Annotated in this window: 55 protein-coding genes, 1 pseudogene and 1 riboswitch (1 of these 57 only partly in view); of the genes and pseudogenes, 24 read left to right on the top strand and 32 right to left on the bottom strand. The window is 67.6% G+C overall.

Annotated features, from left to right (window positions below; translation table 11 throughout):
• Positions 1-632, top strand: partial view of a DUF349 domain-containing protein gene (locus ACZY0Y_RS13370; RefSeq protein ID WP_463958443.1) — the 3' portion only. It extends 979 nt beyond the left edge of the window; the window shows 632 of its 1611 coding nt (coding positions 980-1611); the start codon falls outside the window, past its left edge; it ends in the stop codon at positions 630-632.
• Between the two features lie 121 nt (positions 633-753).
• Positions 754-1383, top strand: a complete 630-nt coding sequence (locus ACZY0Y_RS13365) for a hypothetical protein (protein WP_463958441.1) — start codon at positions 754-756, stop codon at positions 1381-1383.
• A gap of 16 nt (positions 1384-1399) precedes the next feature.
• On the opposite strand, the gene ACZY0Y_RS13360 is transcribed toward ACZY0Y_RS13365, so the two are convergent.
• The 9 genes from ACZY0Y_RS13360 to pdxT all read right to left on the bottom strand — a co-directional run bounded on the left by ACZY0Y_RS13360 (position 1400) and on the right by pdxT (position 11368).
• Positions 1400-3793 carry a RelA/SpoT family protein gene (locus tag ACZY0Y_RS13360; RefSeq protein ID WP_463958439.1) on the bottom strand — a complete coding sequence of 798 codons (2394 nt, stop codon included), beginning with the start codon at positions 3791-3793 and terminating at the stop codon, positions 1400-1402.
• Between the two features lie 174 nt (positions 3794-3967).
• Positions 3968-4987, bottom strand: coding sequence for a protein translocase subunit SecF (gene secF / locus ACZY0Y_RS13355; RefSeq protein ID WP_463881636.1), 1020 nt, complete (start codon positions 4985-4987; stop codon positions 3968-3970).
• A complete protein-coding gene (secD, locus tag ACZY0Y_RS13350; RefSeq protein ID WP_463958438.1) occupies positions 4988-6754 on the bottom strand; it encodes a protein translocase subunit SecD in 1767 nt (588 codons plus the stop codon). It lies immediately after the preceding gene.
• A 105-nt stretch (positions 6755-6859) separates the two neighbouring features.
• Entirely contained in the window at positions 6860-7267 is a 408-nt protein-coding gene (gene yajC / locus ACZY0Y_RS13345; protein ID WP_463881633.1) for a preprotein translocase subunit YajC, read from the bottom strand.
• 211 nt (positions 7268-7478) lie between these two features.
• Entirely contained in the window at positions 7479-8591 is a 1113-nt protein-coding gene (ruvB, locus tag ACZY0Y_RS13340; protein WP_160665629.1) for a Holliday junction branch migration DNA helicase RuvB, read from the bottom strand.
• A complete protein-coding gene (gene ruvA, locus ACZY0Y_RS13335) occupies positions 8584-9231 on the bottom strand; it encodes a Holliday junction branch migration protein RuvA (RefSeq protein ID WP_463881630.1) in 648 nt (215 codons plus the stop codon). The genes ruvB and ruvA overlap by 8 nt, the downstream gene beginning before the upstream one ends.
• Positions 9232-9323: 92 nt before the next feature.
• Entirely contained in the window at positions 9324-9911 is a 588-nt protein-coding gene (gene ruvC / locus ACZY0Y_RS13330) for a crossover junction endodeoxyribonuclease RuvC (protein WP_160665625.1), read from the bottom strand.
• Positions 9908-10663, bottom strand: a complete 756-nt coding sequence (locus tag ACZY0Y_RS13325; RefSeq protein ID WP_160665623.1) for a YebC/PmpR family DNA-binding transcriptional regulator — start codon at positions 10661-10663, stop codon at positions 9908-9910. The genes ruvC and ACZY0Y_RS13325 overlap by 4 nt, the downstream gene beginning before the upstream one ends.
• A 3-nt stretch (positions 10664-10666) precedes the next feature.
• Positions 10667-11368, bottom strand: coding sequence for a pyridoxal 5'-phosphate synthase glutaminase subunit PdxT (gene pdxT, locus ACZY0Y_RS13320; RefSeq protein ID WP_463881628.1), 702 nt, complete (start codon positions 11366-11368; stop codon positions 10667-10669).
• Between the two features lie 81 nt (positions 11369-11449).
• Between pdxT and ACZY0Y_RS13315 the strand changes: the two genes are divergently transcribed.
• The 6 genes from ACZY0Y_RS13315 (at position 11450) to ACZY0Y_RS13290 (ending at position 18255) form a co-directional block, all read left to right on the top strand.
• Positions 11450-12769: a Mur ligase family protein gene (locus ACZY0Y_RS13315; protein WP_463958436.1), complete on the top strand. Its 1320-nt coding sequence runs from the start codon at positions 11450-11452 to the stop codon at positions 12767-12769.
• The gene (locus ACZY0Y_RS13310; RefSeq protein ID WP_463881622.1) at positions 12766-13563 is read left to right on the top strand and encodes a type 1 glutamine amidotransferase; all 798 of its coding nucleotides are present in this window, start codon (positions 12766-12768) and stop codon (positions 13561-13563) included. Before ACZY0Y_RS13315 ends, ACZY0Y_RS13310 begins: the two co-directional genes overlap by 4 nt.
• Before the next feature lie 206 nt (positions 13564-13769).
• Positions 13770-16490 (top strand): winged helix-turn-helix domain-containing protein, encoded by a 2721-nt coding sequence (locus ACZY0Y_RS13305; protein WP_463958435.1) that lies wholly within the window; start codon positions 13770-13772, stop codon positions 16488-16490.
• A 141-nt stretch (positions 16491-16631) separates the two neighbouring features.
• On the top strand, positions 16632-17321 hold the full coding sequence (locus tag ACZY0Y_RS13300; protein ID WP_463958434.1) for a hypothetical protein: 690 nt from the start codon (positions 16632-16634) through the stop codon (positions 17319-17321).
• Complete coding sequence (locus ACZY0Y_RS13295) at positions 17318-18001, top strand: DUF2306 domain-containing protein (protein ID WP_463958432.1); 684 nt, start codon at positions 17318-17320, stop codon at positions 17999-18001. The genes ACZY0Y_RS13300 and ACZY0Y_RS13295 overlap by 4 nt, the downstream gene beginning before the upstream one ends.
• Positions 17998-18255 carry a DUF8691 family protein gene (locus ACZY0Y_RS13290; protein WP_160665614.1) on the top strand — a complete coding sequence of 86 codons (258 nt, stop codon included), beginning with the start codon at positions 17998-18000 and terminating at the stop codon, positions 18253-18255. Before ACZY0Y_RS13295 ends, ACZY0Y_RS13290 begins: the two co-directional genes overlap by 4 nt.
• A 62-nt stretch (positions 18256-18317) precedes the next feature.
• Here ACZY0Y_RS13290 and ACZY0Y_RS13285 read toward each other — a convergent pair whose 3' ends face one another.
• From ACZY0Y_RS13285 to ACZY0Y_RS13275, 3 genes are all read right to left on the bottom strand, one after another.
• Positions 18318-19097, bottom strand: a complete 780-nt coding sequence (locus ACZY0Y_RS13285) for an alpha/beta fold hydrolase (RefSeq protein ID WP_463958430.1) — start codon at positions 19095-19097, stop codon at positions 18318-18320.
• Positions 19098-19233: 136 nt separating this feature from the next.
• Positions 19234-19848: a P-loop nucleotide/nucleoside kinase family protein gene (locus ACZY0Y_RS13280; protein ID WP_463958428.1), complete on the bottom strand. Its 615-nt coding sequence runs from the start codon at positions 19846-19848 to the stop codon at positions 19234-19236.
• Complete coding sequence (locus tag ACZY0Y_RS13275; protein ID WP_463958427.1) at positions 19742-21022, bottom strand: CapA family protein; 1281 nt, start codon at positions 21020-21022, stop codon at positions 19742-19744. The genes ACZY0Y_RS13280 and ACZY0Y_RS13275 overlap by 107 nt, the downstream gene beginning before the upstream one ends.
• A gap of 82 nt (positions 21023-21104) precedes the next feature.
• Between ACZY0Y_RS13275 and ACZY0Y_RS13270 the strand changes: the two genes are divergently transcribed.
• Positions 21105-23117: a M3 family metallopeptidase gene (locus ACZY0Y_RS13270; protein ID WP_463958425.1), complete on the top strand. Its 2013-nt coding sequence runs from the start codon at positions 21105-21107 to the stop codon at positions 23115-23117.
• A gap of 75 nt (positions 23118-23192) precedes the next feature.
• Here the strand turns inward: ACZY0Y_RS13270 and pdxS are convergent.
• From pdxS to ACZY0Y_RS13240, 6 genes and pseudogenes are all read right to left on the bottom strand, one after another.
• Positions 23193-23912: pseudogene (pdxS, locus tag ACZY0Y_RS13265) on the bottom strand (pyridoxal 5'-phosphate synthase lyase subunit PdxS); the annotation flags it as partial.
• 249 nt (positions 23913-24161) lie between these two features.
• The gene (gene pgsA / locus ACZY0Y_RS13260; protein ID WP_463958423.1) at positions 24162-24800 is read right to left on the bottom strand and encodes a phosphatidylinositol phosphate synthase; all 639 of its coding nucleotides are present in this window, start codon (positions 24798-24800) and stop codon (positions 24162-24164) included.
• Positions 24790-25395 carry an HIT family protein gene (locus ACZY0Y_RS13255; RefSeq protein WP_463881596.1) on the bottom strand — a complete coding sequence of 202 codons (606 nt, stop codon included), beginning with the start codon at positions 25393-25395 and terminating at the stop codon, positions 24790-24792. The genes pgsA and ACZY0Y_RS13255 overlap by 11 nt, the downstream gene beginning before the upstream one ends.
• 20 nt (positions 25396-25415) lie before the next feature.
• Complete coding sequence (gene thrS / locus ACZY0Y_RS13250) at positions 25416-27425, bottom strand: threonine--tRNA ligase (RefSeq protein ID WP_463881593.1); 2010 nt, start codon at positions 27423-27425, stop codon at positions 25416-25418.
• A 106-nt stretch (positions 27426-27531) separates the two neighbouring features.
• Positions 27532-31032 (bottom strand): DNA polymerase III subunit alpha, encoded by a 3501-nt coding sequence (locus ACZY0Y_RS13245; protein WP_463958421.1) that lies wholly within the window; start codon positions 31030-31032, stop codon positions 27532-27534.
• Entirely contained in the window at positions 31029-31361 is a 333-nt protein-coding gene (locus tag ACZY0Y_RS13240; protein WP_160665596.1) for a DUF6504 family protein, read from the bottom strand. The genes ACZY0Y_RS13245 and ACZY0Y_RS13240 overlap by 4 nt, the downstream gene beginning before the upstream one ends.
• A 157-nt stretch (positions 31362-31518) precedes the next feature.
• On the opposite strand from ACZY0Y_RS13240, the gene ACZY0Y_RS13235 reads away from it, so the two are divergent.
• The gene (locus ACZY0Y_RS13235) at positions 31519-31905 is read left to right on the top strand and encodes a hypothetical protein (RefSeq protein WP_463881588.1); all 387 of its coding nucleotides are present in this window, start codon (positions 31519-31521) and stop codon (positions 31903-31905) included.
• A 4-nt stretch (positions 31906-31909) separates the two neighbouring features.
• Here the strand turns inward: ACZY0Y_RS13235 and ACZY0Y_RS13230 are convergent, their stop codons facing one another.
• Positions 31910-32236, bottom strand: coding sequence for a chorismate mutase (locus ACZY0Y_RS13230; protein WP_024367112.1), 327 nt, complete (start codon positions 32234-32236; stop codon positions 31910-31912).
• Between the two features lie 14 nt (positions 32237-32250).
• Between ACZY0Y_RS13230 and ACZY0Y_RS13225 the strand changes: the two genes are divergently transcribed.
• The 5 genes from ACZY0Y_RS13225 (at position 32251) to ACZY0Y_RS13205 (ending at position 36224) form a co-directional block, all read left to right on the top strand.
• Positions 32251-32673 (top strand): VOC family protein, encoded by a 423-nt coding sequence (locus tag ACZY0Y_RS13225; protein WP_463958419.1) that lies wholly within the window; start codon positions 32251-32253, stop codon positions 32671-32673.
• A 154-nt stretch (positions 32674-32827) separates the two neighbouring features.
• Complete coding sequence (locus ACZY0Y_RS13220; protein ID WP_463958417.1) at positions 32828-34024, top strand: sensor histidine kinase; 1197 nt, start codon at positions 32828-32830, stop codon at positions 34022-34024.
• Positions 34021-34773 carry a response regulator gene (locus ACZY0Y_RS13215; RefSeq protein WP_463958415.1) on the top strand — a complete coding sequence of 251 codons (753 nt, stop codon included), beginning with the start codon at positions 34021-34023 and terminating at the stop codon, positions 34771-34773. The genes ACZY0Y_RS13220 and ACZY0Y_RS13215 overlap by 4 nt, the downstream gene beginning before the upstream one ends.
• The gene (locus ACZY0Y_RS13210) at positions 34770-35495 is read left to right on the top strand and encodes a hypothetical protein (protein ID WP_463958413.1); all 726 of its coding nucleotides are present in this window, start codon (positions 34770-34772) and stop codon (positions 35493-35495) included. The genes ACZY0Y_RS13215 and ACZY0Y_RS13210 overlap by 4 nt, the downstream gene beginning before the upstream one ends.
• Before the next feature lie 297 nt (positions 35496-35792).
• The gene (locus ACZY0Y_RS13205) at positions 35793-36224 is read left to right on the top strand and encodes a hypothetical protein (protein ID WP_463958412.1); all 432 of its coding nucleotides are present in this window, start codon (positions 35793-35795) and stop codon (positions 36222-36224) included.
• 114 nt (positions 36225-36338) lie between these two features.
• Here ACZY0Y_RS13205 and ACZY0Y_RS13200 read toward each other — a convergent pair whose 3' ends face one another.
• The gene (locus ACZY0Y_RS13200) at positions 36339-37085 is read right to left on the bottom strand and encodes an SOS response-associated peptidase (RefSeq protein WP_463958410.1); all 747 of its coding nucleotides are present in this window, start codon (positions 37083-37085) and stop codon (positions 36339-36341) included.
• Positions 37086-37220: 135 nt separating this feature from the next.
• Between ACZY0Y_RS13200 and ACZY0Y_RS13195 the strand changes: the two genes are divergently transcribed.
• The 3 genes from ACZY0Y_RS13195 to ACZY0Y_RS13185 all read left to right on the top strand — a co-directional run bounded on the left by ACZY0Y_RS13195 (position 37221) and on the right by ACZY0Y_RS13185 (position 39363).
• Positions 37221-37478, top strand: a complete 258-nt coding sequence (locus ACZY0Y_RS13195; protein ID WP_024367105.1) for a mycoredoxin — start codon at positions 37221-37223, stop codon at positions 37476-37478.
• Between the two features lie 155 nt (positions 37479-37633).
• Positions 37634-38719: an S-(hydroxymethyl)mycothiol dehydrogenase gene (locus ACZY0Y_RS13190; RefSeq protein ID WP_463958408.1), complete on the top strand. Its 1086-nt coding sequence runs from the start codon at positions 37634-37636 to the stop codon at positions 38717-38719.
• Positions 38716-39363 carry an MBL fold metallo-hydrolase gene (locus ACZY0Y_RS13185; protein ID WP_463881577.1) on the top strand — a complete coding sequence of 216 codons (648 nt, stop codon included), beginning with the start codon at positions 38716-38718 and terminating at the stop codon, positions 39361-39363. Before ACZY0Y_RS13190 ends, ACZY0Y_RS13185 begins: the two co-directional genes overlap by 4 nt.
• A gap of 81 nt (positions 39364-39444) precedes the next feature.
• Here ACZY0Y_RS13185 and ACZY0Y_RS13180 read toward each other — a convergent pair whose 3' ends face one another.
• Entirely contained in the window at positions 39445-40218 is a 774-nt protein-coding gene (locus tag ACZY0Y_RS13180; RefSeq protein ID WP_463958406.1) for a lipoate--protein ligase family protein, read from the bottom strand.
• On the opposite strand from ACZY0Y_RS13180, the gene ACZY0Y_RS13175 reads away from it, so the two are divergent.
• Positions 40211-40594 carry a DUF2177 family protein gene (locus tag ACZY0Y_RS13175; RefSeq protein ID WP_160665578.1) on the top strand — a complete coding sequence of 128 codons (384 nt, stop codon included), beginning with the start codon at positions 40211-40213 and terminating at the stop codon, positions 40592-40594. The two genes, ACZY0Y_RS13180 and ACZY0Y_RS13175, sit on opposite strands and share 8 nt — an antisense overlap.
• 52 nt (positions 40595-40646) lie before the next feature.
• On the opposite strand, the gene ACZY0Y_RS13170 is transcribed toward ACZY0Y_RS13175, so the two are convergent.
• On the bottom strand, positions 40647-41450 hold the full coding sequence (locus ACZY0Y_RS13170) for a thioesterase family protein (protein ID WP_463881575.1): 804 nt from the start codon (positions 41448-41450) through the stop codon (positions 40647-40649).
• A gap of 114 nt (positions 41451-41564) precedes the next feature.
• The gene (locus ACZY0Y_RS13165; RefSeq protein ID WP_463881574.1) at positions 41565-41849 is read right to left on the bottom strand and encodes a DUF427 domain-containing protein; all 285 of its coding nucleotides are present in this window, start codon (positions 41847-41849) and stop codon (positions 41565-41567) included.
• Positions 41850-42052: 203 nt separating this feature from the next.
• On the opposite strand from ACZY0Y_RS13165, the gene ACZY0Y_RS13160 reads away from it, so the two are divergent.
• Positions 42053-42757: an endonuclease/exonuclease/phosphatase family protein gene (locus ACZY0Y_RS13160; RefSeq protein WP_024367099.1), complete on the top strand. Its 705-nt coding sequence runs from the start codon at positions 42053-42055 to the stop codon at positions 42755-42757.
• Between the two features lie 54 nt (positions 42758-42811).
• The gene (locus ACZY0Y_RS13155; protein WP_463958404.1) at positions 42812-44464 is read left to right on the top strand and encodes a SulP family inorganic anion transporter; all 1653 of its coding nucleotides are present in this window, start codon (positions 42812-42814) and stop codon (positions 44462-44464) included.
• 18 nt (positions 44465-44482) lie between these two features.
• On the opposite strand, the gene ACZY0Y_RS13150 is transcribed toward ACZY0Y_RS13155, so the two are convergent.
• Genes ACZY0Y_RS13150 through ACZY0Y_RS13140 form a run of 3 tightly spaced genes read right to left on the bottom strand, consistent with a single transcriptional unit; the run spans position 44483 to position 47364 of the window.
• Positions 44483-46171, bottom strand: coding sequence for a DUF5671 domain-containing protein (locus ACZY0Y_RS13150; protein ID WP_463958403.1), 1689 nt, complete (start codon positions 46169-46171; stop codon positions 44483-44485).
• Positions 46171-46665 carry an LpqB family beta-propeller domain-containing protein gene (locus tag ACZY0Y_RS13145; RefSeq protein ID WP_463881569.1) on the bottom strand — a complete coding sequence of 165 codons (495 nt, stop codon included), beginning with the start codon at positions 46663-46665 and terminating at the stop codon, positions 46171-46173. Before ACZY0Y_RS13145 ends, ACZY0Y_RS13150 begins: the two co-directional genes overlap by 1 nt.
• Positions 46666-46707: 42 nt before the next feature.
• Positions 46708-47364: a DedA family protein gene (locus ACZY0Y_RS13140; RefSeq protein ID WP_463881567.1), complete on the bottom strand. Its 657-nt coding sequence runs from the start codon at positions 47362-47364 to the stop codon at positions 46708-46710.
• Positions 47365-47503: 139 nt separating this feature from the next.
• Between ACZY0Y_RS13140 and ACZY0Y_RS13135 the strand changes: the two genes are divergently transcribed.
• The gene (locus ACZY0Y_RS13135) at positions 47504-48961 is read left to right on the top strand and encodes a DUF5129 domain-containing protein (protein WP_463958401.1); all 1458 of its coding nucleotides are present in this window, start codon (positions 47504-47506) and stop codon (positions 48959-48961) included.
• 5 nt (positions 48962-48966) lie between these two features.
• Here the strand turns inward: ACZY0Y_RS13135 and ACZY0Y_RS13130 are convergent, their stop codons facing one another.
• From ACZY0Y_RS13130 to ACZY0Y_RS13115, 4 genes are all read right to left on the bottom strand, one after another.
• The gene (locus tag ACZY0Y_RS13130; RefSeq protein ID WP_463881563.1) at positions 48967-49158 is read right to left on the bottom strand and encodes a DUF1918 domain-containing protein; all 192 of its coding nucleotides are present in this window, start codon (positions 49156-49158) and stop codon (positions 48967-48969) included.
• Between the two features lie 60 nt (positions 49159-49218).
• Positions 49219-50274, bottom strand: coding sequence for a serine hydrolase (locus ACZY0Y_RS13125; RefSeq protein ID WP_463958400.1), 1056 nt, complete (start codon positions 50272-50274; stop codon positions 49219-49221).
• Positions 50275-50447: 173 nt separating this feature from the next.
• Positions 50448-51635, bottom strand: a complete 1188-nt coding sequence (locus tag ACZY0Y_RS13120; protein ID WP_463881559.1) for a type II toxin-antitoxin system HipA family toxin — start codon at positions 51633-51635, stop codon at positions 50448-50450.
• Complete coding sequence (locus ACZY0Y_RS13115) at positions 51635-51832, bottom strand: helix-turn-helix transcriptional regulator (protein WP_463881557.1); 198 nt, start codon at positions 51830-51832, stop codon at positions 51635-51637. The genes ACZY0Y_RS13120 and ACZY0Y_RS13115 overlap by 1 nt, the downstream gene beginning before the upstream one ends.
• Before the next feature lie 250 nt (positions 51833-52082).
• Here ACZY0Y_RS13115 and ACZY0Y_RS13110 point away from each other — a divergent pair, with 250 nt between their 5' ends.
• Positions 52083-52670 (top strand): dihydrofolate reductase family protein, encoded by a 588-nt coding sequence (locus ACZY0Y_RS13110; protein ID WP_463881555.1) that lies wholly within the window; start codon positions 52083-52085, stop codon positions 52668-52670.
• Between the two features lie 57 nt (positions 52671-52727).
• Here ACZY0Y_RS13110 and ACZY0Y_RS13105 read toward each other — a convergent pair whose 3' ends face one another.
• Positions 52728-53468, bottom strand: coding sequence for an NlpC/P60 family protein (locus tag ACZY0Y_RS13105; protein ID WP_463958398.1), 741 nt, complete (start codon positions 53466-53468; stop codon positions 52728-52730).
• Positions 53469-53472: 4 nt separating this feature from the next.
• Positions 53473-53640, bottom strand: a riboswitch (cyclic di-AMP (ydaO/yuaA leader).
• A gap of 205 nt (positions 53641-53845) precedes the next feature.
• On the opposite strand from ACZY0Y_RS13105, the gene ACZY0Y_RS13100 reads away from it, so the two are divergent.
• Positions 53846-54115 carry a hypothetical protein gene (locus ACZY0Y_RS13100; RefSeq protein ID WP_463881550.1) on the top strand — a complete coding sequence of 90 codons (270 nt, stop codon included), beginning with the start codon at positions 53846-53848 and terminating at the stop codon, positions 54113-54115.
• On the opposite strand, the gene ACZY0Y_RS13095 is transcribed toward ACZY0Y_RS13100, so the two are convergent.
• Entirely contained in the window at positions 54112-54795 is a 684-nt protein-coding gene (locus ACZY0Y_RS13095; RefSeq protein ID WP_463881547.1) for a DNA alkylation repair protein, read from the bottom strand. The two genes, ACZY0Y_RS13100 and ACZY0Y_RS13095, sit on opposite strands and share 4 nt — an antisense overlap.
• Positions 54796-54987: the final 192 nt, after the last annotated feature.

The raw sequence follows: 54987 nt of genomic DNA, 5'->3' as shown, positions 1-54987 counted from the left end.
AGGCCGCGAAGGAGAAGCTGATCACCGAGGCGGAAGCGCTGTCCTCCTCCACCGACTGGGGCTTTGCCGCCGGCGAATACCGCCGCCTGATGGACGAGTGGAAGGCTTCCCCGCGCGCCAGCCGCAAGGATGACGACGCCCTCTGGGCCCGGTTCCGTGCCGCGCAGGACGTCTTCTTCACGCACCGCCAGGCCGCCAACGACGAGATCGACCAGGAATACGGCGCCAACCTGGTGGTCAAGGAAGCCCTGCTGACGGAAGCCAACGAGTTGCTTCCCATCAAGGACCTCGCCGCCACCAAGAAGGCGCTCCAGTCCGTCCGTGACCGCTGGGAGGAAGCCGGCAAGGTTCCCCGCGCCGACATGGGACGCGTCGAGGCCGGGCTGCGGAAGGTCGAAGACGCCGTACGCCACGCCGAGGACGAGAACTGGAAGCGGTCCAACCCGGAGACGAAGGCACGCACCAACAGCGCGCTGACGCAGCTGGAGTCGGCGATTGCCGGACTCCGGGATGACCTGGCCAGGGCCGAGAAGGCCGGCGACGAGCGCAAGATCAAGGCCGCCAAGGAAGCCCTCGAGGCCCGTGAGGCGTGGCTGGAACAGCTCGAAAAGTCAGCGAGCGAGCTCTCCTAGCCAGGCACCACAACACGAAAGCACCACGGCAACAGGCTGTTTGAGGCAGGCCCCGCACCGGTTATCCACATGACCGGGACGGGGCCTGTTCGCTTTTCCGGGGACGGGACAGGATGGCTGTATGGTCATTGTTCACGGCCCGCCGGCACCCTTCCCGCCTGCTTCCCCGCCTGCTTCCCCGGCTGCTTCCGAGCTGTACTCCCCCGGGGCACTTTTCACCTGGCCCGAGCTTCAGGCGATGGCGTCCGACGGCGTGCTGACCCAGCTCTACCAGCGCGGCTACCTGCCGCCGGGGACCCAGCCCACCCCGCAGCTCCGGGCCCGCGCGGCCTCCGTCCTCATCAGTCCGGCCATCCGCCAGCGGGTCGTTGCGGGCAGGATGACGGCGGCCTGGTTCTACGGCTGCGCCGCCGAACCGGACCGGCTCGCCCTGCTCGTGGACGCCAACCGGCGGATTTCCAGCCTGCGCTCCACCCGGGGCTGCACCTTCCACGAGGTGCGCCTGGGCCCGTTCGACGTCGTGAGCCTGGGCGGGCTGATGGTCTCCAGTCCGCTGCGGACCTCCGTGGACATCGCCCTGCACGTGGACGCCGGGCGGGCACTACCAGCCCTGCGGGCGCTCCTGGGGGCACCCGAGCTGGGCCTGCGGCTGCGGCTGGTCATGCGTGCCGTGGAGGCCACGCCCAGGATGCCGCACAAGAAGGCAGCGCTGACAAAGCTCGAACAGCTGCAGGGCGGCCCGGCGCCATAGCGCTTGCCTGTCAGTGCTAGCTGCGCCGCCGGTTGCCGGTTGTCCGGTAGACGTCGAAGACACCGTCGATGCGGCGGACGGCGCTGAGCACGTGGCTCAGGTACTTGGGGTCGCCCATCTCGAAAGCGAACTTCGAGATGGCCACCCGGTCCGTGGACGTGTGCACGCTGGCGGCCAGGATGTTGACGTGGTTCTCCGACAGGATCCGGGTCACATCCGAGAGCAGCGACTTCCGGTCGAGTGCTTCGACCTGGATTTCGACCAGGAAGACGCTCGACTGCGTGGGTGCCCAGTCGACCTCGACGATCCGGTCGGGCTGCTCCAGGAGTCCGCTGACGTTGGTGCAGTCCGTCCGGTGCACGGAGACGCCGGAGCCGCGGGTCACGAAGCCCAGGATCGGATCAGGCGGCACCGGGGTGCAGCAGCGGGCGAGCTTGACCCAGACGTCATCCACCCCACGCACCACAACGCCGGAGTCGGAATACCGCGCCTTGGTGACCTGGGTGGGGATGGACACCTCGGTGAGGTCATCCTCGGGGGTGTCGTTCCCGCCGAGGCTCTCCACGAGGCGTTCCATGACGGACTGGGCGGAGGTGTGCCCGTCGCCCACACCGGCGTAGAGGCCGGAGATGTCCACGTACTTGAAGTCCTCGGCAATCGCGGCGAGGGCATCGTGCGTCATCAGGCGTTGCAGCGGGAGGTTCTGCTTGCGCATCGCCTTGGTCAGCAGTTCCTTACCGCGGTCGATCGACTCTTCGCGGCGTTCCTTGCTGAACCACTGCCGGATCTTGTTCCGCGCACGGGCGCTCTTGACGAAGTGTTGCCAGTCCTGGCTGGGGCCGGCGCCTTCAGCCTTGGACGTGAAGATCTCCACCCAGTCGCCGTGGTTCAACTCACTGTTGAGCGGAACCAGCTTGCCGTTGACGCGCGCACCGATTGTCCGGTGTCCAACCTCGGTGTGGACGGCGTAGGCGAAGTCCACGGGCGTGGAACCGGCCGGCAGGGCCATGACCTCGCCCTTGGGGGTGAAAACGAACACTTCCCGGGCATTGATTTCAAAGCGCAGGGAGTCGAGGAACTCGCCGGGGTCGGAAGTCTCCTGCTGCCAGTCCACGAGGGACCGCAGCCAGCCCATGTCGCCGTCGCGCGGGCTTCCCGGCCCGGCCGCGGTGCGGTTCGGCTGGTCCTTGTACTTCCAGTGCGCGGCGACGCCGTATTCGGCGCGGCGGTGCATTTCGTGGGTGCGGATCTGGATTTCCACGGGTTTGCCGCCCGGGCCGATCACCGTGGTGTGCAGCGACTGGTACATGTTGTATTTGGGCATCGCGATGTAGTCCTTGAACCGCCCGGGGAGGGGGTTCCAGCGCGAGTGCATGGCGCCCAGGGCCGCGTAACAGTCCCGGACCGAGTCGACCAGGACGCGGACGCCCATGAGGTCGTTGATGTCGTCGAAGTCCTTGTCCCGGACGATCATCTTCTGATAGATCGAGTAGTAGTGCTTCGGCCGGCCGGTGATGGTGGCCTTGATCTTGGCCGCGCGCAGGTCCTCGGTGATCTGGTTGCGGATGACAGAGAGGTTTTTTTCGCGTTCGGGGGTCCGGTCCCCCACCATGCGCACGATTTCCTCATAGACCTTCGGGTACAGGGCCGCAAAGGAGAGGTCTTCCAGTTCCCACTTGATGGTGTTCATGCCGAGCCGGTGCGCCAGCGGGGCGAAGATTTCCAGTGTTTCCCGGGCCTTGCGCGCGGAGGACTCGGCGGAGACGAATCGCCAGGTCCTGGCGTTGTGCAGCCGGTCGGCCAGCTTGATCATCAGGACCCGGATGTCCTTGGCCATGGCCACGACCATCTTGCGCACGGTCTCCGACTGCGCGGCCTCGCCGAAGCTGACCTTGTCCAGTTTGGTGACCCCGTCCACCAGCATGGCAACCTCCGGGCCGAACTCGGCCTTCAGGTCCTCCAGCGTGTACGAGGTGTCCTCGACGGTGTCGTGCAGGAGCGCCGCGGCCAGGGTGGTTCCGCTGAGACCCAGTTCCGCCAGGATGGTGGCCACCGCCACAGGGTGCGTGATGTAGGGATCGCCGCTCTTGCGCTTCTGCCCGCGGTGGCAACGTTCCGCCACGACGAAGGCGCGCTGGATAAGGTCGAAGTCCTCTTTGGGGTTGTTGGCCCGCACGGTGCGCAGCAGCGGCTCAAGGATGGGGGAATATGCGGGGGCGCCGCGGCCGGTCAGGCGGGCAAGCCGGGAGCGGGTGCGTTCACGACGGCCGGGGAACGTGGGGCGTGCCCCCGAGCTGTCGACAGGTACGGGCGGATCGGCGCGTCCGGGAGCCACCACACCAGTCTGCGAACCCTGGCCTGGAGCCTGATCCGCCGGTGCTGATGGCACCGGCGTCGAACGTTCTTCCAATGGAGCACCTCTCCGAACCCGTTAATTCTTCCAGTCTATTCCCGCAGCAGGATACTTCGATAACCGGCGGCCATACGGCGACGGGCCGGAGAGCGTCACGAATGACGTTCTCCGGCCCGTCGGGTCCGCCGGGATGGATCCCGGACGGCGACCGGTCCGGCAGGACCGCTGCAGTCAGGCCGTGGCGGGTGCTGCTGCGGCGTCGGACTTGGCGGCCTGCGCCCGGCGCTGCTGCACGCGTGCGGCCTGCTTGACCAGCTCCGGTTCGCCCTGGCGGAGCCAGGCGTAGAGCGGAGCGGCGATGAAGATCGTCGCCGCCGTGCCGATCAGAATCCCGACAAACAACGCCAGCGAGAGGTCCCGCAGCGTGCCGGCTCCCAGGAGACCGGCTCCGATGAAGAGGATGGCACCGACCGGGAGGATGGCGACCATCATCGTGTTGATGGAGCGGACGAGGGTCTGGTTGACGGCCAGGTTGACTTCCTCGCCGAAGGTCCGGCGGGTGGACGCCTGCAGGTCCGCGGTGTTCTCGCGGATCTTGTCGAAGACCACCACGGTGTCGTACAGCGAGTAGCTCAGCACGGTGAGGAAGCCGATGATGGCCGACGGCGTGACTTCGAAATCGCTGAGGGCGTAGACGCCGGCGGTGATGAACATCGTGACCAGCATGCCCACGATTGCCGAGAGCGACATCTTCCAGGTCCGGAAGTACAGCGCCATCAGCACAGCGGCGAGTGCGACGAAGATCGCCAGGCCCAGGAGGGCCTGCTTGGTGACGTCAGCACCCCAGGTGGGGCCGACAAAGTTCGATGTCACCTCGTTGTCCGTCACGCCGTAGGCCTGGGTGAGGCCCGCCTTGATCTGGAGCGTCTCATCCTCCGTGAGCTTGTCCGTCTGGATCCGCATCGTGTTGCCTGCGACGTTCGCCACCCGCGGGATACTGCCGGGGACAACGTCCTCGACGGCTTTCCCGCCGAGGGCGGGGTCCGTGGTCACCACGTTGGAGACGGTGAATTCCGAGCCGCCCCGGAATTCGATGCCGAGGTTGAAGCCGCCCTTGACGACCGGCAGCAGGATCGAGAGCGCCACCAGGACGGCCGCGATCAGGAACCAGATTTTCTTGGATTCGACGAAGCCGTACGAGCGCTTGCCCGTGTAGAGCTCATTGCCGAAATTGGCGAAGTTGGTGGCCATTTAGTTGCCCTCCTTGGACGTGCTCTTGGAGGAACCGGCAAGCTGTTCCTGACGTTCCGCGAGGCGTCGTTCTGCAATGGTCATCCGGCGTTCGGCCTCAGCCGCGGCGCCGGTGTTCTTGGCGCGGAGCGCGGCCACAGCGGCCGGCTTGTCCGCAGGAGTGCGCAACCGTCCTGCGCCCCGGTACAGGGGAACGGCACCGAGGCTCTTCGGGTCCAGCCCGGAGAGCGGGTGGCCTTCACCAAAGAACCTGGTGCGGGCCAGCATCTGCAGGGTCGGGTGGGTGAACATAAAGACGACAATGAGGTCGGCGATCGCTGTCAGGCCGAGCGTGAACGCGAAGCCGCGGACGTTGCCCACTGCCACGAAGTACAGCACCAGGGCGGCCAGCAGGTTGACGGCCTTGGACGCCAGGACCGTGCGCTTGGCACGCTTCCAGCCGTTCTCGACGGCCGACACAAGGCCGCGGCCTTCACGGAGCTCATCGCGGATACGTTCAAAGTAGACGATGAACGAGTCCGCGGTCTGGCCGATGGCCACAATGATGCCTGCGACGCCGGCAAGGGACAGCCGGTAGTTCTCCGTCCAGCCCAGGATCGCGATGGCCAGGTACGTCAGCGCGCCGGCCACCACGAGGGAGGCAACGGTGACCAGGCCCAATGCCCGGTACTGGAACAGCGAGTACGCCACCACCAGCAGCAGGCCAATCAGGCCCGCGAGCATACCCATCCGGAGCTGCTCGCCCCCGAGGGTTGCCGAAATCTGCTGTTCGCTCTGGATCTCGAAACTGATCGGCAGGGCGCCGAAGCGGAGCTGGTCCGAGAGGGCCTTAGCGGACTGCTCGGTGAATCCGCCGGTGATCTGCGGGCGGCCGTCGGTGATGACGGCGAGGGACCGCGGGGCGGAAATGACCTGGTCATCGAGGACGATCGCGAACTGGGACTTCGGGTCCGAGCCGCTCTGGCCGCCGCCGGCGACGTAGAACTGGTAGAGCCGCTCGGTGACTTGCTTGAACTTGGCGGTGCCTTCTTCGTTGAACTGGATGTTCACGGCCCACTCGTTGGTCACGGCGCCCTGGGCGCCGCGCTGCAGCTGGAAGGAGGACCCGGCGATGTTCGAGCCCTTGACCTCGACGGGGCCAAGGATGTATTTGATCGCCGGCGAGCTGGCGGAGGCCGGCTCGCAGGTGACCAGCGGCTTGGTCGGGTCGGAGCGTTCCTGCTTGTCCTGTGAGGGGTTGTCGCAGTCGAGCGTCTCGAACTTCTTGTAGATCTCGGGCGTAACCCAGTTCACGTCGCTGCCGTTGGTGGGCTCCGCGGCGGGCTTGGGCAGCTGGTCCTCAGGAGTCAGCGACTCCGCGGGGACCGCTGCGCCCGGACCGGCCTGCAGGACAGGCCGGAAGTTCATGTCGGCGGACGCCTGGATCAGGGCGCGGGTTTCCTTTGATGGTGTGCCCGGCAGGCTGACAACGACGTTGCGTCCGGACTGCGTGCTGATTTCAGCCTCCGCGACGCCCGAGCCGTCCACGCGCTGGCGGATGATCGCCACGGCCTGGTTGAGCTGTTCTTCGTTGATGTCCGAACCGCCTTCAACCTTGGGCGCCAGGATCATCTGGGTGCCGCCTTCAAGGTCCAGGGCGAGCTTCGGAGCCCAGCTCGCCTGGCCGGCCATGGTGCCGCCTGCCAGGACAGCGGTCAGGACGGCGAGGATAACGCCGAGCCAGACCAGCACCCTGAGGGCTGTGGTTTTGGGGCCAGTTCGTGCCATTGTCGATCTTTCTATTATTTACGGAGGAACCGCCGTGCGGCCCTTGCGGGCCGCTCCGGCGGTGGCCCGCAGCTGTTACTTCGCGGGATAGCTCAAACAGGCAGACTAGCTGTCTTTCTTGCCTTCGTCGTTGAGGCGGCGCAGGGTTTCTTCCGGCGTCTCGTCGCGCGGGACGTCGTTGACCGGTGCGGCGCTTTCGGCCTTGTCGACAGTCAGCGAGGACGCGTCATTGGGAACGACCGTGGGCTCCTCGGCGGCGACAACCGGCTCGACGATCTTGGTGACGGCCTGGCGGTGCACGGTGGCGGTGTTGCCCGGAGAGAGTTCCAGCAGGACCTTGTTCTCGTCCTCATCAATCTCGACGATGCGGCCGTACAGGCCGAAGCTGGTCATGACCTCAACGCCCGGGCCGAACTTCGACTGGAGCTCCGCCTGCTGCTGCTGCGTCTTCTTGTTGCGGCGGAACATCATGAAGACGAAAACGCCGAGCATGACGAACAGGAGAATTGTCATTGGATCCAAGGGGAAAGTTCCATTCTGTACTTGCAAGCTGGTTTCACAGCAACGTCCGCCTCGCTCCGGGCCACCTGGTGTTGAACCAGGCAGGGACCTGGCAGAAAACCATGCCGGGCCAACGGCGGCTTGTGGAAGCCGCACACGGAAACAAAGACCCGAACGTGCCGAGCGTCATTCCAGTCTAAAGGGAAAAGGTTACGGCGCGGTGCTATTGACTGTTACGGATCCATTCCGGATCGGCGTCCTGGCCCAGCCCGCCGGCCAGGTCCGGGCTGTCGTCGTCGGCCGGGAAGAGCTCCAGCGGGTCCTGCGAAAAGATTCCTGGCGGCACCGCGTAGCCGAGGTGCGTCCAGGCCGGGGCGAGTGCGATCCTCCCCCGAGGGGTGCGGCCCAGGAGTCCCTCACGGACGAGATACGGCTCGGCGACGGTTTCCACCGTTTCGGTCTCTTCGCCGACGGCGATGGCCAGCGTGGACAGGCCTACCGGTCCGCCGCCAAATTTCAGGATGAGGGCTTCCAGGACGGCCCGGTCCAGCCGGTCCAGTCCGCGCTTGTCGACTTCGTACATGTCCAGCGCCGCGGAGGCGGCCCGGGCGTCGATCTGCTCGATGCCGTGCACCAGCGCCCAGTCGCGGACCCGGCGCAGGAGGCGGTTGGCGATACGGGGCGTGCCGCGGGAGCGCCCCGCGATTTCACTGAACCCGGCGGAGTTGACCTTCAGGTCCAGGAGCCCGGCGGAACGCCGGAGCACGAGTTCCAGTTCCGCCACGGAGTAGAACTCGAGGTGTCCGGTGAACCCGAAGCGGTCCCGGAGCGGCCCGGGCAGCAGGCCGGCGCGGGTGGTGGCGCCCACCAGGGTGAAGGGCGGAAGCTCCAGCGGGATGGCGGTGGCGCCGGCGCCCTTGCCGACGACAATGTCGACCCGGAAGTCTTCCATTGCCATGTAGAGCATTTCCTCGGCCGGCCGGGACATCCGGTGGATCTCGTCGAGGAAGAGGACTTCCCCTTCGGAGAGCGAGGACAGGATGGCCGCCAGGTCACCGGCGTGCTGGATGGCGGGGCCGCTGCTGATCCGCAGCGGGGCGTTCATCTCGGCCGCGATGATCATCGACAGCGTGGTCTTGCCCAGCCCGGGCGGACCGGAGAGCAGGACGTGGTCCGCGCTGCGGCCGCGCATGCGCGAGGCCTCCAGGACGAGGGAGAGCTGTTTGCGGACCCGGTGCTGGCCCACGAAGTCGTGCAGGTTCTTGGGCCTGAGGGCGGCTTCGATGACCCGCTCCTCCGGTTCCTCTCCCCCGGCGACGACCGACGGCTCAGCCACGGGCGCCTGCCCTGTTCCCGGCGCGGGCGCCGTCCTGGCCCAGCCAGCGGAGGGTGGCCCGCAGGATCTCGGCGACGTTGCCCTTCCCGGCCAGCTCCGGTGAATCGGCCAGGGACTTGTCGATGCTGGACGCGGCGTCCTTCTCGGACCAGCCCAGGCTCGTCATGGCCGCAACAACCTGCGGCTTCCAGACCGCTTCGGAGGACGCTGCCGGAACCGTGGCGCCGGCGGGGGTGCCGTGCGGCACGAGCTTTCCGGCCAGTTCCAGCACGATCCGGCCGGCGACCTTCGGGCCGATCCCCGGCACCTTGGTGAACGCCTTGCCATCGCCGGAGTGCGCGGCGACGCGGATGGCTTCGGGTTCGTGCACGGCCAGGACGGCCAGCGCCAGCCGGGGCCCAACACCGCTGACACTGAGCAGGATGTCGAAAACTTCGCGTTCGTCGTCACTGCCGAACCCGAACAGCGTGAGCGAGTCCTCGCGGACGATCAGGGACGTGAAAAGCTTCCCCTCCTCGCCGGTGCGGAGGCTGCTGAGGGTCTGCGGCGTCGCGTTCACGCTCATGCCGGCGCCGTTGAGGTCGATCACGGCGGAGGACAGGCCGACGTGCGCTACGGTTCCGCGGAGAAAACTGATCAAGGCCGGGCTCCTGAATTACCGTCGGCACAAGCCGACTATCCGAACATATCTACGAATACCCTACCAAGCTCTGCGGCGGCACAGCCGGACATTCAGCGTGTACGGCGCGCTTTGGCCTCCGCGTCGGCCCAGGCCCGCTGGGCCGGGGTGAGCGACTGGCTGCCCGGTCCCGTCGTCACTGCTCCCTTGTTGGACGTGCCGATCCCGGCACGCCAGGCGTGGGTGATGGCCAGTGCCAGCGCGTCGGCGGCGTCGGCCGGCCGCGGCGGGGCATCGAGCCGGAGGATCTTGGTGACCAGTTTCGTGACCGCGTCCTTGTTCGACGTTCCGCTGCCGGTCACGGCGGCCTTGACCTCGGACGGGGTGTGCAACGCCACCGGGATGCCGCGGCGTGCGGCAGCGGCGATCACCACCCCGGACGCCTGCGCCACCCCCATCACGGTGCTGACGTTGAGCTGGGAAAAGACCCGCTCCACGGCCAGGACGTGCGGTTCATACTTGTCCAGCCACTCGTCGATGGACGTGGCGATGACCAGCAGGCGCTGGTCCAGGCTCTCGTCGGGGGAGGTCCCGACGACGCCGAAGGCCACCATCGTGGCTCGGCGGTTCCGTTCGACGTCCACGACGCCGATCCCGCAGCGGGTGAGGCCAGGATCGACGCCGAGGACGCGGAGAGTCACTCCGCTTCCAGTGCGGCCTGCACTTCGTCGCTGAGGTCGGCGTTGCTGTAGACGTTCTGCACGTCGTCGAGTTCTTCCAGGGCGTCCACGAGCTTCATGAACTTCTTGGCGGCGTCGAGGTCCAGCGGCACCTGCATCGACGGGACGAACTCGGCCTCGTCGGTGTCGTACTCCATCCCGGCTTCCTTGAGGGCGTCGCGGATGGCCTGAAGGTCGGTGGGCTCGGAGTGGATCTCGAAGCTGTCGCCGTTGTCCTTGACCTCTTCGGCGCCGGCGTCGAGGACGGCCATCAGGACGTCGTCTTCGCTCAGGCCGTTCTTCGGCAGCGACACAACGCCCTTGCGGGAGAAGAGGTAGCTGACCGATCCGGGATCGGCAATGGTGCCGCCGTTGCGGGAGATGGCAAGCCGGACTTCGGAGGCGGCACGGTTCTTGTTGTCCGTCAGGCACTCGATCAGCAGCGCGGAACCCTGCGGGCCGCGGCATTCGTACATGATCTCGGTGTAGTCGACGACTTCGCCGGTGAGGCCGGCGCCGCGCTTGATGGCGCGGTCGATGTTGTCAGCGGGGACCGAGGTCTTCTTGGCCTTCGTGACGGCGAGTTCCAGCCCGGGGTTGCCGGCGAGGTCCGGGCCGCCCATGCGTGCAGCGACTTCGATGTTCTTGATCAGTTTGGCGAACGACTTGGCCCGGCGGCTGTCGAGGATGGCCTTTTTGTGCTTGGTCGTCGCCCATTTGGAGTGGCCTGACATGCTTTACGCTTCTCCTCTGATCATTCGAATAAACAATTCATGCACGCGCTTCTCCCCCGTCACTTCCGGGTGGAAGGAGGTGGCCAGGAGCTTGCCGGAACGCACAGCTACAATTCTAGCCGTCCCGGCCAGCGCCTCGGGGTGGGAGGCCCTGGAGGGCTCCACTTTGGCGAGCACCTCCACGCCGCCGCCGACGCGTTCCACCCATGGTCCGCGGATGAAGACCGCATGGACCGGGGCCACGCCGTCCGCGGTGGCGCTGAAATCGAGGCCCTTGAAATCGAGGTCCGTTTCGAAGGACTCGCGCTGCCGGCCGAAGGCGTTCCGGCGCACCGTGATGTCCAGGCCGCCGAAGGTCTGCTGCGGGTTGCCGGCGAGGTCCTTCGCGGGGTCGGCGATCTCCTCGGCGAGGAGAATCATCCCGGCGCAGGAGCCGTAAACCGGCAGGCCGTCCCGGATGCGCTGGCGCAGCGGATCGCGGAGCCCGAAGGCGCGGGACAGCTTGTCAATGGTGGTCGATTCGCCGCCGGGAATGATGAGGCCGTCGAGGCCGTCGAGTTCGGACGGCCGGCGGACGCCGATGCCCGTGGCGCCGGCCTCTTCCACCGCGTGCAGGTGTTCGCGGAAGTCGCCCTGAAGTGCCAGGACGCCGATCCGGAGGCCTGTTCCCGCGCGGGAAGGGGGCGCAGAAGTGGGGTTGGTCATCCGAACAGCATAGTGGCCGGAACACATCCCCCGCCGCCTCCCGGCGGGCTTCCATGCCGCCGCTGGGATATATTACAAAGCATGTTTTACTTCAGCGTTCCGCTCGGCAAGCTCGTCCGCCGGGTCTCCCGGCTCAGGGGCGGAGGCTCTGCCCTTCCCGGGCTCGTCGTCGAAAAAATCGACCCCGGGTTCATGCGCAGGACACTGTCCACGCTGCCGCACGGCGTCGCCGTCGTCAGCGGTACGAACGGCAAGACGACCACCACCAAGATGGTGGTGGAACTGCTCGAGAGCCAGGGCCTGAAGGTCTTCACCAACCGCACCGGCAGCAACTTCACCCGCGGCGTGGCCGCCGCGCTGCTGGGCGAGGTGGACTGGCGGGGCCGGCTTGACGCGGATGTCGCCGTGCTGGAACTGGACGAGGCCCACGCGGTGCACTTCGTCAACCAGGTGCCGCCGCGTTACTGCCTCCTGCTCAACGTCCTGCGGGACCAGCTGGACCGCTTCGGCGAGATCGACAAGACGGCGCAGCTGCTCCAGCACATCGCCTCCAAGACCACAGGTACCGTGGTGCTCAACCGGGAGGACCCGCGCGTCGCCCGCATCGCGGACACGCTCAAAACAGCCACGCTCAAAGGCCCCGAAGTCCTCTACTTCGGCCTCGATGACTCCCTGCTGAGCACCTTCCCGAACGACGACGAGATGCGGGCGGCCCCGGGAAGCCCGGTGCCGCCGGCCCCCGCCAAGCCGCACGCCGACGTCGTACTCCGCCGGGTCGGCGCGGCGGACGCGGACTTTGAGTACGACGGCGTCACGGCAACCACGGCGATGAAGCTCCGCGGCGTCTACAACATCTTTAACGCCGCGGCCGCGCTGACCCTGGCCCGGGCCATTGCGGTGGGGGACCCTGTCCCTGGAAAAACGGCCGTCGCGGACAACGCGGGCCTGCTGCAGGCACTGGCCCAGGTGGCGCCGGCCTTCGGCCGCGGTGAGAGCCTCGTCGTCGACGGCCTGCCGCTGGACCTGGTCCTGGTGAAGAACCCCAGCGGCTTCCGCCTGGGGCTGAAGTCCTTCCCCGCCGAGGGGTACGCCACGATGATCGCGATCAACGACAACTATGCCGACGGCCGGGACATGTCCTGGCTCTGGGACGTCGAATTCGACACCCTCCGCGAGGCCGGCGTGGGCCAGTTGAGCGGCTCCCGCGCCTATGACATGGCCCTTCGACTGCAGTACGACGACGTCGCGATCGGCGCGGTCAATACCGAGATTGCGCCCGCGCTGGCGGCCTTCATCAGCGGCGCCAGGGACAAACCCAAGCGGATCTTCTGCACCTACACAGCGATGCTGGCCATCCGCCGCGAACTGTCCAAAATCACCACCGTGGAGGTGGTCTCATGACCCCCCAGTCCCCCGCCGGCGAGCCCCATTTGTCCTTCGGGCACGAACTCCCGCCGGAGGAATCCCCGTCGCCCGGCAAGGGAAGCATCCGGGTCCTGCAGCTGTACCCGCGCGACATGAACATCTACGGCGACTGGGGCAACGCCCTGGTGCTGGCGCAGCGGCTGCGCTGGCACGGCTACACGCCGGAGCTGCTCGAGTACAACGTAGGCGACGAGTTTCCGGCGGACATCGACCTGATCGTCGGCGGCGGCGGACAGGACAGCGGCCAGCTGGTCATCCAGGATGACCTGCTCTCGCGCGAGACCGTGCTCAAGGAACTGGCCGAGAACGGCACGCCGATGCTCGTGATCTGCGGCCTCTACCAGCTTTTTGGGAAGTTCTTCAAGACCCGGACGGGTTCCGTCATCCCGGGGATCGGCATCCTGGACGTGGAAACCCACGGCACCGAGGAACGGCTGATCGGCAACGTGTCGGTGTCCTCCCCCGAGTTCGGCACCGTTTTGGGGTACGAAAACCACAGCGGCCAGACCACCCTCGGCCCGGGCGTCTCACCCCTGGGAAGCACGGCCAAGGGCACGGGCAACAACAGCAGCGACGGCCAGGAGGGCGCCCGCTACCGGAACATCGTGGCGAGCTACCTCCACGGCTCCCTGCTGCCAAAGAACCCGGCCCTGGCGGACTTCCTCATCCGGACCGCCGTCGAACGCAAATACGGCAGCTTCTCCGCCGGCACCCCGGATGACTCCTACGCCGTCCTCGCCCGCGAACACGCCGCCCGCCGCCCGCGCTGACCCGGCGGTCTGGTCGCGAAATCGCCGGAAGCCTGCGGGGGTCGCCGTAACGTTACCGCGGCCCCCGCACGCTTCCGGCGACCCCGGCGGCCGCCGCCGCCCAGTGCGCACATGCCCTCGCCCACGAGCACCCCGGTACGCTGGTGCTGTTAGCCGCACACTTCGTCCACGGTGCACGTTGGAACAGGGATCGCATGTCACGTCCGATGATTGCAACCAAGCTGTACGTCCCCAGACTGCGCAGCGGTCTGGTGGCCCGCCCCCGGCTTAGTGAGCGTTTGCGCCGGGGAGCCGATTCGAAGCTGACCCTGGTGTCCGCCCCGGCGGGATTCGGCAAGACCACACTCCTTGCCGAATGGCTTGGCACGACCTCCGGCGGCGACCGGCGTGTTGCGTGGCTATCGCTCGATCCGGCCGACAACGAACCTGCCTCGTTCTGGACCGGCGTCGTGGCCGCGCTCCAATCGGCGGTGCCCGGCATCGGGTCGGCCGCCCTGGAGCTCATCACGTCCATGCCGCTGCCCACCGAGGGTGTGCTCGCATCGGTGCTCAATGACCTGGCCGCGGCACCGGAGGACGTGTGGCTGGTGCTTGATGACTACCACCTGGTTGACAGCCACGAGGTGGGCAACGGCGTGGTCTTCCTGCTGGAGCACCTTCCGCCCCACGTGCACGTCGTGATCAGCACGCGCGCCGACCCCGATCTGCCGCTGTCCCGTTGGCGGGTTGGCGGTGACCTGGTCGAGATCCGGGCTGCGGAGCTGCGCTTTACGCCGGAGGAAGCCGCTGCGTACCTCAATGAGGTGGCGGGACTGGACCTGGCCGCGAAGGATGTGGCCGCCCTGGAGCAGCGCACGGAGGGGTGGATCGCCGCGCTGCAGCTCGCCGCCCTCTCGATCCAGGGGCGCGACGACGCCGCCGGCTTCATTGCCCGGTTCGCCGGCAACGACCGGTACATCGTCGACTACCTGGTCGAGGAGGTCCTGCAGCATCAACCTGACCCCGTGCGCCGCTTCCTGTTGGATACAGCTGTCCTCGAACGGCTCACGGGGCCGCTGTGTGACGCCGTCACAGGCCGCGACGACGGGGGCGACATGCTTACGGCCTTGGAGCGTGCGAACCTCTTTATCGTCCCCCTGGACGACAGCCGGGAGTGGTACCGCTACCACCACCTCTTCGCCGACGTGCTGCGGGCGCGCCTGCTCAGCGGGCAGCCTGAACGGGTGCCGCTGCTGCATCAGCGCGCCAGCGGCTGGTACGAGCGCCACGGCCCGGCAGAGGATGCTGTCAGGCACGCCCTGGCTGCCCGGGACTTCGACCGCGCCGCCTACCTGATGGAGCTGGCGGTGCCGGCCATCCGACGCAACAGGCAGGACGCGGTGCTGCCCGGCTGGCTGAAGGCCCTGCCGGATGCCGCCGTCCGGCGCAGCCCGGTGCTCAGCGTCTTTTACGGATTCATGCTGATGGCATCCGGTGACCTCGACGGGGTCGAGCCCCGGCTCGACGACGCCGAACGAGCACTGGCTGCCGGGCCGGACGGGTTGGCCCAGCCCTGGGCCGACACCGGAGAGCTCCGGACACTGCCGGCGACCATCGCCGTCTACCGCGCCTCGCTGGCCCAGGCAAGGGGCGATGTCCCAGGCACCTCGGAGCACGCCCGGCGTGCGCTTGAACTGGCCCGCCCGGACGACCACCTTGCCCGGGGCGCTGCGTCCGGGTTCCTCGGGCTGGCCGCGTGGGCCACGGGCGACGTGCCGGCAGCCCTGCAGACCTTCACGGAGGCTGTGGCGAGTCTGCACGCAGGCGGGAACCTGGTCGACGAGCTCAGCAGCACGGTGGTCCTGGCAGACATGTGGCTCGCGGCAGGCCGGCCCAGCAAGGCACGCCGGCTCTACCAGAGTGCGCTGCAGCTGGCCGGGGCGCACGGCGAGGCCGTGGCGCGGGCAACCGCGGACCTGCACGCGGGCCTGAGTGAGATCGACCGCCAGGCCGGAGACCACGGCAGCGCCCGGCAACATCTCGAGGCCGCCGCAGTGTTCGTCGAGCGTGCGACGATGACCGAGGGCCGCTACCGGTGGTTCGTGGCCATGGGACTGATGGCCCAGGCCGAAGACAGCCCGGACGAGGCCATCAGGTTCCTGGACCAGGCGGAGCAGCTCTACCGGCCGGCGTTCTTCCCGGACGTCCGGCCTATCGCCGCGATGAGGGCCCGGGTCTGGATTGTGCAGGGCAAGGTGCCGGAGGCTTCCGAGTGGGCACGTGAACGGGGCGTGTCCGTCACGGACGGTCCCCGTCACCTAAGCGAATTCGATCACCTCACGCTGGTGCGTCTGCTCATCGCCCGGCACCGGCTGGACCCCGGCGCCGGCACGGTCGGCGGCGCACTTCTGCTGCTGGACCGGCTCCTGGAGGCCGCCGCCTCCTCCGGACGCGCCGGAAGCCTGGTGGAGATCCGCATGCTGCAGGCACTGGCACATGACGCGACGGGGCACCGGCCGCAGGCCCGAGAGGCGCTGGGCCGGGCCTTTGCCGGGGCACCGGAACCAGGCGCGTACGTGCGGCTCTTCCTGGACGAAGGTGCCCCCATGATGGAACTGCTGCGCGACGCCGCGCGACACGGCCACGCCGCTGGCCAGGCGTCTGGCCAGGCGTCTGGCCAGGCGTCCCGTTTGCTCGGCCTTAGTAACGCCGCGGCGCCGCCAGCCGCCGGTCCGGGGCGGCGCCCGCTGTCGTTGCCGGCGTTGAGCGAACGGGAACTGCAGGTGCTCAGGCTCCTTGGCAGCGACCTCAGCGGGCCGCAGATCGCCGGCGAGCTGTTCATCTCGCACAACACGCTGCGCACCCACACCAGGCACATCTTCACCAAGCTCGAGGTCACCAGCCGCAGCGCGGCGGTGCGCCAAGCAAGCAAACTCGGCCTGATGTAGCCGGCCCCGCCACGGATCTCACCCTGTCAGTCACATCACGGGGTGACGCCGGGTCACCCTGTCCGTCCCTACCTTGGAGGTATCCCGCGGCGCCCCGCCGTGAGTACCACGAACAAGATACAAGGAACAAGGGAGCCGGACATGTCCATCACCACCACCAACCTCACCCGCGCGGCAGGCCTCAGCGCCGTCGCGGCGGGCCTGCTCTTCATCGGCGTCCAGATCAACCATCCCCAACTGGACGTCGCCTTCGTCACCACGACCGAATGGACGGTCCGCCAATCCGTCAAAGTGCTGATGTCCGGACTGTCGCTCATCGGCATCACGGGCATGTACCTGCGCCAGGTCAGGCGGACGGGGGTGCTCGGCCTGATCGGGTACGCCGTGTTCGGCGCCGGCTACCTCATCATGATGAGCATCGAAGTCATCGCTTTAGTCGTCCTCCCAGCCATCGCCCAAAGTTCACCGGGCTACGTCAGCGATGTCCTCGCCGTCGCGACCGGCGGCCACGCTGCGGGCGACATCGGCCTGATGCAGGGCCTCAGCCTGGTCTCCGGCCTCACGTACCTGGCCGGCGGCCTCATCTTCGGCATCGCACTCTTCCGTGCCAACGTCCTCGCCCGCTGGGCTGCGGCGGTCCTCGCCGGTGGCGCCGTCGCAACGATGGCGATCCCGCTGCTGCCGCAGATCAATGAAAGGCTGTTCGCTTTGCCCACCGGTGTCGCCCTGATCGGCCTCGGATACTCACTGTGGCGCGACCAGCGCGCCGTAACGGGCCGGTCCCTGACCGACGTCGTGGGTTCGCCACTTGACCCGGCCGGCGCCAAATGACCGTCCGCGCGGCAGCCCGGCCCGACGGGTCGGGCGGCCCCGCCGGGTGGGTGCCCTGGTCCCTCGTCGCCCTCGTTGTGGTCCCCGCCGCGGCCGGCTCCCTGCGGCTGGCCGAGCTGTCCGGCGGTCCGCGCCTCATGCCGGACAATCCGGCCATGACAGCCTCGCCCATGCCCGTCGTCGTGCACATCATCAGCGCGATCCTGTACGCGGTCCTTGGCGCTTTCCAGTTCTCCGCCCGGTTCCGGCGGCGCCGGCCGGGCCGGCACCGTTCGGCCGGACGGGTCCTGGTGGTGCTGGGCCTGGCGGTCGCGTTCTCGGCGTTGTGGATGACGCTGTTCTATCCCCGCCAGCCCGGCACGGGCGCACTGTTGTACATCTTCAGGCTCGCGTTCGGGTCGGGCATGGCCGCCGCCATCATCCTCGGGGTCGCCGCGATCCGCCACGGCGACGTTGCCCGCCATCTGGCCTGGATGACACGTGCCTACGCGCTGGCGCTCGGCGCCGGCACCCAGGTGTCCACGCAAGGCATCGGCAACGCCGTCTTCGGCGCCAGTGAAGTCACCACCACGCTCATGCTGGGCGCCGGCTGGGCCATCAACCTCACCGTCGCCGAATACATCATCCGCCGCCACGGCGGCAGCCGGATCCGGGCGACGGCGGAGGTCGGGTCGTCATGACCCGGTCCGCCAAACGGCCCGCGCCGACAGGCTACCAGCTTCGGGTCGATGGACATCTCGAGGACCACTGGTCGGCCTGGCTCGGTGACCTCACCCTGACCCGGGAAAGCGACGGCACCACCAGCCTGACGGGTTTCGTCCCGGACCAGGCAGCGCTGCACGGGTTGCTCGTCAAGGTCCGGGACCTCGGCCTCATCCTGGTCTCCGTGGAGGCCATCGATCCCTCCATCCGCCGCGGCGGAGCAGGCGGGTAGATGGGATGACCAATGGCAGAACCTGTGGAGGAGGCGTTCACGGTGATCGCCGATCATATGCCTCAGCCGCGGCCGGCGAACGCAAGGACATCCTGCGCGATGCGGCCGCTGGAGGCTGCCCGGACATGGCCCTTCCCCTCGTACCAGATGAGGGTGCAGTCCGGAATGAGACCGGCGGTTTCCTGGGCGACGTCGCGCGGGAAGAACTGGTCGGAGCCCCCGCAGATCAGAAGGACCGGCCGCCGGATCAGCGGGAGGACGCCCCGGGAATTGAAGGCCACTTCGCCCTGCACTTCGGTGAGGACATCCTGGGACGGGTATTCGGATCCGCTCAGAATCCGGCGCCTGATGACGGGGCCGATCAGCTGCCGCAGCCACTTCATCCGCCGCCCCGGCAGCAGGTACTCGGCGAAGACCGTGCCGGCGCCGTCTGTGTCCCCGTCCGCGATGGCCTGCGCCATCCGGGAGTCGACGTCCTTGCCCCAGTCACTGAGCTCCGCGGCGGTGACCACCATGGCCATGTGGCCGAACGATTCAGGATGCCGCGCCGCCAGATACTGCGCAATCATTCCGCCAAAGGACTCCGCCACGACGATATCTGCGCGTCCGCCGAACTCCTCGGCGATGAGCCGGGCATAGTCATCCGCCATGTCGGCGACCGTGTGCTTCGGCGGCATGCCACGGCGCCGGGTGACAATCCAGACGGAGTAACCGGCCTGGAGAAAGGGATCGAACTGCCGCCGGAGCATCCGGCGCAATACCCCTTGGGGAACCGCGCTCCCGGGGCCGCCCTGAATGAAAAGGAGTGTCTTCGCGCCGTTGCCCCAGCTCAGGTAGTCCATGCCATTCGGGAAAGTCCCGACCCGTGGTTCCCGGTCCGCCGTCGATGCTCTGCCCACAAATGCCTCCGGTCCGGATGTGACAGGAGCCAAGCCCCGCGGGCCCCCGCGTCACCACCACGCTATGCGCCGGTTGGTGTCAGGGCAAGATCCGCAGGCCCTCCGACGGTTCCGGTTCCTCAAAGATCCCGGCCAGGTGCCGCACGTCGTCCTCGCCGAGCCGGTGCGAGCCCGCCTCACCCCGTCCGGCGCGGCTGACCGCCCGTTCGATGGCGGCCTCCAGTGGTGTCCGGACACAGTGAAGGACGACGGCGCCGCCGGCTGCCTCTGCTTTGGCTGCCCAAACAGCATGCCGCCCGCTGTTCCACTGGTTCCAGTCGAGCACAACGTCGGTGCCGGCCTGCAGGACCTGCAGTGCGGTGTCCCAGATCAGCAGCTTGCAGCTTTCCGCCAGTTCCCCGTAGTCCGCGGAGGCAAAGTGGAGTTCCGGGTACAGCCGCAGCATCCATTCGTCGAGGCTGAACCGCACGGCGGGCAGCCGGGCCTCGAGTTGCCGGGCAACGGTGGTCTTTCCGGCACCGGGGAGGCCGCAGAGCAAGTGGACCGTGGGTTGCCCGGTCCCCGTCCGCAGTCGTTCCGCCAGGCCCCTAAGGTTCCTTGGTAATGAGCAGTTCGTGGGCTCCCGCGGCCCCGGCCCCCATCGACTCGACCACAGTCTGGGTGCGCCGGCGGGTGGCCGCGTCGGCGGCGGCACCGGCGCAGGGGCCCTGCGGGGCGTCGGAGGCAACGGAGCACCAGCGGTAGGGTCCGCGGACAATCACCGACGGCGCCCAGGCCAGGTCCGAGGCGGTCCACTTGCCGGCGGCATCCTGGCTGAACTGGGCCCGGACCAGGAGGCCCTCGTTGTTCACCACATAGTTGGGCGAGAGCTCGGTGATCCCGTTGCCCAGGCCGTAAGCAATCCACGTTCCCTTGTACTGCTCGATCGGGAGGACCGAGTGGGTGTGGTGGCCGTAGATCATGGTGAACTGGCCGCTGTCCGCGAGAGCATGGGCGACACCGGTCTGCTCGGCGTTGGGCACACTGGAATACTCGTCGCCGGCGTGCATGGCACCCAACACGATGTCGGCCCCCAGGTCCCGGGCCTTCTTCGCTTTGGCGATCATGACCTCGGGGTCGAGCATGTCCACCTGCCAGGCCGCTTCGGGGAGCTGCCCGTTCAGGCCGTAGGTCGCATCGATCACGGCGATCTTGGCCGCGGCAGTCTGCAGGATCATGATGCCCTGTGAGTCCGCCTCGCTCCGGTACGAGCCGGTGTGCTGCAGCCCCGCCGCGTCGAGGGCGTCCAGGGTGCGGACCAGCCCGGCGGTGCCGCGGTCGACGGTGTGGTTGCTGGCGGTGGTGCAGGCCTGGTAACCCACCTGCCGGGCAGCCGTGATGATCTGCGGCGGAACGTTGAACGAGGGGTACGCCGAGAAGGGTCCGGTCGGGCCGGCCACGGGCGTTTCCTGGTGGCAGATCGCGAGGTCGCTCTTCTCGATGTACTTGCGCTGGCCCTCTAGCAGGGGTCCGAAGTCCAGGCCCTTGGCCCCGGAGGCCAGGGCGTCAGCGCGGGCCTGCTCCCAGAGCTGGGCGTGGACGAGCATGTCCCCGGTGACCAGTACCGAGGTGCAGCGGACGGCCGCGCAGGCCGGCCCCTTACCCGGTGTCGGCGTCGGGGTCGGAGTGCCCGACGGCGACGCTGACGGCGTACTTCCCGGCGTCTCTGCCCCTGCCGGACTGGCGGTGCTCCCGCCGGCCGCCGGGGAACCCGAACCGCTGTTTTCCGGACGGGCGCCGATGCCGCAGGAAGCCACCGAGGCCACGAGGGAAAGGGCTGCGGCGGCGGTGAGCAGACGGCCGCGCAGCGTGGGAGTGATGGTAGGCATGGCGCCCATCCTACGGTGGCCCCGGTCACAACACGCCCGGCAGGCCGTTGAGACTCCCCCCGTTACATGAAAGAGTTATTTCATGACCAATCCCCTGATGAGCCCCAGCCCCGTGCCGTTCGGCCTGCCGCCGTTCGCAGACATCACCGACGAGCACTACGCCGAGGCCGTCGAGGCCGGCCTCGCCGAGCACCTCGCTGAAATCCAGGCAATCGTGGACACCCAGGAACCTGCCTCCTTCGAGAACACCGCGCTGGCCATGGAGCGGTCCGGACAGCTCCTGCAGCGCGCCGCGGCGTCCTTCTTCACCCTCGTCTCGGCCGACGCCTCGGACGCCATCCGCGAACTCGAGACCACACTGTCCCCGCGCTTCTCGGCCCACCAGGACGCCGTCTACCTCAACCGGGGGCTGTTCGAGCGCTTCGCCGCGATCAACACCGACCGGCTCGACGCCGAATCCGCCCGGCTCGTGGACGAGTACCTCAAGGAGTTCCGCCAGTCCGGCATCCAGCTCGACGGCGCCGGCCAGGAACGGCTCAAGGCCGTCAACGCCGAGCTCTCCCGCCTGGGCACGGACTTCGGCCAGCGGGTGAAGGAGGCCATGAAGTCCGCCTCGCTGCTCCTGGACGACGCCGCCGAACTCGCCGGGCTGCCCTCCGACGACGTCGCCAGCGCCGCGGAAGCCGCGCGCACCGCCGGGCACGAGGGAAAGTTCCTGCTCACCCTCATCCAGCCCAGCAACCAGCCCGCCCTTGCCGCCCTGGACAACCGCGACGTCCGCCGCCGCCTGTACGAGGCCTCCATCGGCCGCGGCAGCGACGGCGGCAGCTTCGATGTCCTGGACCTCGTCAAGGACCTGGTCCGGCTCCGCGCCGAGAAAGCGACGCTGCTGGGCTTCGCGAACTACGCCGAGCTCACCGTGGACCAGCAGACCGCCCCGGATTTTGCGGCTGTGCAGGCCATGATGAACCGGCTCGCCCCGGCCGCGGTCCGCAATGCCGATGCCGAGGCCGAAGCGCTGGCCGGGATCGCCGGGCACCCGCTGGAAGCCTGGGACTGGGCCTACTACTCCGCCAGGGTCAAGCGTGAACGCTACGCCGTGGACGAGCAGGCGCTGCGCCCGTACTTCGAGCTGGACCGTGTCCTCAACGACGGCGTGTTCTTCGCCGCCAACGCGCTCTACGGCATCACGTTCCACGAACGCGCCGACCTCGCCGGCTACCACCCGGACGTGCGCGTCTGGGAAGTCCGCAATGCGGACGGCACCGGGCTGGGCCTGTTCCTGGGCGACTACTACACCCGTGAGTCCAAACGCGGCGGGGCCTGGATGAACTCCCTCGTGGAACAGTCCGGGTTGCTCAACACCCGTCCCGTGGTGATCAACAACCTCAACATTTCCAAGCCGCCCGCCGGCGAACCCACACTCCTGACCCTCGATGAACTCCGCACCACGTTCCACGAGTTCGGGCACGCCCTGCATGGACTCTTCTCCTCCGTCACCTACCCGCGGTTCTCCGGCACCTCGGTGCCGCGGGACTTCGTGGAGTACCCCTCGCAGGTGAACGAAATGTGGATCATGTGGCCGGAGGTCCTCGCCAACTACGCACGCCACCACGCCACTGGCGAGGCGCTGCCGCAGGAGGTCGTGGACAAGCTCGACGCCGCGCAGCTCTGGGGCGAGGGCTTCGGCACCACCGAATACCTGGGCGCGGCCCTGCTCGACCTCGCCTGGCATGTGCTGGACAGTTCCGAGGTGCCCGAGGACGTCCTGGAGTTCGAGGCTAAGGCACTGGCGGCGGCCGGTGTGGCGCACCACCTGATCCCGCCGCGCTACCGGACCGGCTACTTCCAGCACATCTTCGCGGGCGCCGGGTACGCCGCGGGCTATTATTCCTACATCTGGAGCGAGGTCCTGGACGCCGAGACAGTCGAATGGTTCAAGGAACACGGCGGCCTCACCCGGGCCAACGGCGGGTTCTTCCGCGCCGAACTGCTCGCCCGGGGCAACAGCCGCGACCCGCTGGATTCCTTCCGCGCCTTCCGCGGCCGCGACGCCGAACTCGAACCGCTCCTCAAGCGCCGCGGCCTCGACTAACCCCTCATCGGTTGCTCCGTAACGGCCGTTTTGAGGCCTCATAAGGGCCGTTGCGGAGCACTCGATGGGGAAACTAACGACGGCGGCGGCGCGCTGGGCCGGGTTGCCGGACTTGAAGATGCCGGAGCCGACGAAGACACCGTCGGCGCCGAGCTGCATCATCATCGCGGCGTCGGCCGGGGTGGCGATGCCGCCTGCGGTGAACAGCACGACGGGGAGCTTGCCCGTGGCGGCAACTTCCTTGACCAGTTCGTACGGGGCCTGCAGCTCCTTGGCGGCGACGTAGAGCTCGTCCTCGGCCATGCCGGCGAGCCTCTTGATCTCCGAACGGATCTGGCGCATGTGCGTGGTGGCGTTGGAGACGTCACCGGTGCCGGCCTCGCCCTTGGACCGGATCATGGCCGCGCCCTCGTTGATGCGGCGCAGGGCCTCACCGAGGTTGGTGGCGCCGCAGACGAAGGGAATCGTGAAGTTCCACTTGTCGATGTGGTTCGCGTAGTCGGCCGGGGTCAGGACCTCGGACTCGTCGATGTAATCCACACCGAGGGTCTGGATGACCTGGGCCTCGACGAAGTGGCCGATCCGGACCTTGGCCATGACCGGGATGGACACGGCGGCGATGATCGCCTCGATCATGTCGGGATCGGACATCCGGGACACGCCGCCCTGGGCGCGGATGTCGGCGGGTACGCGTTCCAGCGCCATGACTGCCACGGCTCCGGCATCCTCAGCGATGAGGGCCTGCTCGACGTTGACGACGTCCATGATGACGCCGCCCTTGAGCATCTCCGCCATGCCGCGCTTGACGCGGTTGCTGCCCGTAACGCTCTGTGCGGACGCGCCGGCTTCGCTGTTTACATCAGGTGTAGACACAAAAACCCCTATGGGTAGATAGATGACCTCGCCGGAGCGCGGACGGCACACAAATACCGCTTCGCACACACCGGATTACCGGATCCATTGGCCGGTAGTGCTAATACTAGTCCCCCTGCCGCGCCCGGCTGAATTCCGGTTACACCGCCAGGACCCGCCGAACCAGCGCGCTCAGGCGGCCTGTTCGGTTGCGGTGCCTTCGGTCTCCTCGAGCGACTGGCGGTGCACTGTGATGATCCGCTGGATGACCGTCACGAGGCTAGCGGCGGCCAGGACGCACAGCGTCACGAAAAGGACCACGGTGGGCAGGCCCAGGCCGGTGAAGCCGGTGACCACCAGGACGGACACCAGCCGTTCGGCCCGCTCGGCAATGCCCACGTTGGCCTGGAAGCCCAGCGCCTCGGCCTTCGCACGGGCATAGGAGACCACCATCCCCAGGACCAGGCAGACGACGGCGGCAATTGCGATGGGGGTGTTCGCGCCTCCGGTGAAGAACCAGACCGCGACGCCGGCAAACAGGGCGCCGTCGGCCACCCGGTCCAGGGTGGAGTCCAGGAAGTTGCCCCAGCGGCCGCCGCTCTTTTGCATCCGCGCCATGATGCCGTCGATGACGTCGGAGAAGATGAACGCGGTGATGAAGAGGGTGCCCCACCAGAGCTGGCCCAGCGGGTAGAACACCAGGGCCCCAACCACAACACCGAGCGTTCCGACGATGGTCACGGCGTCCGGGGAGACGCCGATCCGCAGGAGCCACCGGGCAAGCGGGGAGAACAGCGCGGTGAAGAAGCCGCGCGCGTGCCTATTCAGCATCCGTCGCCCCGGCGGTCGCCTGGGGCCAGGCGTCCGCCACCTGCTGGCGGACCTCGCCGAGGGTCTGCGTGATGGCCTTGGTCTGGGCGATGATCGGGAAGAAGTTCCCGTCCCCGCCCCAGCGCGGCACCACGTGCTGGTGCAGGTGCCCGGCGATCCCGGCACCGCCGGTCACGCCCTGGTTCATGCCCAGGTTGAAGCCGGTGGGGTTGGCGACCTTGCGCAGCACGCGCATGGCCGTCTGGGTGAGCTCGGCGAATTCAGCCGTTTCCTCCACGGTCAGGTCCGTGTAGTCGGGAATGTGCCGGTAGGGGCAGACCAGCAGGTGGCCCGGGTTGTAGGGGAAGAGGTTGAGCACGACGTAGCTGGTCCGCCCGCGGCAGACGATGAGTGAATCGCCGTCCTCGCGTTCCGGTGCCACGCAGAACGGGCAGTCGTCCACGTTCTTGAACTGGTGCTGCCCGCCCTTGATGTAAGCCATCCGGTGCGGAGTCCACAGGCGCTGGAACGCGTCCGGCACCCCGGCCAGGCCAAAGTCGTCGGTCACGCCGTCGTCGCCCGGATATTCCGGAGCGGCCCCTGTGGTTTCCTGCATGCCTGGTTTTTCCCTGTCCGCTAGCTGGTCCGGTTGCGGACGGCGTCGACGATCCGCTGGACCGCCTCGGCCACCGGCACGCCGTTGTCCTGGCTGCCGTCACGGAAGCGGAAGGACACGGCGCCGGCTTCGGCGTCGTCCCCTCCAGCGATCAGCACGAACGGGATCTTGTCCTTGCTGGCGGTGCGGATCTTCTTCGGGAAGCGGTCCGAGGAAATATCCACTTCGGCACGGATCCCCGCGGCTTTGAGCTGGTCCACGACGTCGAACATGTAGTCGTTGAATGCCTCGGCCACCGGGATGCCGACCACCTGCACGGGGGCCAGCCAGGCCGGGAACGCGCCGGCGTAGTGCTCGGTCAGGACACCCATGAACCGTTCCACGGAACCGAACAGGGCCCGGTGGATCATGACCGGGCGCTGGCGGGTGCCGTCCGCGGCCTGGAACTCGAGTTCGAAGCGCTCGGGCAGGTTGAAGTCCAGCTGGATAGTGGACATCTGCCAGGTGCGCCCGAGGGCGTCCTTGGCCTGGACGGAGATCTTGGGGCCATAGAACGCGGCTCCGCCCGGATCCGGGACGAGCTCCAGGCCGGAGGCTTCGGCAACCTCGGCGAGGGTGCGGGTGGCCTCGTCCCACGTGGCGTCGTCGCCCACGAACTTGTCCTCGTTCCTGGTGGAGAGTTCCAGGTAGAAGTCGTCCAGGCCGTAGTCCTTGAGCAGCCCCAGCACGAAGTTCAGGGTGCTGGTGAGCTCGTCCTTCATCTGCTCGCGGGTGCAGTAGATGTGGGCGTCGTCCTGGGTCATGCCGCGCACCCGGGTGAGGCCGTGCACGACGCCGGACTTCTCGTAGCGGTAGACGGAGCCGAATTCGAACAGGCGCAGCGGCAGTTCGCGGTAGGACCGTCCGCGGGAGCGGAAGATGAGGTTGTGCATGGGGCAGTTCATCGGCTTGAGGTAGTAGTCCTGGCCGGGTTTGCGCACTGTGCCGTCCTCGTTGAGTTCGGCGTCGATGTGCATCGGGGGGAACATCCCGTCCCGGTACCAGTCCAGGTGGCCGGAGACCTCGTAAAGGTGGCCCTTGGTGATGTGCGGGGTGTAGACGAAGTCGTAGCCGGCTTCCACGTGGCGCTGGCGTGAGTAGTCCTCCATGGCCTTGCGGATGATGCCGCCCTTGGGATGGAACACCGGCAGGCCCGAACCCAGCTCGTCCGGGAAGGAGAACAGGTCCAGTTCGGCCCCGAGTTTGCGGTGGTCGCGTCGTTCGGCCTCGGCGATGCGCTCCTGGTAGGCCTTGAGGGCTTCCTTGGTGGGCCAGGCGGTGCCGTAGATGCGCTGCAGCTGCTGGTTGTTCTGGTTGCCCAGCCAGTAGGCGGCGGAGGACCGGGTCAGGGCGAAGGCGTTGGAGATGAGCTTGGTGTTGGGCAGGTGCGGGCCGCGGCACAGATCGCACCAGACGGTGTCCCCGCTCTTGCGGTCCACGTTGTCGTAGATGGTGATGTCTCCGGCGCCGACCTCGACGTTGACACCTTCACCGGCGTCGGCGGCGTTGTTCTTCTTGCCCAGCAGTTCGAGCTTGTAGGGCTCGTCCTTCATTGCTTCACGGGCCTCGTCCTCGCTGACCACGCGGCGGACGAACTTCTGGTTCTGGTTGATGATCTTTTGCATCATCTTTTCCAGGGCCTTCAGGTCCTCCGGAGTGAACGGGTCCTCGACGTCGAAGTCGAAGTAGAAGCCGTCCGTGATGTACGGGCCGATGCCAAGCTTGGCGTCGGGGCGCAGCTGCTGCACGGCCTGGGCCATCACGTGGGCCGTGGAGTGGCGGAGGACGTTGAGGCCGTCGGGGGAATCGATGGTGACGCCCTCGATCGTGGCGTCCTCGGGCAGCGGCTGGTCCAGGTCCTTGAGCTCGCCATTGACGCGGGCCACAACGACGTCGCGGCGCTCAAAAAAGAGTTCCGCGCCGGTGGTCCCGGTAGCCACCTTGGTCTCTTCGCCATCGACGAGAAGGGTGATCTGCTGGGCATCTGACACGGGTGTCTCCTATTCAAAGTTTAGGCTTCGTAGCTTGTGGCGTACGGCGACCACAGCCAGCCTCGTCCATGCTATCGGTTTCTGCAGGGGCCAACCAACGCGCCACTCAGCCTCCCAGCCCGGTAATGGCGAGGTTGCGGCTGATCCCGTCCAGCGGACCCGGCGGCTCGGGTTCCCGGTATTCCGGGATCCCGGACGCCGCGGCCGGGAACGGCAGCGTCCCCGTGCGGCTCAGGTCCCAGGCCATGCTGGCGCTGATACTGATCCCCCTCGGACCGGTCCGCCGGGTGGTCCCCCGGATCAGCAGCAGCCGGGTGCCGAACAGCAACGGCCCGGCCAGCTCCTGGGCCTCATGGAAGAAGACCGAGTCCACACAGCCCGTGCCGTCGTCGATGCTGATGAACACCACGCGGCGGCCGCCCCGCATGGGAGGGGTCTGGGTGGCGACCCGGACACCGGCGACCAGCACCTCGGTGCCGTTGCGCAACCCCAGCAGCTTGTCGGCGGTGGTGACGCCCAGACGGTCCAGCAGCGGCTTGTGGCTGGCCATCAGGTGGTCGCTGACATCCACGGCCATCAGGTCCAGCTCGGCCCTCACGGTATCGACCAGGGTCGGCGGAGGCAGCCCGCCCTTGAGGTTCTTCAGCTCAACGTCGCCCAGCGGCAGCGACAACTGACCCTCGATCACGTCGATGCCTTTGCGCTGCGGCCGGCTTTGCAGAGACTGCAGATGATGTACCAGGTCCGCGCGGTTGGCGGTCCCGCCGGAGGCCCGGTGCAGGGAATCGAAGGCACCGAGCTGCGCCAGCCGCTGGATGCTGGGTTTGCTCAGCCGGGACCTGGCCCGCAGGTCCGCGAGGGAGTCATAGGGCTGGCCCGCCACGATCCGTTTCAGCTCGGTACCGGAGAGCCCGTAGATGCCGTTCAGGCTCAGCCTGATGCCCAGCTTGCCAAGGTCAGGGCCGCCGTCCACGCGTTCCACCCGGTATTCGGCGTGGCTGCGGTTAATGTCCAGGGGCAGGATCGGGATGCCCAGCCGCCGGGCCTCGGCGACCAGGAGCCGCTTGGGATACATCCCCGGATCGTGCTCCCACAGCCCGGCGAGGAACGCTTCCGGGTGGTGGGTCTTGAGCCAGGCCGACTGGTAGGTGGGCACGGCAAAAGCGGCGCCGTGGGCTTTGCAGAACCCGAAGCTTCCAAAGGCCTTGAGCGTCCCCCAGACCTTGTCCACCACTGCGGGGCTGTACCCCCGGGTACGGGCTTCCGTCCGGAAGAACTCCTCCACCCTGCCTTCCCGCACGTCGTTGCCGAGGGCACGGCGGAATTCATCAGCCCGCGCCAGCCCGCATCCGGTCATGACATCGAACGTCTTGAGGATCTGTTCATGGAACACGGTCACGCCATGCGTCTCCTGGAGGACGGGTTTGAGGTCCGGGTGCGGATAGACCTCCGGCGCGAAACCGTGCCGGTGCTCCAGGAAGGGCCGGACCATGTCCGATTTCATCGGACCCGGCCGGAACAGCGAGATGTCGATGATGAGGTCGTTGAATTCCCGGGGTGCGAGTTTGCCGATGAGCTCCCGCTGCCCGGGGGATTCGATCTGGAAGCAGCCCAGGGTGTGGGTACTGCGGATCAGCTCATAGGTGGGTTCGTCGTCGAGCGGCACGGCGTTGAGGTCGATCCGGCCGTCCTCGGCGATGTAGTCCGGCCCCGTCCCGTCCGGCCCCGCCAGGTGGGCTCCAGCGGCCACCACCTCGGCTTTGGTGGGATGCAGGCGGATCACCTCGCGGACGGCGAAGGCCATGGCGCTTTGCATCCGGACGCCGAGGACATCGAGTTTGAGCATGCCCATCGGGTCCATGTCGTGCTTGTCGAACTGGCTCATCGGCAAGCCCAGGCCGCTGGGCTGCACGGGGGTGCGGTCCAGCAGGGTGGCGTCGCCCAGGATGACCCCGCAGGGGTGCATGGAGATGTGGCGCGGCAGCCGGTCCAGCCGTTCGGTGAGGTCCACCAGCAGATCCAGCTGCTGGTTGCCGCCGAAGTCGCGCTGCCCCACCCGGCCGGCGAATTCCTTCAGCTCGGGCTTCTCCTCGAGGGCTTCGCGGAAGTTCCGGGCCGAGAACCGCCACAGCTGCTTGGCGATGTCCCCGATCTCGCCCCCCTCCATGCCCAGCGCCAGTCCGGCGTCGCGCACGGCCCCGCGGGCGCGGTAGCCGTTTTGCATGCTCATCAGCGTGACGCGCTCGGAGCCGAAGCGCTCAAAGATCTTCCGGTACACGTTGTGCCGTTCGGCGCTTTCGACGTCGATGTCGATGTCCGGCAGGGTGGCGCGGTCCCGGGACAGGAAGCGCTCGAAGATGAGGTCGTGCTGCAGCGGGTTCACCTGGCTGACACCGATCAGGTAGTTGACCAGGCTGGAGGCCCCCGAACCGCGGGCCGCGGCCCGGACCCCCATGTCCAGGATCATCCGGGACACCTCGGCCACGGTCAGGAAGTACGCGGCGAAGCCCAGGGAGTCGATGATCCTCAGCTCGTGCTCCAGCCGCGAGCGCAGCTCCCCGGCGGGTTTGCCGGTGATGCCCGGGAACCTCCTGCTGATGCCCGCTTCGCAGCGCTGGGTGAGCTCCACGAGGGGGTCCCCGGCGATGCCGATCACGGAGGCTTCCGGGACCACTGGCTGTTTCCATCCCATGTCCGTCACGGGGTCCATCCGGCAGCGGTCCGCGAGCGCCCCGGTCTGCGCCATCAGGCTCTTGAGGTCCGCGGCGCCGTACCCGGCGGCGTGCATGATCTCCTTGCCCAGCTGGAGCATCTGAGCCGCGGATTTCATCCAGCCCTGCCCGTTGGGCTGGAGCAGCGGGGCGGCGGAGAGTTCGGGGAGCGATTTCAGGGTGCGGGCGGAATCCAGTACGTCCGCGGTGGCCGCCCCGTCCTCGGCGACATACCGCACGGCATTGGTCAGGACGGCGGGAACCCCTTGTTCCGCGGCAAGCTTGAGCATCCGCACCGCGTGGGCGGTGCTGAGCGGTTCCCCCGGCGGGCTGAGCTGGCTGACCACCTCCGCGGCGATCGTTCCGGGCGGCATGGCATCGAGCCACCGTTTGAACAGGGTGCGGGGGCGCAGGTAGCGCCTCCCGCCCATGGCACGTCCGACGTCGGAGTCCGGACCGATCAGCACGGTCAGCACCGGCTTGAGGGTTTCGGGGTGCAGGGTGCGGGAGGCCAGTTCGGCGCGCGTCACGGCCACGGGCACCGCTCCCCCGGCCTTGCCCGTGGTGCGGGCATGCGCATCGGAGATCAGCCGGCACAGCGCCCGGTAGCCGGCGCCGTCGTTGTGCCCGTGGGCCAGGACGACGACGCGCCCGCCCACCTGGGTGCGGAGGTCGCCGTCGTCGTCGAAGACCGCAAGGTCCACCCCAACGATCGGGTCCAGCCCGGCGGCCATGCAGGCTTTCAAGTGCTTGACCGTCCCGTAGAGGCCGTCGCGGTCCGTGCAGGCGAGCGCCGCCGCCCCGTCCGCGGCCGCGGCGGCGGCCAGCTCATCCGGCCAGGAGACCCCGTAGTGGGCACTGAAGGCGGTGGAGACATGGAGATGCGTGAAGCTCATGCCGGTTCGGACTTCCGGACCGGGAGCAGGGCGTCATGGATCCGCAGCAGGCGCCAGCGTCCGCTGCCCACATGCCGGGTGAGGTCGAGGGTGAGGCTGTCAGGTTCAGGGGAATCTGCTGGGCGCACCTGCACCCGCCAGATCTCGTGGTCCACGAGTCCCGGGCCGCTCCCCAGGGGTGCCCGCTGTTCCTCCGCCCACCATTGGCGCCGCTCGTACCAGCGGACCGGTTCCGCGCACACAGTGTAGTGGCGGCCGGCCCAGTCAAGCTTCAAGGGCTGGCCGGAGGGTGTGCAGACGACGTCCACCGACTCGCTGAACATGCCCACCGCGCCTCCCGGACCACACCGTTTCTAAGAACCAACTGTACCAAAACTGGCAGTAGCTATTCGAACATATCTTCGAACAACTCCAGTCTACGACGGCGCCGCGGCAAAACCTAGATCAGGGGTGGACGCACGCAGGCACAGGTAGCAGGATTGAGCCATGAGCTCCCATAACGCACTCCTGAAGCACGTAAGCATCGCCGCCGAGGACACGTCCCTGGTGGCGAAGTTCGATATAGACGGAAACATCCCGGGTCAGGGCGCCTACGTGGTGGGGCTTGTGGCAGCAACGCCGGACCATTCACACCAGCGACGAATGGGCATCGAGTTCATGAACGGGGAAGCAGTGTCCTTCTACTGCTTCAGCCACGACGGCACGGAGGAGAACTTTGACCTCAAGGGCGTGGAGCACTCCGGAAACACCATTACCGGGCACTTTCCGCTCAGCACGGTCATGGGCCTGGCCAAGGGCCACCTCATGACGGCCTTCAGCGACTGCGACGGCCGCGACTACCAGACGAACGTCCCGGTGGAGGAAGCCCTCTAGGCCACTAGGAGCTGGCTTTGTAGACTTCCAGCTCGAGTGTGATGAAGGCGTCGATCATTGCCCGGTAGGTCTTCTCCACGAGGTCAACGTCAATGTCTTTCTGTTCCGCAGTGGCGCGGACGTGTTCGATAACCCGTTCCACACGCCCGGGGGCCCGCACCTCGGCGCTGTCCGCCTTGAGGGTCCCGGCGATCCGGATCAGGCGTTCGCGGCGGCCGATCAGCGACACGATCTGTTCGTCCACCTCGTCAACAGCCACGCGCACGGCGGCGAGCTGTTCCCGGTCGGCCTTGGCAGCTTTATCGTCTTGGTGATTTGTGGACATGTCCATGACAGTATCGAAAGATGCAGCCACGAGTCGATTTAATTTCACTCGGTGTCCGCAGCGTCGACGCCTCCCGCAGTTTCTATGCAGATGGCCTGGGCTGGCCCGTCCACCGGGAAGTCCGGGGGGAGGTCCTCTTCATCCAGGCCAATCACGGCCTCATCCTTTCCCTCGGGGACGCCGGGCAGATGCAGGCCGAAGCCGCCACCGATCCCCCTCCCGGCATTCCGTGCATCACGCTGAGCCACAACCTGGCCAGCGCCGCGGAAGCCGACTGGGTGATGGCGGAAGCCGAGTCGACCGGAGCGGCCATCACCGCGGCGCCGAAGACCCAGCCCTGGGGCGGCTATACCGGGTACTTCGCCGACCCCGACGGCTACCGCTGGGAGGTTGCCTTCAATCCCAGCTGGGCGGTCGACGGCGGCGGGAAAGTAACGCTCTGACCTGACCACCGCGAGCGCCGGCGGTCTCTTTCCTATCCTGCTGAGCCAGCCCTGCGGCCGGCCTGTCATCCGTGCGGCCGAACTTCTTCATCCTCCAGTCTGAACTCACGCGAAATGGCCCGGAATGCCGCAGGGGCCCGCTTAGGGTGACGGCATGTTCACGACCATCACGTATCTGCGGCTCCTCGCGGCACCGGCAACGGCCATGTTGCTCCTGGGGACACTCCTTGTCCTGGAGCAGCGCCATTTCGACCAGAACAGCGCCCTGCTGTTGGCGCTCATCACGGGCGTCGCTGTGGCCGAGATTCTGCCGGCCGCTGCCCTCGGGGTTGTCTTCCTCGCCCTGGTCCTGCAGAGCGTCAAGGTCTTCCCTCCGGTCCTGCTCTCGGGCGTGCTGAGCTACGCCGCCGTGCCTATGGTTATCTTTTTTGCCGTGATCGGCTGGAAAACCCGGAACCGGTGGGTTCCTCCCGTTGCCGCGGTCGTGTTTGCCGGCATCACCGCCGTCAACTGGTTCACCGACCAGACCTGGATCAATTTCATCTTCGGCAACCAGCTGTACGGCCGCGGAATATTGCGAACCCTTACGTACGCTTTTCTGATCTTCGGGGCGTTCGCCGCGCTGAACCTCGCCGCCTGGGCCGTCGGCCTGGCGGTCAACAATGTCTCGCGGAGCCGGCGGGCACAGCTTGCGGCGGAAGCCCGGCTCCGGGAGACGGCGACCGAACTCGCCGTCGAACAGGAACGCAACAGAATCGCCAGGGAGCTGCATGATGTCCTGGCCCACTCACTGACGGTCATCGTGGCGCAGGCCGATGGAATACGCTTCATCCACCGCGCAGAACCGGAATCCGTCGAGGAAGCGTCCAGGGTCATCGCCGAGTCGGCAGCCGGCCCACGGGGTCGAGGACCTGGTTTGCTGGCCGAACGGCTGGGTTCCATCGGCATGCCCGTCCAGGTTGAAATGGCGGGACACCCCTGGGACCTGATGCCCATGCAGCACCTGACGGTCTACCGGCTGGCGCAGGAGAGCCTGACGAATGCCTTCAAGCACGGGAACCGGGGCCAGGGCGCGCACCTGCACCTGGTGTGGACAGCAACGTCCCTGGAGCTCCGGGTCAGTTCGTCGCTCATCACCAACCCGGCAGCGACGCCGCTGCCGGCCCCGCCGGGCCGCGGGATAGCAGGAATGAAAGCCCGGGCCGCCGCTGCGGGCGGCTGGGTCGAAACGATCCAGGCCGAAGGCACCTTCGAAGTGCTGGCCTTCCTCCCCCCGGCAGGTCCTGACCAGCCTGCAGCAGCTGAACGCAGCCAGTCCCCTCTCCGCGATCTGGAAGGCGCAACGCCATGACCGCCGCACAACTACGGATTGCCCTGGCCGACGACCAGCCGCTGTTCAGTGCCGGGCTCAAGATGATCCTGCGCAGCCAGCCGGATATGGATCTGGTCGGCGAAGCCGCCAACGGTGAAGCTGCCGTCCACCTTGTGCAGGAGACACGACCCGATGTGCTCCTGATGGACATCCGGATGCCCGTCATGGATGGAATCACGGCCACGAGGCCCATCCTGGCATCGCCCGGCGGGGCCGCCACCAAGATCATTGTGCTGACCACCATCCAGCACGACGAAGCCGTCGTCCGGGCCATCCAGGCCGGTGCCGCCGGTTTCCTGACCAAAGACACAACCCCCGACTTCCTGCTGGCCGCCATCCGGACGGTCCATTCGGGCCACTCGGTCATCGCCCCGGCCATCACCAACGAACTCCTGCGTGACTACACGACGCCGTCCACCGGGAACGACGCCGTGCTGGCCGACCTGACCGGGCGGGAACGCGACGTCTTTCTGCTGACCGCCAAAGGATTGGGCAACGCGGAGATCGCCGCCTCACTGGTCCTGAGCGAGGCCACCGTGAAGTCCCATGTCGGCAGCATACTGGCGAAACTGAAGCTGAAGAACCGCATCCATCTCGTCGCCTTCGCCTACGAAAAACCACGTGCTCACGTAGCCCTCCACAGCAGCACCGACCCATCCACCGAGGCCTTCGCTCTTAGGGAAGGCCAGCCACCGCTTTGCCCAAAACAACCGAAGGAGCCACCATGAAAAAGAAGATCTTCGGCGCTGCCGTGCTGATCGTAGGCACCGGCGCCGCACTGGCCGCCGCCGCCATCCCGGCCGCGCCGATCACCGCGTCCCCGGAGCCCGTCCCGGGAATCATCCGCGAGGCGGAGTCCTACGCCACGGCCGATCCGACCGCCGAAAAGGGGATGCAGGAGGCCGTCCGGCGCTGCCTGGCCAAGGCCGGCAAACTCTTCGCCGATCCGGCGTTCACGAAGGCACTCACCGGGCCCGGGGACACCGCGTCAATGGCCACGGCGGAAGGCATGGGAACTTCCTCCGGCGGGTGCCGCGGCGAAGCCATGACCAGGATCTACGGCAGCGCTGAAAACTACATGCTTGCCACCGGCATCGCGTACAACCCGTTTTTCCCGGCGAGCCTGTCCGCCGCCGGCGACGCGGGAGTTGCCGCGGCCGTCAGGGACTGGGCCTCCTGTATGGAGGAAACCCCCTATTCCTCCTACGCAAACCCGCAGCAGGCCTCCGATGCAGGAAGAGCCGCGGGGGGCCAGGAGGAGTTCAGGATCGCCGTCACCGACGCGGTCTGCCGGGACAAGACCGGATTCCACGCCGCCCTCGACAACGTCCTGGACAAGTACCTGACAACCCGGATGCAGGAACTTGCACCGCAGATTGAAAAGGTCAAAGAGATTCGCCGAACCGCCGCGACCAGCGCAGCCGCGCTTGGTGACGCTGCAACGAAGTAGCGGGCCGGCCAGTCCTGGCGCCAGCCGTGTCGTCCGCATAGTCCGATGCCCTGGGTGTGACACAGGGCACAATGACCCTATTGAGCTGCTCCTCAGCGCCGCTAACGTGACTGGAGTACACGGCGGCACGCCTATTCGAGCCGGTGTGCGGTGAGCTACGAAATCACAAGAGTCGCACTTGTCCAGGAGCCGGCCGATCTGATGCGGAATCGTCGCGGCATACGTGCCCACCGGTTCGTAGCCCAGGTCAAGGGATGCCGTTGTACTCAGAACAATCGGCGGCCGGAAATCCCACGGATGATCGCCCAGCCCCTCGGGAGCGGTGCCGTCGAGCAGCACTTCGTCCCAGTGATGACCGAGATACCGGGCGACCGTTTGCGCGATCCGACGGGCATTCGGCGCATCGGGGTCGGCACTGTTGAGGATGCGCACCCCCGGCACGCAGGCAACGCGTTCCACAAGGGCGGCTGTGTTGACCGCCGCTGTTGTGTGATCACCGCCCTGGCCGGCAGCTACTTTATTGGCTCCGTACCCCTCGCGGTAGCCGTAGTCTCCTCCGCCCGGCTTCATCGTCGGGTCGCTTTCGGTAATGGGTGCATCGAAGCGGGGTGCGGCGTCGGAGTTGACGTGGTTGCCGGCCTCATCGACGTAGACGGCATTGCTGGAGAGCATCACGCTGGAGGTCACGTCCCGCAGATGGGGAAGGAGCAGCCCGATCGGCCGCCGTGAAACATACCCCGTCCACGAGGAGGTCTGCCCCGCCGCCAACCGCCCCCGCCAAGGATTACCGCACGTTTCATCCGTTCACTCTAAGGGCGGCACCGGGTCCCGCTGCGGCGCCCGCTAGAACAGGCTCCCCACCGGCCGGATCAGTTCCGGGGAGTCGTTCTTGACGTTCCCGACGGCGGTGCCGACGGCGTCAATCGTCCAGCCTTCCGCGACGTCGTGCGCGCCGGCCCGGACCAGATCCACCAGTCCTGCGGCGTCGTCGGCCTGCGGGTCCAGCCACGCCTGCATCGTCTGCCGGTCCATCGGCAGCGGAACCCGGTCGTGCAGGGCCGTGAGTTCGGCCAGCATTCCTCCGGCGTAGCCCTCCGGCGGCGAGTCGGTGGTCATGATCGACGTCGAAAGCAGCCAGCGCTCCGGGTCGTCCTCGGCCTTGGAGGGGTCCTTCCACCATTCGTAGAGCCCGGCGAAGACAATCGGATGGCCGTCCTTCGGGTGCACGTAGTAGGGCTGTTTGCCGCGGCCCTCGCCCTTCCATTCGTAGTAGCCGTCGGCGGGGACGGCGCAGCGCCGGGCGCGGGTAGCCTTCCGGAACGCCGGCTTCTCCAGCACACTCTCACTGCGGGCATTGATCATCTTCGAGCCGATCCCCGGGTCCTTGGCCCAGGACGGCACCAGTCCCCAGCGCGCAAGATGCAGCTGCCGGACCGGTTCCCCGTCCACCAGCCGTTCCAGCAGGATCGGCACGTCCGCCGTCGGGGCCACATTCCACGACGGCGGAATCGCGATCTCCTCCTCGAGTCCGGCGTCGAACTCGGCCAGCAGGTCTCCGACGGCCCGGGCCATCACGTAGCGTCCACACATGGCACCAGCATGCCACCGCACCGCACTGTGCGGGAATAGAGGCCTGCGGGTTACGGTTATTGGGAGTGACGTACGACTTTTGTCGGCAACGGGCGCTGCCACCCAGCGCCGTCAACCAGCTTTGAGGAGAACTTCGTGGACTTCACCCCCGAATCCGGCACCATCACCATGTTTTCGACCACCTGGTGCGGCTACTGCAACCGTTTGAAGAAGCAGCTGGACGCCCAGGGCATCGGGTACACCGAGATCAACATCGAAGAAGTTGAAGGCACCGCAGATCTCGTGGAGAAGCTCAACGGAGGCAACCGCACCGTCCCCACCGTGCTGTTCCCGGACGGCACTGCGGCCACCAACCCCTCGGCGGCCGAGGTCAAGAGCCGCCTCGCGGCCTAGAGCCGCTCCTTTCACCAATATGAACCACTAACGACGACGGCGCGGCCCCCCAGGAGGCCGCGCCTCGTCCCGTTGTGCAACAAAAGTTGTGCAGCAGAAGTCTTGCGACAAAGATTTGCGCCGAGAACCGCAGCACGAGCAGAGGAGCTATTTCCATGGTCCATATAGTCAAAGGCGCAGTAGTCCGCTCCAAGGGTGCACCTGTCACCCTGGAGACCATCCTGGTCCCGGATCCCGGTCCCGGGGAGGCCCTCGTGGACATCCTCACGTGCGGCGTCTGCCACACCGACCTGCACTACAAACAGGGTGCCATCAACGACGACTTCCCGTTCCTGCTCGGCCACGAGGCCACCGGCGTCGTCAGCGCAGTGGGTCCCGACGTCACCGAGGTTGCCCCCGGCGACCGGGTGGTGCTGAACTGGCGCGCCGTTTGCGGCGAATGCCGGGCCTGCGCCAAGGGCCAGCCGCAATACTGCTTCAACACCCACAACGCCACCCAGAAGATGACGCTCGAGGACGGCACCGAACTCACCGCCGCGCTGGGCATCGGCGCGTTCGCCGAGAAGACCCTCGTCGCCGCCGGGCAGTGCACCAAGGTTGACCCCGAGGCTGACCCGGCTGCCATCGGCCTGCTCGGCTGCGGCGTGATGGCAGGCATCGGCGCGGCCATCAACACCGGAAACGTCAAGCGCGGCGATTCCGTCGCCGTCATCGGCTGCGGCGGCGTCGGCGTGGCCGCCGTTGCGGGCGCCTCGCTCGCCGGCGCCACCACCGTGATCGCCGTCGACATCGACCCGAAGAAGCTCGACCGCGCCAAGGACCTCGGCGCCACCCACACCGTGGACTCCTCCGCCGTCGACCCGGTCGAGGCCATCCGCGAACTGACCGGCGGTGTCGGCGCCGATGTGGTGATTGACGCCGTCGGACGTCCGGAAACGTACAAGCAGGCCTTCTACGCCCGCGACCTCGCCGGCACCGTGGTCCTGGTGGGAGTGCCCAGCCCCGGGATGACCCTGGAACTGCCGCTCCTGGACGTGTTCGGCCGCGGCGGCTCGCTCAAGTCCTCGTGGTACGGCGACTGCCTGCCCTCGCGCGACTTCCCCATGCTGATCGACCTCTACCGGCAGGGCAAGCTGGACCTGGACGCCTTCGTCACGGAGCGGATCACGATCGACCAGATCGAGGAAGCCTTCGACAAGATGCACTCCGGCGCGGTGCTCCGCTCGGTGGTCGAACTGTGAGCGGCAGTTCCGTGGACGGCCTCCGGATCGACCGGCTGGTCACCTCGGGCACCTTCTCGCTCGACGGCGGCACCTGGGACGTCGAGAACAACGTCTGGATCGTGGGCAACGACGCGGAATGCGTTGTAATCGACCCGGCGCACGACGCCGCCGCCGTCGAGGCAGCCGTCGCGGGCCGGAAGGTCGCCGCGATCCTGCTGACCCACGGCCACGACGACCACATCGCCGCCGTCGGCGAATTCCGCGGACGGGTCAACGCCCCGGTGTACCTCAACCGCGCGGACTGGATGCTCTGGGACGCAGTGTTCCCGGGCACCGAACCGGACCACGCGATCGGGGACGGGGACACCTTCGAGGTTGCCGGCGCACAGCTCGTCGCGCTGCACACGCCGGGGCATTCCCCGGGTTCCATGTGTTTCTTCCTGGAAAGTGAGGGCACCGTCTTCAGTGGCGACACCCTGTTCCAGGGCGGTCCGGGAGCCACTGGCCGGTCCTACAGCGACTTCCCCACCATCATCGGGTCCATCAAGGCCCGGCTGCTGACGCTCCCGGCGGACACCGTGGTGCGGACCGGGCACGGGGATCCGACAAGTATTGGCGCCGAGGCCCCGCAGCTGGAGGAATGGATCGCCCGGGGCCACTAGCAAACCAGCTCGCAGCAGGGGCCGTTTTGGGCGCTCAGAACGGCCCCTGCTGCCAGTCAGTTGGGCACCCCGGGCGCCCGCTCAGCCGAGCAGGCTGCCGAAGTCGCCGTAGGCCAGGGCTGCGTAGCGGGCGTACGTGTCGATCACGGCGGCCTCGATGGCGTCGACGTCCAGGTGCGGGACGAGGTCGTCGACAGCTCCCGCGGTGGCGGGGTCCCAGTCCAGGCCCAGGGCCGCGTAACTGGCCTCGAGCACCGCGCGGATCGGGGCGGAGTTCTCCACCACAATGACCGAGCTGAAAAGCCAGCCGCCGGCCACGACCCGCTGGGCGGTGCCGACGAGCTTGAGCTGGCGCTGCGGAAACTCCGGGTCCTGCCCGTGCACGCTGAATTCGCCCGGGCAGTACTCGCCCGGGATCTCCCCCACCGCGGCGTCGACGCCGGCGCTCCGCAGGGCGTGGGCCAGCAGTTCGCCGAAGAAGGAGAACCGACCCTTGGCGCCGGCGATCGCATCCGTGGCCGGTTCCAGGTGGTCGATCACCAGGGTCCCCTCGTGATACGCGGCGGCGCGTCCCCCGGCCTTGCGGACCAGCGGCTCGAAGCCCAGGCCGCGGCACGCCTGCACTGCGGCATCGAAGCCCGGCAGGTGCGTGTCCCGCTGCCCGAAGGCCACGGTCGGCGCCGGCCGATAGAGCCGGAGCATGGGGCCTGCCACGCCGGTTTTGACCTTCCGCAAAAGCTCGAGAGCGAGGTCCAGGTCCGCTGCGGCGCCCATGGATTTCTCCTGCCGGAAAATCGTCAGCGTCCGTGGTGCGCCTGCGGCCTCCGGCATCTTGTTATGCTCCCTTATGGTCATCTTGCAGTTCCTCGTCGTAGCCGCCGCGTTCGCCGTCATCGATTCCGTCTGGCTCAAGTCGATGAGCAAGTTCTACCGGAGCCATCTGGGGCACCTCATGGCGGACAAACCCAATCTAGGGTACGCCGTCGTTTTCTATGTCCTGTACATCGCCGGGATCGTCTTCTTCGCCCTCCAGCCCGCGCTCGACGGCGGCAGCTGGCTCTCGGCGCTCGGTTACGGCGCCGCGCTGGGAACCTTCGCCTACGCCACCTATGACCTCACCAACGCCGCGACCCTGAAGAACTGGCCGCTCATCATCGTGGTGGCAGACATCGCCTGGGGTGCTGTGCTGACCGGGCTCGCCACCACCGTCGGCTGGCTGGTCTTCCACTAGCCTGTTTTTGACTCAGACCCGCGCCGGAGCCGCCGGCCGGGCGGGCTCATCCCTAGGACTTCCGGAGCGTCAGGATCTGCTCGGCACGCCCGAACGGGCCCTGGAGGTCGTGCAGTACCGTCGAGGTCAGGCCGATGCCGTCCGTGCCAAAGGAGACCTCGTTGTCCAGCCCCAGCCACAACCCTTCGGGCCGCCGGTACATGTGGATCTGGAGATCCAGATTGGGAAAGGCATAGCTGCCCTCGCCCGGCGGGACGCGGGCTGCGATCCCGTTGGCGGTGTCCACGAGGCCCACCAGCCGGGCGAGGTCGCTGCTGTCGCCCTGGTCCGTCAGCGGGTGGTCGGTGTGCAGCCAGACAGTGCCCGATCCGGCCCGGTGCCCGTCGGCGATCCGCATCTGAAGCGAGGCGATGTAGCCGCCGGGCCAGACGGTGGCGGCGTCGTACGGCTCGCAGTCTTCCGGCGCAGGGATCCTGGGGTCTTCAAAGGCCGCGATGGCCGAGGTGTCGGAGGTGATCATCCGCCAGGCCGTGGCCCGGATCGCCGTGCGTCCGCCGGCCACGAGTTCGGCCTGTACCAGCTCGATCGTCCGGCCGGGCCGCAGGGTGGTTGTGACGACCTCGAACTCGCCGCCGGGAATCAGGCCGAGGATCTCATAGCTCAGGCGCGCCATCCGCATGTCGTCGCGCGGCTCATGCCGGGCCAGGCAGTCAGCCATAATGCCGGAGGCAGGGGCCATGTGCTGCTCGTGCACGTTCCAGGCTCCCTGGGCGTGGATGGTGGAGCGGAAACGCCCGCCGCCCAAAACCTCATAGTAGAAATCGCCTTCGGCAAGCGCCGGTAGTTCAGCAGTCAACGTCTGCCCCTTTCGCGTGGCTGGTAATCCCAGAACACACTATCGCTTCCGTGACCACGGAAAGGGGGCCGCGCCAGTTGCGCGGCCCCCTGTGAGCCCAAGGGTGCGTGCCGTTCAGGCCTCTACGCGGACTCCCCGCCAGAAGGCGACGTGGTCCTTGATGTGCTGGGCATCCGGCTTCGGCTCGGCATAGAACCACGCGGCATCCTGGTTCCGCTGGCCGTCGACCACCAGGCTGTAATAGCCCGCCTGGCCTTTCCAGTGGCAGACACTGCTGTGGCCGCTGTCCTCGAGGTATTCGGAGTTAACCGACCCCAGCGGGAAGTAATGGTTTCCCTCCACCATGACCGTGTTGTCGCTTTCCGCGATGACCGCGCCGTTCCACATTGCCTTTGCCATGGTGTTGTCTCCTGCTCGTAGCCGGGAAGTGCATTCCGCCGGACGCCCCAGGAGGCCGCCCGACACTGGCTCAACGACCGGAGCAGCCCATTGATTCCACTCTTCCCGGCCGGAACCGCGGCCGGAAGTCCGTCTCGATTCGCTGGACTGGGTAGACTCAGAAAGAGATTTCCGCGACTACCCACCGAAGAGGTGCTCCCCTGATTCGAGTCATCAGCTACAACCTGCGTAAGCACCATGCCAGCGGTGAACTGGTTGATCTGGCCCGCAATTTTGAGATTGATGCCTTGTGCCTGCAGGAATGCGACACCGACGACCTTCCGGACACCATTGGCGATCTGCACCTCGCGGACTCCACCAAAGGCAACCGGCTGGGACTGGCGATCTACTACCGCATGGACCGGTTCAAGGCGTACGAAACAAAGACCTTTGCACTGAAGAAGTCGCTGCATGACCGCGTCCTGTCCCCCGCCCACGAGCGGCTCATCGGCACCCGGATGGTCGACAACGAAACGGACCACGACCTCGTCATCGCGTCCTTCCACGCGGCACCCCTGACCGCGTCGAACTCCCTGCGCCGGAACCAGATCCACGCGGCGCACGCGGAACTCCTGAGCATGGGCGGCGGCCTCATGTCCCTGATGGTGGGTGACTTCAACTACCCGTTCTTCACGAAGTACCTCACGGAAGAGATGAAGGACGCCGGCTACGACCTGACGCTCAGCGACCGCCGCACCTACACGCGCTACAAGGTCTTCAAGGGCCACTTCGACTTCGCCACGTCGCAGGGCCTCAACATCGAAAGTGTGGAAACCCTCCCCCGGGGCGCCTCCGACCACCTCCCCATCCTCATCTCTGCGGAGTACGGCCAGGACGCCCCTGGCAACTCCGCGTCCCCCGCCGCGTAGCCAGGGGACACCGTGCGCGGAGCTTGGGCACTCAGAGTCCCACCCGGCCTGCGCATGGTGCGGAATTATGAGCGTCCCTGGCTGAAATCCGATCTGGCCGCCGGCGCAGCCCTCAGCGCCTTCCTCATTCCGGCCGGCATGGCGTACGCCGAGGCCGCCGGGCTGCCGGCCGTCACGGGACTCTACGCCTCGATCATCCCCCTGCTCGCCTACGCGGTCTTCGGGCCCTCCCGGGTCCTGATCATCGGCCCGGATTCCAGCCTGGCCCCGATGATCGCCGCCGCCGTCCTGCCCCTCGCCGGCAAGGACCCGGATCACGCGGTTGCCCTGGCCGGCGTTCTGGCGCTGCTGATCGGCGGACTGCTCCTGGCAGGCAGGATCTTCAAACTGGGCTTCATCACCAGCCTGCTCTCCAAACCCATCCGTGTCGGTTACCTCAACGGAATCGCCCTGGCGATCATGCTGAGCCAGTTGCCCAAGCTGCTCGGCATCCCGGCCTCCGCCGGCTCACTCATCGACACGGCCACGGGCACCGCGCAGGCGGTGGCCCGCGGTGCCGTGAACCCTCTCGCTTTGCTGTTCGGGGCCGGGACGATTGCCGTCATCGTCGTGTGCCGCTTCCTGCCGTGGAAGCTTCCCGGCGTGCTGATCGCCGTCGTGGCCGCCACGGCGCTGACCGCCGCCCTGGACCTGACGACGGCGCTTCCCACCGTGGGCGCGTTGCCCCGCGGCCTGCCGGTGCCCGCCCTCGGCGGTGTCAGCCTGGAGGATGTCCTCGCCCTGCTCGGCCCGGCAGCGGGCATCGCCCTGATCGCCTTTGCCGATACCTCCGTGCTCTCCAAGAGCCTCGCGGCCCGGAGCGGTCTCCAGGTCAACGGGAACCAGGAAATGGGTGCACTCGGAGTGGCGAACGTGGCCAGCGGCCTCTTCGGCGGATTCCCGATTTCCGGCAGCACCTCGCGCACGCCGATCGCGCTCGAAGCCGGTGCCAAGAGCCCGCTGGGCGGAGTCGTGGCAGCCATCCTCGTGGTGCTGTTTATGATCCTGGCGCCCGGGGTGACGTCGTACCTGCCCTCCACCGTGCTGGCCGGCGTCGTGATGGTTGCAGCGGCGTCGATCCTTGACCTCAAGACGCTCCGCCGGCTGCTCAGGATGAGCTGGACCGAGGCCGCGTTGCTGGTCGCCACCTTCCTGGGCGTCGCCTTCGTGGGTGTGCTCCAAGGCATTGTGGTCGCCATCGGCCTGTCCCTGATCGCCTTTGTGCTCCGCGCCCTGGACCCGTACCGCACCGAACTGGGCATCGTGGGGGACGTGCCCGGGTACCACGACCTGAGCCGGCACCCCGAAGGCCAGCGCATCCCCGGACTCGTGATCGCACGCTTCGACGCCCCGCTGTTCTTCGCCAACGGCGCCGTCTTCACCGAACACATCAGGACGCTTGTGGCCAACGCGCCGAAACCGGTGCGGTGGGTGATTGTGGCGTCCGAGGCCATCACGGGCCTGGACACGACAGCGCTGGATGACCTCGTGGCGCTCGACGACGAGCTCGCGAAGCGCGGGATCAGCATGGTGTTCGCCGAGATGAAGGGTCCCATCAAGGACCGCCTGATCCAGTTCGGCGTCAGCAGCCGGTTCGGCCGGGACCACTTCTATCCCACTGTCACCAACGCGGTGCGGAGCTACAAGAGGGCCTTCGACCTGGAGTAGGGGCAGGCTTTCGGGTTTTCAGCCCAGCAGCGGAATGACGTCGATCCTGCCGTCGGGGCTGACCGTCACGAGCACCCGCCGCCCGGTCACGCCCTCGAGCGCCCCGGCCAGCCGTCCGGCCAGCTGGGCCGCGTCGGCCGGCTCCGCAGCTGCACCGGACACAGCTGCACCGGGCACAGGCCCGGCGTCGGCGCGCCTCCACACGGTGACGCCGGCCCCCGTGACGTCCTCAATGACCCGGTGCAGCGGTGCCGGGTCGGCGCCGGTCACCAGGACGACGTGCCCGATGGTCCGCTTCCGGACGGGTCCCGCCGCCGCGAGGACGGCACGCTCGTGGCGCCAGACGGCGAAATGGTAGCCGGCGACAAGGGCAGTTGCCACGAGCAATCCGAGCGGCGCCCGGATCCTGTCCACAAGGCTGCCGCCGGAGATGTCGCCCAGGTAGAACTCGAACATCCTGTATCCGATGACCAGCAGGGTGATGACGGCAACCACGGCGCTGAGCCCGAACACAACAATCAGGTAGATCCGCCGGGCGTTCAGCCAGGTCCCGGAGCCGGGCGTCACCACAGGTTCCCGGCCCAGCGGTTTCCACGTGAACCACCAGACCGGGCCTCCGACCAGGAGCGAACTGATGCCGCCAAGCAGGAGCGTGCGCGTCCCGGAGCCCGCCAGCGGGGTCGCCGCCATGGCGAGGGCAGCGTTGACGATCACGCCGATCCCGGAGGCCGCGGCAACCAGGGCGACGCCGGAAGTCACCAGCCTGCTTCCCTGCCGGATGGTTTCCGAACTTCCGCGCGCCAGCCCCCGGTGGTACACCCAGACGAGGGCGCCGACAGCTGCGGCGGCGATGGCCGGTGCCAGCGGCTCAAGCATCAAGTCCATCGATTCAATGCGGTCGAAGGCAAGCCGGAGCAGGACGAACAGCACCACTCCAGCACCGCCAAGGGTCAGCACTCCGGCGCCCAGGACGCCGACGGCGATGAGCGCGACGCTGGCGAGCCCCGTGCGCAGCAGCCGGCCGCCGTCGCGCTTCCAGTGCCACCACCAGACCAGGCCGCCGCCCACGGCCCAGACGAGTGACTGCAGCACGGAAACCCACCAGGGCTTGCCCACCGTCGCGGCCGCCGTGGCACCCCGGAGGGCGGCGTCCAGGAGGGTGGACAGGGCCCCGACGGCGCCGCTGACTCCGATCACCAGACCGATGTAGGTGCCGAGCACCGTGGGGACGTCGGCCAGGTCCAGCGGACGCTTGCGCGGGTGCCGCCACATCCACCGGTGCCAGACCCAGACGGCCGCCCACACCAGCCCGGTGGCCAGCGACTGGCGCCACTGCAGCGACTGGCCGCCGATCAGCGTGGTCAGCGTACTCAGCAGGTTGCTCGTCGCCAGGATCAGCGAGAGCACATAGGCGCCGGCCAAATACAGGCCCCAGCCGACGGATACCCGTTCTGCTTCATCGCCCAGGCGCCGCCAGACAACCCACCAGAGGAGTGCGGCGAGCGGCCCGCCAATCAGGGCGAAGGCCAGCGAGCGCGCCAGCCCGGCCACGTCCCCCGTGGCCAGCTCGGTGCCGGCCACGAGGAGCCGTCCCAGCAGTCCACTGAGTCCGACGGCGGCGACCACCACGAGGGCGAAGAGCAGCAGGTAGGTGATCAGGCGGCGGACGGTCCGCTGGGCAGAGCCCACGACGGATTCGGCGCTCATCACTTCACCGCCGTGTTCTGGCAGACGGTCAGTTGCCAGGGAGCCCTGTCGACCAGCCACTTGTCCCCTGCCTTGATGAGGTCAAAGCCATCCTCCATCTGGTACTCGGCGCTTCCGAACGGCCCGCCGCCCTCGGAAACGGTGATCAGCACCAAGACGTCCGCGGAGGCCGGCCGCTCCGTCGTTGAGACGAGGGTGACACGGAGGTTGTCCGCAGCCATCCGTTCGAAGCTGCTGCTGCAGCGGGCTTTCGCGGCGTCAGTCAGGTAGGCGGCCGCGGCGGCCTCGTCCCCGGCGATCACGGCAGCAGAATACCTCTGGACCGCCCCGGCGGGGGTTGCCTCGTCCACCGGCGCCGGCTGTCCGCGGGTGAACACCACAATGAGGGCGACGATCACCAGCACGGCTATGGCGGCAAGAATGGCGAGCAGGGTCCGGTCGGGCCGGTGCGGTTCCGGTTTGCCCGGTTCGGGTTCGTTCGCCTGTGGACTCATGCCGCCAGTATGCAGCAGGCAGCTCCCGCCGTCATGTTGTCTTTAGGCCCCACTCCGCCCTGACCTGCAGTTTCGCCGCCGTCGGACACCCCTGACGATCAGCAAGCCGACGGCGGCGGCCAGGGCTGCGTAGACGGCGAAGTTGAGGAATCGGGAGTATTCGTCGATGAGCCGGTACTGCTCCCCGAGCAGTGCCCCCAGTCCGATCAGCAGCGCGTTCCAGATGCCGCTCCCCGCGACCGTGAACGCGGTGAACGTGCCGAGGTGCATCCGCCCGGCACCGGCCGGAAGTGATATCAGGCTGCGGACTCCCGGCAGCAACCTGCCGAAGAAGACCGCCGACCTGCCGTGGCGGCTGAACCAGCGGGCGGCCTTTTCAAAGTCTTCGCGCTCCATCAGTGGGAGCCTGGACAGCCAGCGGATCGAACGCTCCAGCCCCAGCCGCGCACCGAGCCAATAGAGCAGCAGGGCTCCGAGAGAGGCGCCCAGGGTGCTGGTGACCAGCACAAGGGCCATATTCATGGTCCCCTGCCGGGTGAGGAACCCGGCCAGGGGAAGGATGACCTCGCTGGGAATGGGCGGGAAGAGTGTCTCCGCCAGGGTGAACAGTCCCACTCCCCACTCGCCGAGCGCGTCGACGGCCCGCGCGGCAAGACCGACCAGGCCGCTCATCCCCTCGACAGGGGTGGTGGATGTCATGGCTTTCCCGGCCGTTCAGGATCCTTGAACACTGCAGCATTCCCCTTCCTCGTCATTCGTGGCCAGCCTAACCGAAACCCGGGCACCCGGGCCGGCAGGGTGCGTCGACGCCGCCCGCGGCAGGCACTACGCTCGGGAAATGGGAATCGTGCGGAAAGTCGTTGGCGTGCTCGCTCTTGTACTGATCGGGCTGGCGGATACCGGGCCGGCGGCGCTGGCCGTCACTCCGGTCGACATTGTGGTGGAGGACCGGGCGGGGGCCCTGGACCGGAACACCCTCCTGCCGGCGGTGCAGGCAATCGATTTCTACCAGCCCACCAAGGTGGCCATCTACACGTACAACGGCTCGTCGTCGGACAACCTCAATGAGGAGGTCCTGCGTTTTGCCCGGTCGGAGCATCCGGAATGGATCAGCGAGGACGGGCAGAAATGGGCGAACGGGCTCTTCATCTTCGCTCTGGACCCGGTGGGCCGGCATGTGGGCACGTACATGGGCGAGGACCGGAAGGTCTCGCCGGAACAGCGCGAGGACATCCAGAACGCCTCCAAGGACCTTCTTCGCGATGCCCAGTGGACCGACGGCACCATAGCCGGCATCAAGCGCGGGGCCGGGCTGATCAACCAGCCGTGGTACCGGTCCACGGCGTTTCTCGTCACCGCATGGACCGCTGTGGCGGTCGCCGTCGCAGGCGCCGCGACGCGGCTGATCGTGCGCTGGCGGACAAGGGCCACCTGCCGCAGGGAACTGGCCCGCGGCGACGCCAGCTACTCCAGCGTCAGCATGGATCTCCAGGTCACCGAGCTCAACGCCAGCACCATCCCGGACGCCTCCCGCTATGGCAGCACCGTGCTGGAGAAGCACCGGACCTTTATGGCGAAGTACAACACCGCCACCGGTCTTTCCAACCGGGTCCATGCCCTGTCCTCCAAGGATCTCAGCAAGCGGCCAAACCTGCGGCTGGTCCGGAGCTACGCCGACGCCGCCGCAGAACTGGACGCCCTCGATGACGTCATCGCCGACACCAACGCCCTGCTCAACCGGGGCTCTGCCTGGGCCCCTGCCTGGGACCGGCAACTCGCTCCCTTCCGCGCCGACCTGGCCGCGGTCGAACAGATGCTCAGCCGGCGCCACGCCGAGGGTGGCTCCGCGACCGCGGCGTCCCTGCGCTCATTCCGGGACGAAAGCCACCGCGACCTCGAACAGTGGACCGCGGAACTCGCGGAGGGCACCATCACGCCGGAGACAGCCCTTGACCGGCTGCGTGATGCGCGCGCCCACCTGTCCGAGCTGCTCAAGAACCACGCCGATACCGTTATTGCCGGCTTCGCCAAGAACGGGAAGGAAGCCGGGCTCATGCGCAAGGACATGGAGAGCGCGCAGGCCGGAAGCAAGGACAAGTACGGGCGCACGTATGAGCCCAGCATCCTGGGCACCGTGTATCCCGCGTACTACTTCTTCTCCGTGCCCACCTTCAACGCCGGTTTCAACACCGGCGTCAGCAGCGTCGGCAGTGCCCGGGGCGGCGGAGGCAGCACCACCGGTTACGGCGGCAGCGGCGGGAGCTTCTCCGGCTCCGGGAGCTCATCGAGCTTCTAGCGGGGTCAGTCGGTCTTGCTGCGTTCGACGACAAAATCCCCGCCGGGGAACAGGATGGCCTCATGGCCGTCGTCGAACCTGACGTGGTACGGCGGGGCACCGTCGTCCCCCTTGACCTCCAGGATTTCCCCGTGCCGGTCCGATGATTCGACCGTGTGGCCCCGGATGATGATGCGGTCTCCCTGGGCTGCTTTCATGGCATTCACCTCCCTTCCTCAGCCTACGGTTGTGTGTACTGCGGGGGAACGCATGCTTCCTCAGAAGAGCCCCGCGGTGACTGTCCTGGTGAGCTGGTGGATGACGCGGGTCCGGGCCGCCATGTCCGACATGTCCCGGCCAAGCGTGTAGACCACAAACACGTACGCCCGCTCCCCCTGCACCAGAATGCTCGCGTCGTGCAGGTATCCGTTGAACAGACCGTACTTGTGGAAAACGCTGACCCCGGGAGGCACGGCAGCGGGGATCAGCACTTCGTAATTGGTTTTCTGCATATATGACAGCAGCTGCCGGGTATTTTCGGCGTTGAGCAGCCGTCCGCTGTAGAGCTCTGTCAGCGTCCTTGCCATCTCCGCCGGAGTCAGCGCGTTGACCGGCCGGTCGTAGGGGACGCCGATGGAGGCGGCATAGCTGGTCAGTCCCCGGTAGCCAACCGCGGACAGGACCAGCGTCCACGAGTCGTTGTTGCTTTGCTGCACCATCTGCCGGATCTGCTGGCCCGCGGTGGATGCCCCCATCGGGGTCCGGAGCGAGGCCTCTCCCGTTTCCACCAGGTGGTAGTACGCCGCGGCGGCGAGGATCTTCCCGGTGCTCGCGGCCACGAACTTGGTCTTCACGCCATATTCGTGGACCACGCCGTCCGCCACGTCGATCAGGGCCACGCCCACCCGGAAGCCGTTGTTCACCTGGATGACGGCATTGATTTCAGCATCCAGCGCCCCTCCGATGGCGGGCTTGGGAGGAGCGGCGACGGCGGGCGCCGGGGCCGGCGTCGTGACCGGCGCAGGGGGTGCTGCCGACGGCGATCCGGCGCTGCTGGCAGGGCCGGTGGCCGGCACCGGGCCCGTGGCTCCGGTGGGGGCCGGTGAGGGGGACACCGACCATACCGGCGGAACACCGGCGGAGGCCGGCACCCTTCCCTGGATGGCTCCGGACATTGTCGCGGCCGCGATCAGGCCAAGGACTGCCACGAGGACAAGCATGTACTGCGGGTGGATCCGGCCGATGAGCCCCGGTGGACCCTGGCCGGCCCTCCGGGCAGACTCATGTGTGTGCCGGCCACTGCTGAAGTGCCTGCCGGGCCCCCAGGACTCCATCGGGTCTCATCCCCGGAACATCGATGGGGCTGCTGTGTGGGGTGACGCCACAGGCAGGCTCGCAGGCATGCTCGACCTCCGAAAGTGTAGGACCGCGGCACGGCTTCAAATTTCCCTGCATTCTTCCCCCGGCGGGGCGCCGGCGCAAGAGGCCGGGGCGGCAGAACTCCGGGTCAGCCCGCCAGCTCCCGGCGGCGGAAGCGGAGTTCACGCTGCGCCCCGTGCAGCGGAGAACCCGTGAAGGGCAGGTCTTCAAGCCGGATCACGGCAGCCGCGGCGAGCGCCGTCCGGTTGGCGGCAGCGGCAGCCCGCTCCGGCAGGCCAAGGGAACGGGCCAATTCCGTCCAGTGCCTGGCTTTGAGGTGGCGCGTCTTGCCGGAGACCGGCAGCGCCAGGGTCTCGTCGCCATACAGCAGCGTGCAGGGGACATCAAAGACCGGGGCCATCACGAATCCGCGCGGGCTGCCCAGGACCGCGAGGTTCTTGGCGTGCAGGTCCCCGTTGCCGGTCAGCCAGGCAAAGACAAATTGCAGGTACAGGTTCCGGCTCGCGACCAGCGGTGCGGTACACGCGGCGGCGAGCGCCGTCGCGACGTCTTCGGAACTGACGCCGTACTTGGACGCCGGCGGCAGGCCCAGAACCTGGGTCCCGTCCTCCAGGGGCAGCCGGACCCAGGTCCCGGCCGGACCTTTCACCCGGTGGAACCGTTCCACCAGCAGCCCCCGCAGCCCGTTCCGGTCTTCGATGACCGAGCTCCTGGCCACCGGGATCTTCAGCGCCCTGGCACCCTGCAGGTGCGCTGCCTCGTTCTCCACGAGGTGGGGATGTTCCGGCGGGTCCAGTTTGAGCAGGTAGCGGTGGCCCTTGACCGCCAGGGGTGTGGTCAGCATCGAGGCGCTGGTCTTGCTCTGGACTCCGGGCAGCCCATGGAGATCCACGGCGTTGACCAGGGCCGAGAAATCCAGTGTCTCCGGCCGCGAGGTATCGGCAAGGGCGGGCGGATCCACCGGGACCTCGCCGGCCGGGACCACCTGCACGTCACCGGGGACATCAGCCCCCACGGCCAGCAGCAGGGTCAGCTCGTCGTCGAAGCTGGTCTTGGTCGCGTTCTTCAGGACTGTGAGCCGGTGGCCCTCCGGCAGCAGCCCGGCGAAGAACGCCGGCAGCGCACCCCCGGGGGTTTCCACGGCAGCCCCGGACAGTGGCAGGGACACGGCCGGGCCGCCGCCGGCGAGGTACTCCGTGGCATAGCTGAACCGGACCCCGCCGAAGCCGGTCCTGTTCAGATGCCCGGCGAGGGTTCCGCCCTTGTAGACGTCCGCATCACGGACGAACTTCAGGTCCTGCAGTTCGGCTGGCATCAGTGCACGGTCAGGCGCAGGCCCAGGACATCGCTCACGGCCACCACGGCCTGCAGCGAGGGGTTGCCGGTCCCGGTCTCGATCGCCCTCACGGTGCGCACCGAGATCCCGGCCAGGTGGGCAAGGTCCTCCTGAGTGATCCCGGCGTCCCTGCGGGCACTCCGGATGCCGGTTCCAATCGACAGCACGTCACCCATTGGCAAACTCCATTCGGCAGGATGTTGCCGGTTGCGGCATCCAGTCCCACCATCGTGGCGCACTCGTCCGCTTTCGGCAAGATGCTGCCGGTATGGGCCGCTGTCCACTGCTGCCGCCACCGGAAGGAGCGATCCGGCAATATGCTGCCGCCCGACGTCGGGCATTCCCTCCCCTGCCGCCGCTGCCGGCTGCGGCGTACGCTGGAACCCCGGTCGCCGAGCAATTCGCAGTGCAGTGAAGGAGCCCGCAATGCGCAAGGTCATCCTCATGATGCAGGTGTCCCTCGACGGATTCATGGAGGGCCCGGAGCGGGACCTGGGCTGGCACCGCGTCGATGAGGAACTGCACAGCCACTTCAATGAAGAGCTCCGGACCATGGGCGCCTTCCTGGACGGCCGCGTCACCTACGAGCTGATGGCCGGCTACTGGCCGACGGCGGACCAGGACCCCTCGAGCACTGCCGCGGAGATCGAGTTCGCCCGGATCTGGCGGGACATGCCCAAGATCGTCTACTCCAGCACGCTGGCAACAGCCGGCTGGAACACCGAGGTGGTGCGCGACGTCGTCGCTGAGGACGTTGTGCGGCTCAAGGAACAGCCCGGCGGTGACCTGGCGCTGGGCGGCGCCGATCTCGCGGCGGCGTTCCGGCGGCTCGGGCTGATCGATGAGTACCGGATCTATGTGCACCCTGTCCTCGTCGGCCGGGGCAAGCCCCTGTTCCAGGAAACGGATGGCATGACCCCGCTCCGGCTGCTGGAGAGCCGCACCTTCGGCAACGGCGTGGTGCAGCTCCGCTACGCGGCGGAGCCTGGCTCCGGGCACGCAAAAGGCCGGTGATCTGCTGCCCCCAAGGCAACCGATCGACCGGCCTTCTGCACGCTGCTGGCGGTGGTGCTAGCCGGCGCGGACGAACGTCACGGGGCCGGTGGCGGTCAGCCAGGACAGCGGGTGCGCCATGGTGGCGTTGACGCCGTTCATGCCGCCGCTGATGGCTTGGCCGTTGCCGGCGTAGATGGCAACGTGGCCGGACTGGACAATGATGTCGCCGGGCTGGGGGTCGCCGACTACCTTGCCGTAGTTCATGAAGGCCTGCGGTCCGATGTCGCCGACCGGGATGCCGGCAGCATTCAGGGCCTTCTCCACCATGGCGGTGCAGTCCTGCGTGATGCCGATCTGGCCGTAGGCTACGGCCAGCAGGGTGGCGTTGACTCCGCCGGCCGCCGGGGCAGCGGCGGGGGCGGGGGCAGCGGCGGGGGCGGGGGCGGCCTGGACCTTGACCGTCGCCTTCGCGGCGGCGGGGGCGGGGGCCGCAGCCGGGGCCTTCGGGGCGGCTACGGGCTTGGGTGCCTCGACCACGGGAGCCGGGGCAGTCTCAACGGCCGGACGCTCGAAGGTGATCTGCACGGCAGAGTCGGCCATGACCGGCGCGGAGACCTGGCCCTGGACGTCAACGGACGACGCCGGTGTGGCCTCGCGCTGGGTGGGCGCATCGGCTGCATTGGCGGCCATGGCGCCGCTGAGCACCATTCCGGAAGCGGCGACGAGAACTGCGGCCTGGCGGCCGATGGTGCCGGCGGTGCGGCGCTTGCTGCGAAGGTCGGCGCGGTTGGGCGCACGGGTATTGCTGAAAGTCATTAAAGGAGCCTCTCCCAATGCCTGCGAGGTGAGCTGTCGGATTCGGATGGGAGGCACCCGGCCGCACGCGGGCCCGATCTTGGCGGGCGGTGCGGCTTCACCCCAAGACCCCTGGAGAACAGCGGGTCAAATGTGGTTTCCCCGTCTCTGCCGGACGTTGCTGCGAGTTATCCCCACGCCGCGGCAGAGTTAGGCAATCGGCTGGGAAGAGCCCGTCTCGGAAACAACAGGCACCTAACAACGGTAACGGAATAATCACGGTATGTCACATTGCGGTAACGGCGGGCATGGTTTGAGCGGATTCTCTGCCCCCTCACGGGACGGGTCCGCAGGCATAGGATGATGCCATCACCGTCCCCCCGAAGCGGAGGCCCGAAATGAACAGCTCCAAGGTCACCCGGCACTGTGTCGCCATCTGCCAGCTGAGCAATCAGCCGCCGGAGGATTTCAATGTCAACACCGAACTGCTGGTCCTGGACAACGGGGAAATTCATGTGTCCACGTGGGACGCCGAGCCCCGCGACGGCGGCTTCGACGTCCACGTCCTGAATGACCGCGTGGATGCCCTCGGCTTCATGGTGATTACTGATTGGGAGTTCTTCGACGAAAAGGCCTACGCCGTGGTGGAGCGCCGCCCGGCCGGCTAAGAGGACGTTCGCTCAGTGCGGGCCGGCCGGAATTCCAGCTCCGGCCGGTGCCTGGCCATCTCTGCGAGGACCAGGGTGACCGCCCCGGCGGCGTCCGCGCCCTCGTAGTCCTCCCGTGGTTCCGTGGGAGGTGACTCCGCCAGAACGGCGCGGGCGTGGCGCACGAACCGTGGCCAGTCCCCCGCGCCGGCACGGAGCGCGCGCAGCGGGGACAGCAGGGCCGCGCGGCGCAGCCAGCCATCGGGGTCCCGCACCCAACGGTCCTGGACACTGTCGGCGCGGACCCTGCCGACGACGTCGAGCCCCGCGATCAGGGGTCCAACCACGTCGACGGCGAGCGGATCCACCAGCGCGCCCAGCCGAGCACTCCGCACGAAGCCCTCGACCCGGGTCAGGTCAGTGTTGGTCAGCAAACGGACACTGGACTGCAGGAGCACAACGGCGGCGAGGCGGCGTTCGAAGACGGGCACCTCCCACAACTCGGAACTCAGCGCAGTGATGTCATCGTGCGTCAGGTCCGGGTGGCGGCGGAGGGCGTCGCGGACCGTTCCGCGCACGGCTCCGACGGACGAACCGTAGTACCGGTGACCGCTGCCGAGCCTCGCTTCGGTTTCCTCGGCGCGGCCCCACGACGACTCGCGCTGGAGCGCTGAGTCGATGAAATCTCCGGCGTCACTCATGGGGATATTCTCGCGCATGCCCGGCGCCATCATTACTGTCGTGGGTGCCCGCTAGTGTGTTTTCATGGACAGCAATCAGGGGCCCGGCATGGCTCCAGAATTGGCGGAAAGCGTGACGGTCGCGGAGGTGGCCCGGCTCCTGGCCGGCCTCCCGGCCCCGGACAGCCCCGCCGCGCTCCTCGAGGAAACGCG

The organism is Pseudarthrobacter kochi (assembly GCF_055412805.1).
Note: the sequence above shows the minus strand (reverse complement) of the source record. Positions and strands in the feature narration are given on the sequence as shown.

Excerpts from the sequence above, each read along its gene's own strand:
- ACZY0Y_RS13150 (WP_463958403.1), bottom strand. The coding sequence starts at position 46,171 with ATGAGCGCCGAATCCGTCGTGGGCTCTGCCCAGCGGACCGTCCGCCGC.
- ACZY0Y_RS13115 (WP_463881557.1), bottom strand. The coding sequence starts at position 51,832 with ATGGGTGACGTGCTGTCGATTGGAACCGGCATCCGGAGTGCCCGCAGG.
- yajC (WP_463881633.1), bottom strand. The coding sequence starts at position 7,267 with ATGACAATTCTCCTGTTCGTCATGCTCGGCGTTTTCGTCTTCATGATG.
- ACZY0Y_RS13315 (WP_463958436.1), top strand. The coding sequence starts at position 11,450 with ATGTTTTACTTCAGCGTTCCGCTCGGCAAGCTCGTCCGCCGGGTCTCC.
- ACZY0Y_RS13210 (WP_463958413.1), top strand. The coding sequence starts at position 34,770 with ATGAAAAAGAAGATCTTCGGCGCTGCCGTGCTGATCGTAGGCACCGGC.
- ACZY0Y_RS13190 (WP_463958408.1), top strand. The coding sequence starts at position 37,634 with ATGGTCCATATAGTCAAAGGCGCAGTAGTCCGCTCCAAGGGTGCACCT.
- ACZY0Y_RS13220 (WP_463958417.1), top strand. The coding sequence starts at position 32,828 with ATGTTCACGACCATCACGTATCTGCGGCTCCTCGCGGCACCGGCAACG.
- ACZY0Y_RS13235 (WP_463881588.1), top strand. The coding sequence starts at position 31,519 with ATGAGCTCCCATAACGCACTCCTGAAGCACGTAAGCATCGCCGCCGAG.
- pgsA (WP_463958423.1), bottom strand. The coding sequence starts at position 24,800 with ATGCTGAATAGGCACGCGCGCGGCTTCTTCACCGCGCTGTTCTCCCCG.
- ACZY0Y_RS13285 (WP_463958430.1), bottom strand. The coding sequence starts at position 19,097 with ATGGACTACCTGAGCTGGGGCAACGGCGCGAAGACACTCCTTTTCATT.
- ACZY0Y_RS13125 (WP_463958400.1), bottom strand. The coding sequence starts at position 50,274 with ATGGAGTCCTGGGGGCCCGGCAGGCACTTCAGCAGTGGCCGGCACACA.
- ACZY0Y_RS13305 (WP_463958435.1), top strand. The coding sequence starts at position 13,770 with ATGATTGCAACCAAGCTGTACGTCCCCAGACTGCGCAGCGGTCTGGTG.
- ACZY0Y_RS13225 (WP_463958419.1), top strand. The coding sequence starts at position 32,251 with ATGCAGCCACGAGTCGATTTAATTTCACTCGGTGTCCGCAGCGTCGAC.
- ACZY0Y_RS13105 (WP_463958398.1), bottom strand. The coding sequence starts at position 53,468 with ATGACTTTCAGCAATACCCGTGCGCCCAACCGCGCCGACCTTCGCAGC.
- ACZY0Y_RS13290 (WP_160665614.1), top strand. The coding sequence starts at position 17,998 with ATGACCCGGTCCGCCAAACGGCCCGCGCCGACAGGCTACCAGCTTCGG.
- ACZY0Y_RS13155 (WP_463958404.1), top strand. The coding sequence starts at position 42,812 with ATGGTGCGGAATTATGAGCGTCCCTGGCTGAAATCCGATCTGGCCGCC.
- ACZY0Y_RS13275 (WP_463958427.1), bottom strand. The coding sequence starts at position 21,022 with ATGCCTACCATCACTCCCACGCTGCGCGGCCGTCTGCTCACCGCCGCC.
- ACZY0Y_RS13270 (WP_463958425.1), top strand. The coding sequence starts at position 21,105 with ATGACCAATCCCCTGATGAGCCCCAGCCCCGTGCCGTTCGGCCTGCCG.
- ACZY0Y_RS13205 (WP_463958412.1), top strand. The coding sequence starts at position 35,793 with ATGATCGCCCAGCCCCTCGGGAGCGGTGCCGTCGAGCAGCACTTCGTC.
- ACZY0Y_RS13230 (WP_024367112.1), bottom strand. The coding sequence starts at position 32,236 with ATGGACATGTCCACAAATCACCAAGACGATAAAGCTGCCAAGGCCGAC.
- ACZY0Y_RS13310 (WP_463881622.1), top strand. The coding sequence starts at position 12,766 with ATGACCCCCCAGTCCCCCGCCGGCGAGCCCCATTTGTCCTTCGGGCAC.
- pdxT (WP_463881628.1), bottom strand. The coding sequence starts at position 11,368 with ATGACCAACCCCACTTCTGCGCCCCCTTCCCGCGCGGGAACAGGCCTC.
- ACZY0Y_RS13200 (WP_463958410.1), bottom strand. The coding sequence starts at position 37,085 with ATGTGTGGACGCTACGTGATGGCCCGGGCCGTCGGAGACCTGCTGGCC.
- ACZY0Y_RS13095 (WP_463881547.1), bottom strand. The coding sequence starts at position 54,795 with ATGAGTGACGCCGGAGATTTCATCGACTCAGCGCTCCAGCGCGAGTCG.
- ACZY0Y_RS13100 (WP_463881550.1), top strand. The coding sequence starts at position 53,846 with ATGAACAGCTCCAAGGTCACCCGGCACTGTGTCGCCATCTGCCAGCTG.
- secD (WP_463958438.1), bottom strand. The coding sequence starts at position 6,754 with ATGGCACGAACTGGCCCCAAAACCACAGCCCTCAGGGTGCTGGTCTGG.
- ACZY0Y_RS13255 (WP_463881596.1), bottom strand. The coding sequence starts at position 25,395 with ATGCAGGAAACCACAGGGGCCGCTCCGGAATATCCGGGCGACGACGGC.
- ACZY0Y_RS13165 (WP_463881574.1), bottom strand. The coding sequence starts at position 41,849 with ATGGCAAAGGCAATGTGGAACGGCGCGGTCATCGCGGAAAGCGACAAC.
- ACZY0Y_RS13245 (WP_463958421.1), bottom strand. The coding sequence starts at position 31,032 with ATGAGCTTCACGCATCTCCATGTCTCCACCGCCTTCAGTGCCCACTAC.
- ACZY0Y_RS13365 (WP_463958441.1), top strand. The coding sequence starts at position 754 with ATGGTCATTGTTCACGGCCCGCCGGCACCCTTCCCGCCTGCTTCCCCG.
- ACZY0Y_RS13180 (WP_463958406.1), bottom strand. The coding sequence starts at position 40,218 with ATGACCATAAGGGAGCATAACAAGATGCCGGAGGCCGCAGGCGCACCA.
- ACZY0Y_RS13325 (WP_160665623.1), bottom strand. The coding sequence starts at position 10,663 with ATGTCAGGCCACTCCAAATGGGCGACGACCAAGCACAAAAAGGCCATC.
- ACZY0Y_RS13215 (WP_463958415.1), top strand. The coding sequence starts at position 34,021 with ATGACCGCCGCACAACTACGGATTGCCCTGGCCGACGACCAGCCGCTG.
- ACZY0Y_RS13145 (WP_463881569.1), bottom strand. The coding sequence starts at position 46,665 with ATGAGTCCACAGGCGAACGAACCCGAACCGGGCAAACCGGAACCGCAC.
- ACZY0Y_RS13300 (WP_463958434.1), top strand. The coding sequence starts at position 16,632 with ATGTCCATCACCACCACCAACCTCACCCGCGCGGCAGGCCTCAGCGCC.
- ACZY0Y_RS13175 (WP_160665578.1), top strand. The coding sequence starts at position 40,211 with ATGGTCATCTTGCAGTTCCTCGTCGTAGCCGCCGCGTTCGCCGTCATC.
- ACZY0Y_RS13140 (WP_463881567.1), bottom strand. The coding sequence starts at position 47,364 with ATGACATCCACCACCCCTGTCGAGGGGATGAGCGGCCTGGTCGGTCTT.
- ACZY0Y_RS13295 (WP_463958432.1), top strand. The coding sequence starts at position 17,318 with ATGACCGTCCGCGCGGCAGCCCGGCCCGACGGGTCGGGCGGCCCCGCC.
- secF (WP_463881636.1), bottom strand. The coding sequence starts at position 4,987 with ATGGCCACCAACTTCGCCAATTTCGGCAATGAGCTCTACACGGGCAAG.
- ACZY0Y_RS13135 (WP_463958401.1), top strand. The coding sequence starts at position 47,504 with ATGGGAATCGTGCGGAAAGTCGTTGGCGTGCTCGCTCTTGTACTGATC.
- ACZY0Y_RS13130 (WP_463881563.1), bottom strand. The coding sequence starts at position 49,158 with ATGAAAGCAGCCCAGGGAGACCGCATCATCATCCGGGGCCACACGGTC.
- ACZY0Y_RS13110 (WP_463881555.1), top strand. The coding sequence starts at position 52,083 with ATGCGCAAGGTCATCCTCATGATGCAGGTGTCCCTCGACGGATTCATG.
- ACZY0Y_RS13120 (WP_463881559.1), bottom strand. The coding sequence starts at position 51,635 with ATGCCAGCCGAACTGCAGGACCTGAAGTTCGTCCGTGATGCGGACGTC.